The 55,738-nt window shown below is 70.8% G+C and carries 52 protein-coding genes, 5 tRNA genes and 1 pseudogene (1 of these 58 running past the window's edge); 18 read left to right on the top strand and 40 right to left on the bottom strand.

What is annotated here, in order from left to right; all coding sequences use genetic code 11:
* Nucleotides 1-85: 85 nt before the first annotated feature.
* A complete protein-coding gene (locus AB0D48_RS11995) occupies nt 86-493 on the top strand; it encodes a helix-turn-helix domain-containing protein (protein WP_362394055.1) in 408 nt (135 codons plus the stop codon).
* Here the strand turns inward: AB0D48_RS11995 and mutM are convergent.
* The 9 genes from mutM to AB0D48_RS11950 all read right to left on the bottom strand — a co-directional run bounded on the left by mutM (nt 466) and on the right by AB0D48_RS11950 (nt 9,512).
* A complete protein-coding gene (mutM, locus tag AB0D48_RS11990; protein ID WP_362394053.1) occupies nt 466-1,326 on the bottom strand; it encodes a bifunctional DNA-formamidopyrimidine glycosylase/DNA-(apurinic or apyrimidinic site) lyase in 861 nt (286 codons plus the stop codon). The two genes, AB0D48_RS11995 and mutM, sit on opposite strands and share 28 nt — an antisense overlap.
* A gap of 130 nt (nt 1,327-1,456) precedes the next feature.
* Nucleotides 1,457-2,317, bottom strand: coding sequence for a ribonuclease III (rnc, locus tag AB0D48_RS11985; protein WP_362394051.1), 861 nt, complete (start codon nt 2,315-2,317; stop codon nt 1,457-1,459).
* A gap of 19 nt (nt 2,318-2,336) precedes the next feature.
* On the bottom strand, nt 2,337-2,510 hold the full coding sequence (rpmF, locus tag AB0D48_RS11980) for a 50S ribosomal protein L32 (protein ID WP_003965982.1): 174 nt from the start codon (nt 2,508-2,510) through the stop codon (nt 2,337-2,339).
* A gap of 2 nt (nt 2,511-2,512) precedes the next feature.
* Nucleotides 2,513-3,181: a DUF177 domain-containing protein gene (locus tag AB0D48_RS11975; protein WP_362394048.1), complete on the bottom strand. Its 669-nt coding sequence runs from the start codon at nt 3,179-3,181 to the stop codon at nt 2,513-2,515.
* 122 nt (nt 3,182-3,303) lie between these two features.
* On the bottom strand, nt 3,304-4,317 hold the full coding sequence (locus AB0D48_RS11970; protein ID WP_362394046.1) for a cell division initiation protein: 1,014 nt from the start codon (nt 4,315-4,317) through the stop codon (nt 3,304-3,306).
* Between the two features lie 103 nt (nt 4,318-4,420).
* On the bottom strand, nt 4,421-4,900 hold the full coding sequence (gene coaD, locus AB0D48_RS11965) for a pantetheine-phosphate adenylyltransferase (RefSeq protein ID WP_362394351.1): 480 nt from the start codon (nt 4,898-4,900) through the stop codon (nt 4,421-4,423).
* A 14-nt stretch (nt 4,901-4,914) separates the two neighbouring features.
* Entirely contained in the window at nt 4,915-5,493 is a 579-nt protein-coding gene (gene rsmD, locus AB0D48_RS11960) for a 16S rRNA (guanine(966)-N(2))-methyltransferase RsmD (RefSeq protein WP_362394043.1), read from the bottom strand.
* A 43-nt stretch (nt 5,494-5,536) separates the two neighbouring features.
* Nucleotides 5,537-7,735: an ATP-dependent DNA helicase RecG gene (recG, locus tag AB0D48_RS11955; protein WP_362394041.1), complete on the bottom strand. Its 2,199-nt coding sequence runs from the start codon at nt 7,733-7,735 to the stop codon at nt 5,537-5,539.
* Nucleotides 7,736-7,772: 37 nt separating this feature from the next.
* Nucleotides 7,773-9,512, bottom strand: coding sequence for a DAK2 domain-containing protein (locus tag AB0D48_RS11950; RefSeq protein ID WP_362394038.1), 1,740 nt, complete (start codon nt 9,510-9,512; stop codon nt 7,773-7,775).
* A gap of 157 nt (nt 9,513-9,669) precedes the next feature.
* Here AB0D48_RS11950 and rpmB point away from each other — a divergent pair, with 157 nt between their 5' ends.
* A complete protein-coding gene (gene rpmB, locus AB0D48_RS11945; RefSeq protein ID WP_007266795.1) occupies nt 9,670-9,855 on the top strand; it encodes a 50S ribosomal protein L28 in 186 nt (61 codons plus the stop codon).
* 97 nt (nt 9,856-9,952) lie between these two features.
* On the opposite strand, the gene thiD is transcribed toward rpmB, so the two are convergent.
* Both thiD and AB0D48_RS11935 read right to left on the bottom strand, forming a co-directional pair.
* Entirely contained in the window at nt 9,953-10,753 is an 801-nt protein-coding gene (gene thiD / locus AB0D48_RS11940; RefSeq protein WP_362394035.1) for a bifunctional hydroxymethylpyrimidine kinase/phosphomethylpyrimidine kinase, read from the bottom strand.
* Nucleotides 10,750-11,733: a thiamine-phosphate kinase gene (locus tag AB0D48_RS11935; protein ID WP_362394032.1), complete on the bottom strand. Its 984-nt coding sequence runs from the start codon at nt 11,731-11,733 to the stop codon at nt 10,750-10,752. The genes thiD and AB0D48_RS11935 overlap by 4 nt, the downstream gene beginning before the upstream one ends.
* A gap of 230 nt (nt 11,734-11,963) precedes the next feature.
* Between AB0D48_RS11935 and AB0D48_RS11930 the strand changes: the two genes are divergently transcribed.
* Both AB0D48_RS11930 and AB0D48_RS11925 read left to right on the top strand, forming a co-directional pair.
* Nucleotides 11,964-12,197, top strand: coding sequence for an Lrp/AsnC ligand binding domain-containing protein (locus tag AB0D48_RS11930; protein ID WP_073911116.1), 234 nt, complete (start codon nt 11,964-11,966; stop codon nt 12,195-12,197).
* A 22-nt stretch (nt 12,198-12,219) separates the two neighbouring features.
* Nucleotides 12,220-12,702: a DUF3515 domain-containing protein gene (locus AB0D48_RS11925; protein ID WP_362394028.1), complete on the top strand. Its 483-nt coding sequence runs from the start codon at nt 12,220-12,222 to the stop codon at nt 12,700-12,702.
* A 100-nt stretch (nt 12,703-12,802) separates the two neighbouring features.
* On the opposite strand, the gene AB0D48_RS11920 is transcribed toward AB0D48_RS11925, so the two are convergent.
* The 3 genes from AB0D48_RS11920 to AB0D48_RS11910 are packed head-to-tail and all read right to left on the bottom strand — an operon-like array spanning nt 12,803 to nt 15,759.
* Nucleotides 12,803-13,960, bottom strand: a complete 1,158-nt coding sequence (locus AB0D48_RS11920) for a D-alanine--D-alanine ligase family protein (protein WP_362394025.1) — start codon at nt 13,958-13,960, stop codon at nt 12,803-12,805.
* Nucleotides 13,961-13,999: 39 nt separating this feature from the next.
* Nucleotides 14,000-15,010 (bottom strand): NAD(P)H-dependent glycerol-3-phosphate dehydrogenase, encoded by a 1,011-nt coding sequence (locus AB0D48_RS11915; protein ID WP_362394022.1) that lies wholly within the window; start codon nt 15,008-15,010, stop codon nt 14,000-14,002.
* On the bottom strand, nt 15,007-15,759 hold the full coding sequence (locus AB0D48_RS11910; RefSeq protein ID WP_362394019.1) for a lysophospholipid acyltransferase family protein: 753 nt from the start codon (nt 15,757-15,759) through the stop codon (nt 15,007-15,009). The genes AB0D48_RS11915 and AB0D48_RS11910 overlap by 4 nt, the downstream gene beginning before the upstream one ends.
* 214 nt (nt 15,760-15,973) lie before the next feature.
* On the opposite strand from AB0D48_RS11910, the pseudogene cofC reads away from it, so the two are divergent.
* A pseudogene (gene cofC, locus AB0D48_RS11905) lies at nt 15,974-16,627 on the top strand (2-phospho-L-lactate guanylyltransferase); the annotation flags it as partial.
* Between the two features lie 345 nt (nt 16,628-16,972).
* On the opposite strand, the gene AB0D48_RS11900 reads toward cofC, so the two are convergent.
* The 4 genes from AB0D48_RS11900 to leuC all read right to left on the bottom strand — a co-directional run bounded on the left by AB0D48_RS11900 (nt 16,973) and on the right by leuC (nt 20,184).
* Complete coding sequence (locus AB0D48_RS11900) at nt 16,973-17,650, bottom strand: HU family DNA-binding protein (protein ID WP_362394016.1); 678 nt, start codon at nt 17,648-17,650, stop codon at nt 16,973-16,975.
* 145 nt (nt 17,651-17,795) lie between these two features.
* Nucleotides 17,796-18,023, bottom strand: coding sequence for a hypothetical protein (locus AB0D48_RS11895; RefSeq protein ID WP_030009267.1), 228 nt, complete (start codon nt 18,021-18,023; stop codon nt 17,796-17,798).
* Between the two features lie 137 nt (nt 18,024-18,160).
* Complete coding sequence (gene leuD, locus AB0D48_RS11890) at nt 18,161-18,754, bottom strand: 3-isopropylmalate dehydratase small subunit (protein ID WP_362394014.1); 594 nt, start codon at nt 18,752-18,754, stop codon at nt 18,161-18,163.
* A 5-nt stretch (nt 18,755-18,759) separates the two neighbouring features.
* Complete coding sequence (gene leuC / locus AB0D48_RS11885) at nt 18,760-20,184, bottom strand: 3-isopropylmalate dehydratase large subunit (protein WP_362394011.1); 1,425 nt, start codon at nt 20,182-20,184, stop codon at nt 18,760-18,762.
* 119 nt (nt 20,185-20,303) lie between these two features.
* Here leuC and ndgR point away from each other — a divergent pair, with 119 nt between their 5' ends.
* On the top strand, nt 20,304-21,020 hold the full coding sequence (gene ndgR, locus AB0D48_RS11880) for an IclR family transcriptional regulator NdgR (protein ID WP_007266782.1): 717 nt from the start codon (nt 20,304-20,306) through the stop codon (nt 21,018-21,020).
* A 165-nt stretch (nt 21,021-21,185) separates the two neighbouring features.
* On the opposite strand, the gene AB0D48_RS11875 is transcribed toward ndgR, so the two are convergent.
* The 9 genes from AB0D48_RS11875 to AB0D48_RS11835 form a co-directional block, all read right to left on the bottom strand.
* Nucleotides 21,186-21,258: transfer RNA gene (locus tag AB0D48_RS11875), tRNA-Glu, on the bottom strand.
* A gap of 23 nt (nt 21,259-21,281) precedes the next feature.
* A tRNA-Gln gene (locus AB0D48_RS11870) sits at nt 21,282-21,353 on the bottom strand.
* Nucleotides 21,354-21,377: 24 nt separating this feature from the next.
* Nucleotides 21,378-21,450 (bottom strand) — tRNA-Glu (locus tag AB0D48_RS11865).
* A gap of 61 nt (nt 21,451-21,511) precedes the next feature.
* Nucleotides 21,512-21,584 (bottom strand) — tRNA-Glu (locus AB0D48_RS11860).
* A gap of 27 nt (nt 21,585-21,611) precedes the next feature.
* Nucleotides 21,612-21,683, bottom strand: a tRNA-Gln gene (locus AB0D48_RS11855).
* A gap of 87 nt (nt 21,684-21,770) precedes the next feature.
* Nucleotides 21,771-22,499, bottom strand: a complete 729-nt coding sequence (locus tag AB0D48_RS11850) for an HAD family hydrolase (RefSeq protein WP_362394008.1) — start codon at nt 22,497-22,499, stop codon at nt 21,771-21,773.
* Between the two features lie 154 nt (nt 22,500-22,653).
* Nucleotides 22,654-24,129 (bottom strand): glutamate--tRNA ligase, encoded by a 1,476-nt coding sequence (gltX, locus tag AB0D48_RS11845; protein WP_362394005.1) that lies wholly within the window; start codon nt 24,127-24,129, stop codon nt 22,654-22,656.
* A complete protein-coding gene (locus tag AB0D48_RS11840; RefSeq protein ID WP_362394002.1) occupies nt 24,122-24,928 on the bottom strand; it encodes a fumarylacetoacetate hydrolase family protein in 807 nt (268 codons plus the stop codon). Before AB0D48_RS11840 ends, gltX begins: the two co-directional genes overlap by 8 nt.
* A gap of 95 nt (nt 24,929-25,023) precedes the next feature.
* Complete coding sequence (locus AB0D48_RS11835; protein ID WP_362393999.1) at nt 25,024-25,212, bottom strand: hypothetical protein; 189 nt, start codon at nt 25,210-25,212, stop codon at nt 25,024-25,026.
* A 568-nt stretch (nt 25,213-25,780) separates the two neighbouring features.
* On the opposite strand from AB0D48_RS11835, the gene AB0D48_RS11830 reads away from it, so the two are divergent.
* The 8 genes from AB0D48_RS11830 (at nt 25,781) to AB0D48_RS11795 (ending at nt 36,134) form a co-directional block, all read left to right on the top strand.
* Nucleotides 25,781-29,425: a nitrate- and nitrite sensing domain-containing protein gene (locus AB0D48_RS11830; protein ID WP_362393996.1), complete on the top strand. Its 3,645-nt coding sequence runs from the start codon at nt 25,781-25,783 to the stop codon at nt 29,423-29,425.
* A gap of 9 nt (nt 29,426-29,434) precedes the next feature.
* A complete protein-coding gene (locus AB0D48_RS11825) occupies nt 29,435-29,848 on the top strand; it encodes a roadblock/LC7 domain-containing protein (protein ID WP_150212026.1) in 414 nt (137 codons plus the stop codon).
* A gap of 151 nt (nt 29,849-29,999) precedes the next feature.
* Nucleotides 30,000-30,392 carry a DUF742 domain-containing protein gene (locus AB0D48_RS11820; RefSeq protein WP_030037344.1) on the top strand — a complete coding sequence of 131 codons (393 nt, stop codon included), beginning with the start codon at nt 30,000-30,002 and terminating at the stop codon, nt 30,390-30,392.
* Complete coding sequence (locus AB0D48_RS11815) at nt 30,373-30,957, top strand: ATP/GTP-binding protein (RefSeq protein ID WP_328927838.1); 585 nt, start codon at nt 30,373-30,375, stop codon at nt 30,955-30,957. The genes AB0D48_RS11820 and AB0D48_RS11815 overlap by 20 nt, the downstream gene beginning before the upstream one ends.
* Before the next feature lie 333 nt (nt 30,958-31,290).
* Nucleotides 31,291-34,488 carry a nitrate- and nitrite sensing domain-containing protein gene (locus AB0D48_RS11810; RefSeq protein ID WP_362393993.1) on the top strand — a complete coding sequence of 1,066 codons (3,198 nt, stop codon included), beginning with the start codon at nt 31,291-31,293 and terminating at the stop codon, nt 34,486-34,488.
* Between the two features lie 10 nt (nt 34,489-34,498).
* Nucleotides 34,499-34,912 carry a roadblock/LC7 domain-containing protein gene (locus tag AB0D48_RS11805; protein ID WP_030037347.1) on the top strand — a complete coding sequence of 138 codons (414 nt, stop codon included), beginning with the start codon at nt 34,499-34,501 and terminating at the stop codon, nt 34,910-34,912.
* 93 nt (nt 34,913-35,005) lie between these two features.
* Complete coding sequence (locus AB0D48_RS11800) at nt 35,006-35,566, top strand: DUF742 domain-containing protein (protein WP_362393991.1); 561 nt, start codon at nt 35,006-35,008, stop codon at nt 35,564-35,566.
* Nucleotides 35,547-36,134 carry an ATP/GTP-binding protein gene (locus tag AB0D48_RS11795; RefSeq protein ID WP_073911148.1) on the top strand — a complete coding sequence of 196 codons (588 nt, stop codon included), beginning with the start codon at nt 35,547-35,549 and terminating at the stop codon, nt 36,132-36,134. The genes AB0D48_RS11800 and AB0D48_RS11795 overlap by 20 nt, the downstream gene beginning before the upstream one ends.
* Nucleotides 36,135-36,337: 203 nt before the next feature.
* Here AB0D48_RS11795 and AB0D48_RS11790 read toward each other — a convergent pair whose 3' ends face one another.
* Both AB0D48_RS11790 and AB0D48_RS11785 read right to left on the bottom strand, forming a co-directional pair.
* Nucleotides 36,338-36,535 (bottom strand): acyl-CoA carboxylase subunit epsilon, encoded by a 198-nt coding sequence (locus AB0D48_RS11790; RefSeq protein WP_362393988.1) that lies wholly within the window; start codon nt 36,533-36,535, stop codon nt 36,338-36,340.
* Between the two features lie 15 nt (nt 36,536-36,550).
* On the bottom strand, nt 36,551-38,134 hold the full coding sequence (locus AB0D48_RS11785; RefSeq protein WP_362393985.1) for an acyl-CoA carboxylase subunit beta: 1,584 nt from the start codon (nt 38,132-38,134) through the stop codon (nt 36,551-36,553).
* 339 nt (nt 38,135-38,473) lie between these two features.
* Here AB0D48_RS11785 and AB0D48_RS11780 point away from each other — a divergent pair, with 339 nt between their 5' ends.
* The gene (locus AB0D48_RS11780; RefSeq protein ID WP_362393982.1) at nt 38,474-39,025 is read left to right on the top strand and encodes a YceI family protein; all 552 of its coding nucleotides are present in this window, start codon (nt 38,474-38,476) and stop codon (nt 39,023-39,025) included.
* A 62-nt stretch (nt 39,026-39,087) separates the two neighbouring features.
* Here the strand turns inward: AB0D48_RS11780 and AB0D48_RS11775 are convergent, their stop codons facing one another.
* The 6 genes from AB0D48_RS11775 to ureA all read right to left on the bottom strand — a co-directional run bounded on the left by AB0D48_RS11775 (nt 39,088) and on the right by ureA (nt 46,822).
* Nucleotides 39,088-40,449: a hypothetical protein gene (locus AB0D48_RS11775; RefSeq protein ID WP_362393979.1), complete on the bottom strand. Its 1,362-nt coding sequence runs from the start codon at nt 40,447-40,449 to the stop codon at nt 39,088-39,090.
* A gap of 193 nt (nt 40,450-40,642) precedes the next feature.
* The gene (gene cimA / locus AB0D48_RS11770; protein WP_362393976.1) at nt 40,643-42,271 is read right to left on the bottom strand and encodes a citramalate synthase; all 1,629 of its coding nucleotides are present in this window, start codon (nt 42,269-42,271) and stop codon (nt 40,643-40,645) included.
* A 389-nt stretch (nt 42,272-42,660) separates the two neighbouring features.
* Nucleotides 42,661-43,284 (bottom strand): TetR/AcrR family transcriptional regulator, encoded by a 624-nt coding sequence (locus tag AB0D48_RS11765; RefSeq protein WP_362393973.1) that lies wholly within the window; start codon nt 43,282-43,284, stop codon nt 42,661-42,663.
* 29 nt (nt 43,285-43,313) lie between these two features.
* Nucleotides 43,314-44,351 (bottom strand): agmatine deiminase family protein, encoded by a 1,038-nt coding sequence (locus AB0D48_RS11760; protein ID WP_362393970.1) that lies wholly within the window; start codon nt 44,349-44,351, stop codon nt 43,314-43,316.
* A gap of 30 nt (nt 44,352-44,381) precedes the next feature.
* Nucleotides 44,382-46,115 (bottom strand): urease subunit alpha, encoded by a 1,734-nt coding sequence (locus AB0D48_RS11755; RefSeq protein ID WP_362393967.1) that lies wholly within the window; start codon nt 46,113-46,115, stop codon nt 44,382-44,384.
* Nucleotides 46,112-46,822 carry an urease subunit gamma gene (gene ureA / locus AB0D48_RS11750; protein WP_362393964.1) on the bottom strand — a complete coding sequence of 237 codons (711 nt, stop codon included), beginning with the start codon at nt 46,820-46,822 and terminating at the stop codon, nt 46,112-46,114. Before ureA ends, AB0D48_RS11755 begins: the two co-directional genes overlap by 4 nt.
* A 155-nt stretch (nt 46,823-46,977) precedes the next feature.
* Here ureA and AB0D48_RS11745 point away from each other — a divergent pair, with 155 nt between their 5' ends.
* A complete protein-coding gene (locus AB0D48_RS11745) occupies nt 46,978-48,405 on the top strand; it encodes a cytosine permease (RefSeq protein ID WP_362393961.1) in 1,428 nt (475 codons plus the stop codon).
* A gap of 77 nt (nt 48,406-48,482) precedes the next feature.
* Here the strand turns inward: AB0D48_RS11745 and AB0D48_RS11740 are convergent, their stop codons facing one another.
* The 4 genes from AB0D48_RS11740 to AB0D48_RS11725 all read right to left on the bottom strand — a co-directional run bounded on the left by AB0D48_RS11740 (nt 48,483) and on the right by AB0D48_RS11725 (nt 52,204).
* A complete protein-coding gene (locus AB0D48_RS11740; RefSeq protein ID WP_362393958.1) occupies nt 48,483-49,568 on the bottom strand; it encodes a branched-chain amino acid aminotransferase in 1,086 nt (361 codons plus the stop codon).
* 227 nt (nt 49,569-49,795) lie between these two features.
* Complete coding sequence (locus tag AB0D48_RS11735; RefSeq protein ID WP_362393955.1) at nt 49,796-50,836, bottom strand: 3-isopropylmalate dehydrogenase; 1,041 nt, start codon at nt 50,834-50,836, stop codon at nt 49,796-49,798.
* A gap of 92 nt (nt 50,837-50,928) precedes the next feature.
* Nucleotides 50,929-51,060: a hypothetical protein gene (locus AB0D48_RS11730; protein ID WP_362393953.1), complete on the bottom strand. Its 132-nt coding sequence runs from the start codon at nt 51,058-51,060 to the stop codon at nt 50,929-50,931.
* Between the two features lie 259 nt (nt 51,061-51,319).
* Nucleotides 51,320-52,204 carry a LysR family transcriptional regulator gene (locus AB0D48_RS11725; RefSeq protein WP_362393950.1) on the bottom strand — a complete coding sequence of 295 codons (885 nt, stop codon included), beginning with the start codon at nt 52,202-52,204 and terminating at the stop codon, nt 51,320-51,322.
* Between the two features lie 101 nt (nt 52,205-52,305).
* Here AB0D48_RS11725 and AB0D48_RS11720 point away from each other — a divergent pair, with 101 nt between their 5' ends.
* Both AB0D48_RS11720 and AB0D48_RS11715 read left to right on the top strand, forming a co-directional pair.
* On the top strand, nt 52,306-53,331 hold the full coding sequence (locus tag AB0D48_RS11720; protein WP_362393948.1) for an NADP-dependent oxidoreductase: 1,026 nt from the start codon (nt 52,306-52,308) through the stop codon (nt 53,329-53,331).
* Between the two features lie 119 nt (nt 53,332-53,450).
* The gene (locus tag AB0D48_RS11715; protein ID WP_362393944.1) at nt 53,451-55,478 is read left to right on the top strand and encodes a phosphocholine-specific phospholipase C; all 2,028 of its coding nucleotides are present in this window, start codon (nt 53,451-53,453) and stop codon (nt 55,476-55,478) included.
* Between the two features lie 6 nt (nt 55,479-55,484).
* Here the strand turns inward: AB0D48_RS11715 and AB0D48_RS11710 are convergent, their stop codons facing one another.
* Nucleotides 55,485-55,738: the end of a GNAT family N-acetyltransferase gene (locus AB0D48_RS11710; protein ID WP_362393941.1), read on the bottom strand. It continues 292 nt past the right edge of the window; only the last 254 of its 546 coding nucleotides appear in the window; its start codon lies off the right edge, out of view; the stop codon is at nt 55,485-55,487.

Genomic DNA, 55,738 nt, shown 5'->3' with positions numbered 1-55,738 from the left:
TCGTGGTGCGACGAAGGAAAGAAAACCACTAACTTTTCGAAAGCGCAACCCACTGGGTAGCGCTACCCGGAGGTACGCTCTTCTCATGGACACACCAGCCGTCTGCACCGAAACCGCCGGATGCGAACTACCGTTCGACGCATTCGCGCGTGCCTGCCCGTCCCGCGAGACCCTGGAACACGTCACCGGCCGCTGGGGCAGTCTCACCGTGGGCGCTCTGCGCGAGGGCCCGTGCCGCTTCAACGAGCTGCGCCGCCGGGTGGAGGGCGTGAGCGAGAAGATGCTCTCCCAGACCCTGCACGCGCTCGAGCGCGACGGCATCGTCAACCGCGAGGCCCAGCCGACGAACCCGCCCCGCGTGGACTACGAACTGACCCCGCTCGGCGTCGAGGTGGCGGACCGTCTGCTCTCGCTGATCCACTTCCTGGAGGGGAGCATGCCTGAGGTGCTGACCGCTCGGCAGAGCTACGACGAGACGCGCGGAGCCCGCTGACAGCGCGGACAGAAGTAGCTGGACCTGTTCATCCAGGCGCGGCGGCGCATAGGCGTGCCGCAGCGCCGGCAGGGCTCGTCCTCGCGCCCGTAGGCGTCGAGCGAACGGTCGAAGTAGCCCGATTCGCCGTTCACGTTGACGTAGAGGCTGTCGAAGCTGGTGCCGCCCACATCGAGGGCGGCGTTCATGACGTCCCGGACATGGCCGAGGAGTTCCGCGCTCCGGAGGCGCGTGAGGGCGGCGGTGGGGCGCTCGTAGTGCAGCTTGGCGCGCCACAGCGCCTCGTCCGCGTAGATGTTGCCGACCCCGCTGATCAGGGACTGGTCCAGCAGTGCACGCTTGACCGTGGTCCGCTTGGCGCGCAGCGCCAGGTGGTAGGCGCCCTCGTCGAACAGGGGGTCCAGCGGGTCGCGCGCGATGTGCGCGATGACGTCGGGCAGCCCGTCGGCCGTGTTCTCGTGCAGGGAGAGCCCGCCGAAGGTCCGCTGGTCCACGAAGCGCAGCTCGGTCCCGGCACCGTCGTCGAACCGCAGCCGGATCCGCAGGTGCTTCTCGTCCGGGGCGTCCTCGGGCTGCACGAGCAGCTGCCCGCTCATCCCCAGATGCCCCAGGACGGACAGGTCCCGCTCCAGCAGGGGTAGCCACAGGTACTTCCCGCGCCGCTGCGGCACCCCGATGGTCTGGCCGCCGAGGCGCGCCGCGAAGTCGGGCCCGCCTCCCGCATGGCGCCGTACGGCCCGCGGGTGCAGGACCTCCACGGCCGCGACGGTCCGCCCGGCCACCCAGCGCTCCAGCCCCCGCCGCACGACTTCGACCTCGGGCAGCTCGGGCACGGTGTTCCTCCGGTGGCGATGCGTTCTGTGCGCTGCCGCCGAGCCTACCGGCCCCGCCGCGGCGCCCGGGAAACGGGACCGCCCCGCCCTTGCGGGGCAAGGGCGGGGCGGGGGGATCCCGAAGGAAGGGTCAGGCGTCCCTGGCCGTGTCGGCGGGGGTCGGCGCCCCGCCGTCCTCGGCCTCGGCTCCGGTCCCGGCCGGGGCCGGCACCTCGACCGGAGGAGCGGCGGCGGCAGCGGCAACCGCCGCGATCCGCTCGTCCGCCGCGGTACGGATGCCGCGCCAGGCGGATTCCGCCGCCTGCTGTTCCGCTTCCTTCTTGCTGCGGCCGGTGCCGGTGCCGTACGAGACACCACCGACGCGGGCGGCAGCAGTGAAGGTCTTCTCGTGGTCCGGACCGGTCTCGGTGACCAGGTATTCCGGTACGCCAAGACCTTCGGCCGCCGTGAGCTCCTGGAGACTGGTCTTCCAGTCCAGGCCGGCTCCGAGGTTCGAGGACTTCTCGATGAGCGGGTCGAAGAGCCGGTGAACCAGCTCCGAGGCCGCGTCGAGGCCCTGGTCGAGGTAGACCGCGCCGATCACCGCTTCAAGGGTGTCGGCGAGGATGGAGGCCTTGTCCCGGCCGCCCGTGCCCTCTTCGCCCCGGCCGAGCCGGATGAAGGAGCCGAGTTCGAGGCCGCGCCCGACCTCCGCCAGTGCGCGCGAGTTGACCACCGCGGCCCGAAGCTTGGCCAGCTGGCCTTCGGGAAGATCGGGGTGGGTCGTGTACAGCGTGTCCGTGACCACCAGGCCCAGCACGGAGTCCCCGAGGAACTCCAGCCGCTCGTTGGTGGGCAGACCGCCGTTCTCGTACGCGTACGAGCGGTGGGTCAGCGCACGCACCAGAAGGGCGGACTCGAGTTGATACCCGAGCCGCCCTTCCAGAAGCGTGTGGGACGAGGCCGCGTTGTTACTGTCTGCCTGCTTCTCAGCGTTGGACAGCTCAGACATTGCGCCTCTCACCAGCCGCTCAGACCTCGAGGACCTGGCGCTTGTTGTAGGTGCCGCAGCTCGGGCACGCAATGTGCTGGAGCTTCGGCTCCTGGCAACGCTCGCACGAAACCAGGGTGGGGACCGCAGCCTTCCACTGCGACCGGCGGTGGCGCGTGTTGCTGCGCGACATCTTCCGCTTCGGAACAGCCACGGCTACTTCTCCTGCTTCTCGGCGGCGCTCTGAACGTCGTCAGATGCAGTGCCGCTCATGTTGTCCTTCTCGTCGTCCTGATCGGTCACGACGAGTTCCTGCAATGCCGCCCAACGGATGTCGACGGCGTCATGGTGGTGGTCCGGGTCGTCGTTCAGGCTGAGCCCGCAATCGGGGCACAGTCCGAGACAGTCCTCCCGGCACACCGGCTGCAGCGGCAGTGCGAGCACCACCACGTCGCGCAGCACGGGTTCGAGGTCGAACAAACCGTCCTCGAGGAAGAGCGTGTCCTCGTCGTCCTCGGCGTCGTCGGCCGGTTCCGCCTTGGAGCGGCTCCGGTCGTCGGCGTCAGGGTACGAGAACATCTCCTGGAAGTCCGCCTTGAGATCGCGCTCGACGGACTCCAGACACCTTACGCACTCCCCCACGGCCGATGCACGGGCGGTGCCTGTGACAAGCACCCCTTCCATGACCGACTCCAGGCGGAGCTTGAGCTTCAGCGGGGTGCCCTCCGGTACCCCGATGACGCCGGCGAGACCGAGGTCCGCCGGTGCCGCGATCTCACGGGACAGCCGCTGCATGGCACCAGGACGCCGACCCAGCTCGTGCGTGTCGAACACGAGGGGGTTGCGGTGGTCGAGGCGGGTGTTCAGGGCTGTTCCTGCTTTCACAGATCGCTGAAGATCAAAGAATGCTGCATGTGTGCCGCACGTAAGGGCAGCACAGATCGCGGTGCATACGCGCGACCGAACAGCCAGGATACCCGGCACCGCGCTCTGCGCCCAATCCGGGCCTAGCGCCCCTGTTCGTACTGGCGCAGCTGGTCCAGGTTGATCATGCTCGTGTCGAAGAAGCTGGTCTCGTCGAGCGAGGGCTGCGGCGCCTGCGGCTCCTGATAGGCGGCATAGGGGTCCGGCTGCTGCTGGTACCCGGCGTAGGGGTCGGGCTGCTGCTGGTACCCGGCGTAGGGGTCCTGGTGGCCCTGGTAGGCGTACCCGTCCTGCTGCTGGGGCTGCTGGTAGGAGTACGTGTCGTACACCGGCTCCGGCTGCGCCGGGACCGGCGCCTGCACCTGCTGGGGCTCGGCCAGGCCGGCCAGGAAGTCCGCGTCGCTCGACGAGCGGGTCTGCTGGGCGCCCGCCGCGTCCTGGGCGGCCATGTGCGCGCCGAGGTCGTCCGTGGGCACACGGCCCAGCAGCTTCTGCCGACCGCGCCCGACGGCCTCCAGGGTCTTGGAGAGCACCGCCTCGAAGGTCGCCAGCTTGGTGTCCACGTACGCGTCCGCCTGTTGCCGCTGCGTCTCGGGGTCGTGGCTGCGCTCGGGCGCGTCCGCGTCGGGGTAGCCGTGCTCGTCCAGCCCCGGACCGCGGCCCAGCAGCTTCTCGCGGCCCCGGTCCACCGAGCCGATGGTCTTGGTCAGCACGACCTCGAAGTTGGCGAGCTTGCTGTCGACGTAGTCGTCGGCCTCGGCCCGGATCTCCTCGGCCTCCCGGCGGGCCTCGTCCAGGATCCGGTCCGCCTCGGCCTGGGAGCGCCGGGCGATCTCGGTGTCGGAGATCAGCGAACCGCGCTGGTTGTGGGCCGACTCGATGATCCGCTCCGCCTCCCGGCGGGCCTCCTCGACCATCTGTTCCCGGCCGCCGATGAGCTCCTGCGCCTGCGCGAGCGAGCCGGGGAGCGCCTGGCGGGCCTCTTCGAGCTGGGCGAGCAGCTCGGCGCGGTTGATCACGCAGGAGGCCGACATGGGCATGGACCGGGCGCCGCCGACGGCCGCGACGATCTCGTCGAGCTTCTTCTGCACGTCCATGGGGGCTCGCACTCTCTCGGCCTCAGGCGGTTCCTGAGACGGACGGGTCGACTGTAAGGCCAGTGGGCGGGCCCCCGACACAGACTGACGGACCGTCAGCCGCTCAGCGGTTGCGCAGCCGTTCCAGGAGCGCCGCGTGGACGTGCTCCGGCAGCAGGTGGGCGACGTCGCCGCCCCAGGCGGCGACCTCCTTGACCAGCGAGGAGGACAGGAAGCTGTAGGTGGGGATGGTCGGGACGAACAGCGTCTCGACGCCCGACAGGCCCAGGTTCATCTGGGCCATCTGGAGCTCGTAGTCGAAGTCGCTGACCGCGCGCAGGCCCTTGACGATGGCCGGGATGTCCCGCTGCTTGCAGAAGTCGACGAGCAGGCCGTGGAAGGCCTCGACCTGGATGTTGCCGTAGTCGGCCGTCGCCTCGCGGATCAGCTCGACCCGCTCCTCGACGGTGAACAGGCCCTGCTTCGACTGGTTGATCATCACGGCGACGTGCACGACGTCGTAGAGCCTGGAGGCGCGTCCGATGATGTCGAGGTGTCCGTTGTGGATGGGATCGAAGGACCCCGGACAGACGGCGCGGCGCAACTGAACTCCCTCGTTCATGAGTCTTCGCTGGTGAAGGCGGCGCGACCGTACCAAAGGGTGCCCTCGCCGTACTTCCGCGACCGGAGCGGCTCGAAGCCCTCGGGCCACGGGAAGGCACCGCTCCTGGTGCTGCGCTCCACGGTGACGAGCGCATCGTCCGTGATCCAGCCATTGGACCGGAGTGTGAGGAGGATCTCCCGCAGGTCCGCGCTGTCCACGGCGTACGGCGGGTCCAGGAAGACGACGTCGTACGGGTCCCCGGCCGCGCGGGCGGCCACGATCTGCTCGGCCTTGCCGGCGCGGAACTCGGCGCCGGGCAGGCCCAGGGTCCGGATGTTGTCGCGGATCGCCTTGGCGGCCTTGGCGTCGGCCTCGACCAGCAGGGAGTGGGCCGCGCCCCGCGAGAGGGCTTCCAGGCCGACGGCACCGGAGCCGCCGTACAGGTCGAGGACCCGGGCCCCCTCCACCCCGTGCAGCGACTCCCAGGTGGAGAAGAGCCCTTCGCGCATCCGGTCCGAGGTCGGCCGGGTGCCGGTGCCCGGGGGCACGGCCAGCCGTCGCCCGCCGGCGCTGCCGGCGATCACGCGGGTCATCTGGGGGGTCCTTCAATCTTCGGAGGTATCGGCACCCCCATTGTCAGCCCTTCTCCAGGTACTGCTCCCGCTCGGTGTCCAGGAGAGCCTCCAGCGCGGTCCGCAGACCGGGCAGCCGCTCCAGCTCGGGATCGTCGGCGACCACGCGTGTGGCCTCCTCCCGGGCCTGGGCGATGACCTCCTCGTCCTCGATGACGGCGAGCATCCGCAGCGAGGAGCGCACCCCCGACTGGGCCTGGCCGAGCACATCGCCCTCGCGGCGCTGCTCCAGGTCGATCCGGGAGAGCTCGAAGCCGTCGAGGGTGGCGGCGACGGCGGCCAGCCGGGCCCGGGCGGGGCTCGCCTCGTGCATCTCGCTGACCAGCAGGCACAGGCCGGGCGCGGAGCCGCGGCCGACGCGGCCGCGCAGCTGGTGGAGCTGGGAGACGCCGAACCGGTCCGCATCCATGATCACCATGACGGTGGAGTTCGGCACGTTCACCCCGACCTCGATGACGGTCGTGGCGACCAGCACCTTGACCTCGCCGGCGGCGAACCGGCGCATGACGTCGTCCTTGTCGGCGGGGTCCATGCGGCCGTGCAGCACCTCCACGCTCAGCCCGGCCAGCGGTCCGCGCGTCAGCTGCTCGGCGATGTCCAGGACGGCGAGCGGGGGCCGCTTCTCGGCCTCGTCCTCCGCGGAGGCCTTCTTCTTCTTGGGCTCGTCCTCACCGTCGCCGATCCGCGGGCACACCACGTACGCCTGGTGCCCGTTCTCGACTTCTTCGCGGACCCGCTCCCAGGCGCGGGCGAGGAAGTGCGGCTTGTCCTTGGCGGGCACCACGTGGGTGGCGATCGGCGAGCGGCCCGCGGGCAGCTGGTCGAGGACGGAGGTCTCCAGGTCACCGAAGACGGTCATGGCGACGGTGCGCGGGATCGGGGTCGCGGTCATGACCAGCAGGTGCGGCGGCTGCTTCCCCTTGGACCGGAGTGCGTCGCGCTGCTCGACGCCGAAGCGGTGCTGTTCGTCCACGACGACCAGGCCGAGGTCGTGGAACTGCACCTTGTCCTCGATCAGCGCGTGCGTCCCGATCACGATCCCGGCCTCGCCGGTGACCAGGTCGAGCAGCGCCTGCCGCCGCGCGGGCATCCCCATCGACCCGGTGAGCAGCACCACCTTGGTGCCCTGGTCGGATCCGCCGAGCATGCCGCCCTCGGCGAGCTCGCCCATCATCTCGGTGATGGAGCGGTGGTGCTGCTGTGCGAGCACCTCGGTGGGCGCGAGCATCGCGGCCTGCCCGCCGGAGTCCACGACGGCGAGCATGGCCCGCAGGGCCACCATCGTCTTGCCGCTGCCGACCTCGCCCTGGAGGAGGCGGTGCATGGGGTGGCTGGTGGAGAGGTCGTCGAAGATCTCCTTCGAGACGCTCTGCTGGCCCTCGGTGAGCGTGAAGGGGAGCTTGGCGTCGAAGGAGTCGAGCAGGCCGCCGGGGGTGGGGCGGCGGGGGACGGCGGGGAGCTGGGAGTCGGCGTGCCGCCGGCGGGCCAGGGCCACTTGCAGGACGAAGGCCTCGTCCCACTTCAGGCGCTGGCGGGCGTCGTCGATGTCGGCCTTGGTGGCCGGCCGGTGGATCTTCAGCAGGGCCTCGGTGAGGGGGACCAGCCCGCGGCCCTCGCGCAGGGCGGCGGGAAGGGGGTCCACGGCCTCCTGGACGCCGGGCAGCACCGCGTCCACGCACTTGGCGATCTTCCAGGACTCCAGCTTCGCGCAGGCCGGGTAGATCGGGATGAGCTGGCTGGCGAAGGCGGTGGCCGCGTCCCGGTCGGAGGCGTCCGCGCCGAGCGGCTCGTAGGCGGGGTGCGCCAGCTGGAGCTTGTGGTTGAACTTCGAGACCTTGCCGGCGAACATCGCGCGGCTGCCGGGCAGCAGGTCCTTGTGCGGCTTGTGCACGCCGGCGCCGAAGAAGACCAGCTGGAGCCGGCCGCTGCCGTCGGTGATGGTCACCTCCAGGCGTTTGCCGCGGCCCCCGTTGAAGGTCAGGATCCGCGCGTCGGCGACCTGGGCGACGACGGTGACGTGCTCGTCGATCTGGTCGGCGAGCTCGGCCAGCGAGGTCAGCTCACCGCGCTCGGCGTACCGCCGCGGATAGTGGTGGAGCAGGTCCAGGGCCGTGTGCAGGCCGAGCTGCTCGGCCAGCACCTTGGCGGTGGCGGGGCCGAGCGTCTTCTTGAGGTCTTCGTCGAGCGCGGGCACGTCTTCCATTGCACACCATGGCGCTGACAAGACCGCTGTCCGACCCTTACTCCACGCCGATGAGCAGCGGCGCCGAGTACCGCCCGCCCCGGTAGGTGACGGTGTCGACGGCCAGGTGCCCGTGCTGTACGTACGCCTCCAGGCGCTCGGCGAGCGCGTCCGGCACCTCGGGTCCCAGGACCAGGGTGACGAGTTCGCCGCCGGAGCCCAGCATCCGCTCCAGGACGGCCTCGGCGGTCTCGGTCAGGCCCGCGCCGATGACGGCGACGTCGCCGTCGATGAGGCCGAGCACGTCGCCGGCCTGGCAGATGCCGGCCGAGGTGAAGGACTGCCGTTCGGCGACGGCCAGCTCCGCGTAGCGGGTGGCGCCGGCCGCGGCGGTCATCGCGACGACGTCCTCGTCGAAGCTGCCGTCCGGGTCGTGCACGGCGAGGGCGGCCAGGCCCTGCACCGCGGAGCGGGTGGGGATCACGGCCACCCGCACGCCGTCGGCGCGGGCCTGTTCGGCCGCGGCGGCCGCGGCCGCGCGCAGCTCGGCGCCGCCCGGCAGGAGGACCACCTCGCGGGCGTGCGCGCGCCGGATGGCGTCGACCAGCTCCGCGACGGCCGGGACCTCCCCGGGGGGCGCGAGCACGGAGGTCGCGCCCGCCTCCCCGCACAGCACGGCCAGCCCCTCGCCGGGGACGACGGCGACCACGGCCCGCTGGGCGCGCTCGCCGCGGCCCCGGCGCCGCTCGTCGCCGAAGTGCGTGATGCGTATCCGGTACGGCCGGCCGGCGACGACCCCGGCCTCCACGGCCGCACCGGGGTCGTCGACGTGGACGTGGACGTTCCACAGCCCGTCCCCGCCGACCACGACCAGGGAGTCGCCGAGCCCGTCGAGCCGGGCGCGCAGCTCCCCGACGGCCGCCTCGGAGGCCTCCAGCAGGTAGATCACCTCGTACGCCGGCCCGTCCAGTTCCTCCTGCGCGCAGGGCTCCGAGGACTGCGGTACGGGTACGGCCCGGCCGCGCACCGGTTCGGCGGCCGGCTCCTGGCCGGACAGCGCCTGCCACAGGGCCCCGAGTACGGCGACCAGGCCGCAGCCGCCGGCGTCGACCACCCCGGCCCGGCCCAGCGCCGCCAGTTGCCCGGGCGTCTCGGCCAGGGCGGCCCGGGCCGCGTCGTAGGCGGCGCGGGCCACGTCGGCGGCGGTCACGGCGGCGTGCTCAGCGGCCTCGCCGGCCCGCGCGGCCGCGGCGGCGACGGTGAGCATGGTGCCCTCCACCGGGTGCGCGACGGCCCCGTACGCCTCCTGCGCGGCCCGGGTCAGCGCCTCGGCCAGCAGCCGGCCGGGCTCCCGTCCGGCGGGTTCGTCGCCGAGGACGTCGGCGACTCCGCGCAGGAGCTGCGCGAGGATCGTCCCGGAGTTCCCCCGGGCCCCGACGAGCGCCCCGTACGCGTAGGCCCGTACGGCCCGGGCCAGGGAGTCGCCGGCCGTGGCGGGAGCCTCGTCCTCGAAGGCCGCGGTCAGGGCGCGGTCGGCCGATTCGGCGGTGAGGTAGAGGTTGGTGCCGGTGTCCGCGTCGGCCACGGGATAGACGTTGATCGCGTCGATGTCCTCGCGGGCCCGGCCCAGGGCGGCCAGGGCGAGCGAGCTCCAGGTGCGCACCGCTTCGGCGTCGAGCTCGTCAGGGGGCTGCGGCTGCGGCTCGTGCGGCACCGGGCGTTCCTCCTTGTGCGGGCCAGGGTTCACCGCAGGGTAACCAAGGACTGCCCGGGCGTCCGGACCGCGGGGCGGGGGCATCGGCGGTCATGGTAGTTTTCTTGGACGGACGCAGTCGTTGTATGCTGCTCCGGTTGCCCGATGAGAGTCGGGCCATTCCCCCGGCAAACCACTTCAGACTCTCTGATCCGGTGCGCCGGTTTCACTGTAATTGCATCTGAAGTCTTTGGAGTGACCTGTGGCTGCCAACTGCGACGTTTGCGCCAAGGGGCCGAGCTTCGGCAACAACATCTCCCACTCGCACCGCCGCACCTCGCGTCGCTGGAACCCGAACATCCAGCGCGTCCGTGCCGTGGTCAATGGGACGCCGAAGCGCCTCAACGCCTGCACCTCGTGCATCAAGGCCGGCAAGGTCTCGCGCTGACGCCTCACGTCGTAGCGCAGCCCTTTCCGGTTGCCAAAAGGAAGACCGGTTCACCTCTGGTGAACCGGTCTTTTGCCTTTCCCGGACCGGGTGGGGCTCAGCGCCACTGCCAGGCGTGATCCACCGGGCCGATGCCCCCGCCGAGCGCGAAGCCGGCGGCGATGGCGCCCGTGACGTACTCCTTGGCAGCCCTGACCGCCTCCGGGACGGACAGTCCCTTCGCCAGGCCCGCCGCGACCGCGCTCGCCAGGGTGCAGCCCGTGCCGTGGGTGTGCCGGTTGTCGTGCCGGGGGGCCCGCAGCCAGTGTGCGTCGGTGCCGTCGGTCAGCAGGTCCACGGCCTCGTCCCCGTGCGCCGCCAGGTGCCCGCCCTTGATCAGCGCCCACCGGGGCCCGTAGCCGAGGACCGCGTCGGCGGCCCGCCGCATGTCGTCCTCGGTTTCCACGACCACGCCCGTGAGCTGCGCCACCTCGTCCAGGTTGGGCGTGGCCACGGTGGCCCTCGGCAGCAGCTCCTCGCGCACGGCGTCCAACGCCGAGGCGGCCAGCAGCGCGTCCCCGTGCTTGGAGACCCCCACGGGGTCCACGACGGCCGGGGCGGGGGTGGCGGCCAGCAGCGCGGCCACCGTCTCCACCAGCACGGCCGAGGAGAGCATCCCGGTCTTCACGGCCTGGACTCCGATGTCGTCCACCACGGCCCGGTACTGGGCCGTCACGGCCTCGGCGGGCAGCTCCCAGGCTCCCCGTACCCCGAGTGAGTTCTGCGCGGTCACCGCGGTCACCACGCTCATGCCGTGCACGCCGAGCGCCAGCATGGTCTTGAGGTCGGCCTGGATGCCCGCGCCGCCGCCGGAATCGGATCCGGCGACGGTCAGGCACAGCGGCGGGGCGCCGGTCACGGCGCGCCGTCCTCGGCGGCCGGGTCGGCCCCGAAGTGGTCCCAGCCGCCGGTGCTGGTCCAGGGGGCGCCGTCCACGGTCACCTGGGGCAGCGCGGAGCGGTTCAGCACCTCCCCGATGACCTTCCAGCGGGCGGGGAGCTTCACGTCCGGCGGGAAGGTGGCCACGATCGCGTGGTCCTCACCACCGGTGAGCACCCACTGCAGCGGGTCCACACCGACGGCCTGCCCGATGTCGTGCATCTGGGTGGGGATGTCGACGGCTGCCGAGCGCAGGTCGATCCTCACCTTGCTGGCCTCGGCGATGTGCCCGAGGTCGGCGATCAGGCCGTCGCTGACGTCGGTCATGGCGGTGGCACCGAGCCCGGCGGCCGCGGGGCCCGCGTGGTACGGCGGCTCGGGGCGCCGGTGGGCCTCCACGAAGGCCCGCGGGGACCGGAAACCGCGTGAGAGCACGGCGAATCCCGCCGCGGACCAGCCCAGCCAGCCGGTGACGGCGACGACGTCGCCGGGCTGGGCGCCGGAGCGCAGGACGGGTTCGTGGTTGCGCAGGTCGCCGAGGGCGGTGATGGCGACGGTGATGGTGTCGCCGCGCACGACGTCTCCGCCGACCACGGCCGCGCCGGCGACCTGGCACTCGTCGCGGATGCCGTCCATGAGCTCGGTGGGCCAGGTGACCGGCAGCTCGGCCGGGACGACGAGGCCGAGCAGCAGGGCGGTCGGCACCGCCCCCATGGCGGCGATGTCGGCGAGGTTCTGCGCGGCGGCCTTGCGGCCGACGTCGTAGGCCGTGGACCAGTCGCGCCGGAAGTGCCTGCCTTCCAGCAGGATGTCGGTGCTCGCCACGACCCGCCGGTCGGGGGCCGACACGACCGCGGCGTCGTCGCCCGGTCCGAGCCGGACCGCCGGGGTGGTGGTGAGCCGTGAGGTGAGCTCCCGAATGAGCCCGAACTCCCCCAGCTCGCCCACAGTGCCCTTCATCGCTGTGCCCCTTCTTGCCCAGTCCGCTTGCGGTCGCGAGCCGTCACAGCTCTGGGTACCGTCAACAGATACGTCAACTTCTGCTCTCCGTACGCCCCGCTGTGCGTGGCGCCGGGCCCGCAGGTCTCCCCGTGGCGCACGGCGACGCGGTACCGTGGCGTCTCTTCTTCCCCCGGGAGTCCCACCCGAAGGTTAGGGGAAATGATCCTCGTGGCCGCCCTGGAGGTTCCGTGGTACAGGCGTACATCCTTATCCAGACCGAAGTGGGCAAGGCGTCGTTCGTCGCCGAGTCCATCGGCCAGATCGCGGGGGTGATCCAGGCCGAGGACGTGACGGGCCCGTACGACGTGATCGTGCGCGCCCAGGCCGACACCGTGGACGAACTCGGCCGCATGGTCGTGGCCAAGGTCCAGCAGGTGGAGGGGATCACCCGCACCTTGACCTGCCCGGTGGTCCATCTGTAGCCCCGTCTACTCTTGGCCGGTGATGTCCCTCCACCACCGGCCCGTCCGTCTGCCCGCTCTGCTGGCTCTGCTGGCCCTCGCGGGCTGTGCCCCGGGCGATTCCGAGGCCCGGGTGGACCCGCCGCCCACGCCGCCCGCCGCCGTCGCGGGGTTCTGTGCAGCACTGCACGAGGACCTCCCGGAGACGGTGGCCGGCCTGGCGCGGACCCCGACCGAGCCGGAGTCCGGTCTGACCGCCGCGTGGGGCGGCTCGGCGATCGTACTGCGGTGCGGTATCCCCAAGCCCCCCAAGATGGCTGATCCCGAGCAGGAGGGCGTCCACGTGAACGGGGTGGCCTGGCTGCTGGAGAAGCTCCCGGACGGCGGTTTCCGCTTCACCACCGGGATGCGGAAGGCGTACACGGAGGTCCGGGTCGACAAGGAGCATGCCACGGACGCGGGGATGCTGGTCGGGCTGTCCACCGCCGTCGCCAGGACCGTGCCCGAGGGCATCTCGTCCTACTGACCCCCGTCCTGCCGACCCCCTGCCGAGCACACCGCCGCCCGCCGAGCCGTCCTTTTGAGGGCGGGCCCGGCGGGCGGTCGGGTGTGCGGGTCCGGGGCGGCTAGCGCAGCCCGGTGGAGCGGCGCAGGGCGGCCTGGATCAGCAGGTCCACGAGCTCCTGGTACTCGATGCCCGACTCCTGCCACATCCGCGGGTACATGGAGATCGGGGTGAAGCCCGGCATCGTGTTGATCTCGTTGATGACGAACTCGCCGTCCTCGGTGAGGAAGAAGTCGGCGCGCACCAGGCCCTCGCAGGACGCGGCCTCGAAGGCCTCGATCGCGAGCCGCTGCACCTCGGCGGTCTGTTCCGGGGTGAGCGGGGCCGGCACGATCCCGGAGGCCGAGTCGATGTACTTCGCCTCGAAGTCGTAGAAGTCGTGGCTGGAGACCGGCGGGATCTCGGCGGGCGCGCTCGCGCGCGGACCGTCCTCGAACTCCAGGACGCCGCACTCGATCTCGCGGCCGCGCAGCAGCGCCTCCACGATGATCTTCGGGTCGTGGCGCCGGGCCTCGCGGACCGCCGCGTCCAGCCCGGAGGCGTCGTCGACCTTGGTGATGCCGATGGAGGAGCCGGCCCGGGCGGGCTTGATGAACAGCGGCCAGCCGTGCTCGGCGGCGAAGTCCAGGATCTTCGCCTCGGCGGCGTCCCGGTCGGCCTCCCACTCGCGGGGGCGGATGGTCACGTACGGGCCGACGCGCAGCCCGAAGGACGTGAACACCCGCTTCATGTAGTCCTTGTCCTGGCCCACGGCCGAGGCGAGGACGCCCGAGCCGACGTACGGCACCCCTGACAGCTCCAGGAGGCCCTGCAGGGTGCCGTCCTCGCCGTAAGGGCCGTGCAGCACGGGGAAGACGACGTCGACCTCGCCCAGGGCCTTGGGGACGGCGCCCGGCTCGGTGTAGACGACCTCGCGGCTTGCGGGGTCGACCGAGAGCACGACGGCGCCTTCGGCGGAGTCGGCGAGCTCCTCGACGCTCGGGAGCTTGCGGTCGGCGATGGCCATCCGCGCGGGCTCGTCGGCGGTCAGTGCCCACCGGCCGTCCGTGGTGATGCCGATGGGCAGCACCTCGTACTTGGAGCGGTCGATGGAGCGCAGCACCGCGCCCGCCGTGACGACCGAGATGGCGTGTTCCGAGCTGCGGCCGCCGAACACGACGGCCACGCGGGGCTTGCGGCCCTGCTGCTCAGGGGTCTGGGGGAGGTTCTCGCTGCTCATATCGCCACGAGGGTACCCGCTCAGACGTCCGGAATGGAGTCAGCGGCGTTCCGGTTTGGCGCTGCGTCCCATCAGTTCCTTCAGCGCGACCAGGGTCGGCTTGCCGTGGTGGACGATGTCCACCACGGTCTCGGTGATGGGCATGTCCACTCCGTACCGGTGGGCCAGATCGGCCACGGACTGGCAGGACTTGACCCCCTCGGCGGTCTGCTTGGTGACCGCGATGGTCTCTTCCAGGGTCATCCCGCGGCCGAGGTTGGTGCCGAAGGTGTGGTTCCGGGAGAGCGGCGAGGAGCAGGTGGCGACCAGGTCGCCGAGGCCCGCGAGGCCGGAGAAGGTGAGCGGGTCCGCGCCCATCGCCAGGCCCAGCCGGGTCGTTTCGGCGAGGCCGCGGGTGATGAGCGAGCCCTTGGTGTTGTCCCCCAGGCCCATGCCGTCCGCGATGCCGACGGCGAGGCCGATGACGTTCTTGACTGCGCCGCCGAGCTCGCAGCCGACGACGTCGGTGTTGGTGTACGGGCGGAAGTACGGGGTGTGGCAGGCGGCCTGGAGGCGCTGCGCCACGGCCTCGTCCACGCAGGCGACGACGCAGGCGGCGGGCTGCCGGGCGGCGATCTCGCGGGCCAGGTTGGGGCCGGTGACGACGGCGACGCGCGCCGACGGGACCTTGGCCACCTCTTCGATGACCTCGCTCATCCGCTTGGCGGTGCCGAGTTCGATGCCCTTCATCAGGGAGACGAGCACGGTGTCGGGGGCCAGCAGCGGTGCCCATTCGGCGAGGTTGCCGCGCAGGGTCTGGGAGGGGACGGCGAGGACGGTGAAGTCGGCGCCGCGCGCGGCCTCTGCCGGGTCGGTGGTGGCGCGGAGGTTCCCGGGGAGTTCGATCCCCGGGAGGTAGTCGGGGTTGGTCCGGCCGGTGTTGACGGCGTCGGCCAGCTCCTGGCGGCGCCCCCACAGGGTCACCTCGCAGCCGGCGTCGGCGAGCACCATGCCGAAGGCGGTGCCCCAGGAGCCGGTTCCGAATACGGCAGCCTTCACGGGACGTGTCACTTCTTGCCCTCCCCCGCGGCCTTGCGCCGCTGTTCCGCCCTGGCCTTGCGATGGTCGTACGGCCGCTCGGGCGCGGGCTCTCCCCGCACCTCCTCCAGCAGCCCGGTGATGGCCGCCATGATGACCTCGGTGACCTCCTTGAGCACTTCCGGGGTGGGTTCCCGGTCGTAGTACGCGGAGAGGTCGACGGGCGGTCCGGCCAGCACCTGGAGGGTCTTGCGGGGGAAGAGCTGGACCTTGTTCTCCCGCGCGTAGGGCGGCATCGCGAGGTTCGCGCCCCACTGGGCCACCGGAATGACGGGAGCCCTGGTGATCAGCGCGACCCGGGCGGCGCCGGTCTTGCCGGCCATCGGCCACATGTCGGGGTCGCGGGTGAGGGTGCCCTCCGGGTAAAAGGCCACGCATTCGCCGCGCTCGATCGCGTCCACCGCGGCCCGGAATGCGTCCAGGGCGTTGGTGCTCTCCCGGTAGACCGGGATCTGGCCGCTGCCCCGCAGGATCGCGCCGACAATGGGGACCTTGAAGAGCGCCGCCTTGGCGAGCAATCGGGGTACCCGGCCGGTGTTGTACTGGAAGTGCGCGTAGGAGAGCGGGTCCAGATACGAGTTGTGATTGACCGCGGTGATAAATCCACCTTCGGCCGGAATGTGCTCCATTCCCCGCCAGTCCCGCTTGAAGAGCACTACCAGCGGCGGTTTTGCGATGACCGCCGCCAGGCGGTACCAGAAGCCGATTCTGCGGCGGGACACTCGGACACCTTCCTCTAGGACCGGTCCGGGGGTACCTCCCAGCGGTGGCTGGGGGAGCTTGGGCACCTCGTCGACGGACAAGTGTCGCCCCAGGCCCGGTCTCTGTCGAGAACACCGTACGCCCCGCTCAGGCCACCGGATCCCGGGCCGCCGGGGCTGAGGGGACAATGGGCCGACACATGACCCGGCCATGACCTGCCCATGGGCAGGGGTTGTGCCGGAGCTCACCGGAGGGGAGGGGTCGGTCACGAACGCCGTCTGGAGCCTGGTGGTCCCGCTGAAGCCTCTGGCAGTGGCCAAGAGCCGTCTCGCGGCGGCCGTCGGCGCCTCCCGCCCGGGGCTCGCGCTCGCCTTCGCCCAGGACACCGTGGCGGGGGCGCTGGCCTGCGCCGCGGTCGCCGATGTGGTGGTCGTCACGGACGACGCCGAGGCCGGTGCGGAACTGGCCCGCCTCGGCGCGCGGATCGTCGCGGACGCCCCGGGGGCCGGGCTCAACGCGGCGCTGGCCCACGGGGCCCGGGAGATACGGGCGGGCCGGCCCGGGGCTGCCGTGGCCGCGATGAACGCGGATCTGCCGGCGCTGCGGGCGCCCGAATTGCTACGCGTGCTCGAAACCGCTTCGGCATTTCCCCGGGCATTTCTGGCGGATGCGGCCGGAATCGGCACGACGTTGCTTTCCGCTGCTCCGGACGTGGAATTGGCACCCTCGTTCGGCGGTCCCTCACGGGCCAGGCATTCGGCGTCGGGAGCGGTGGAAATCGCCCTGTCGGGAGTGGACAGCGTGCGCCGGGACGTGGACACGGCGCGGGATCTGCGGACGGCACTCGCCCTCGGGGTGGGGCCTCACACGGCCCGATACAGTGCCGGTATGCAGGCGACCGCGTACACGTACGACTCCCAGACCCGCAGCGGCAGTGTGCTGCTGGACGACGGCACCCCGGTGCCCTTCGAGGCCCCGGCCTTCGACGCGGGCGGCCTGCGGCTGCTGCGGCCCGGGCAGCGGGTGCGGATCGAGACGGACGGCGAGGGCGCGAGCCTGCGGATCACCCTGGTCACGCTGCAGACCTTCTGACCGTTCTGTCCGTCCGGCGCGCTGACCCTCCGGCGTTCTGCACGTTGCCCTTCGCCCTTCTACGCTTCTGACCTGCGAAGAACGCACCGCGGGCCGGCTTCCCCCGCGGGGAAACCGGCCCGGCGTGTGTGACTCGTGCCCCTACTTCTTGCGGGCGGTCGTCTTCTTCGCGGTGGCCTTGCGCGTCGCCGTCTTCTTGGCGGGCGCCTTCGTCGCTGCGGTGGCCTTCTTGGCGGCCGGAGCGGTCTTCTTCGCGGTGGCGGTGGTCTTCTTCGCCGCCGGGGCGGCCTTCTTGGCGGTCGCGGCCTTCTTCGCCGTGGCCGTCGCCTTCTTGGCGGTGGCCGTGCTCTTCACCGCCGCCTTCTTGGCGGTCGCGGTGGTCTTCTTGGCCGTGGTCTTCTTTGCGACCGTGGTCTTCGCGGCCGCCTTCTTGGCGGTGGTGGCCTTCTTCGCGGCGGCCTTCTTGACCGTCGCGGAAGCACCACCGGTGAGGCTGCCCTTGGGCGCCTTCTTCACCGACACCTCGCCGCCCTTGGGCAGCTTCTTGGTGCCGCTGACCAGGTCCTTGAACCCCTGGCCCGCACGGAAGCGGGGCACCGAGGTCTTCTTGACCCGGACGCGCTCTCCGGTCTGCGGGTTGCGGGCGTAACGGGCCGGACGGTCGACCTTCTCGAACGAGCCGAAGCCCGTGACCGAGACCCGGTCGCCCGCGACGGTAGCGCGGACAATAGCGTCCAGTACCGCGTCGACAGCGTCCGCGGCCTGCTGACGGCCGCCCAGCTTGTCGGCAATCGCTTCTACGAGCTGCGCCTTGTTCAACGTCTTCCCCTTCGGAGACTTCGCCAGAACGAATGTGTTCAAGCTTATTTCGCACGTTAGGCGGATATATACCGCAAATCAAACACGAAACGGGCTAATCACCCTAGTGCCGCAACGCTGTAGGCCGTTACGGAGTTCCTTCGCATCAGTCGCCTTCAGGGAATCGACCCTCGTCGAGGTCCTTCATCAACCTGTCCAGGCGCCTTGCCGCATCGGCGAGATCGTGCTTCGCCGCGGCCGTGACGACCAACAGCTTCCGGGACAGCGCCATCCTTACGCCCTCCGGGACTTGCAGTGAGCGAACCCTTGTGTGTGCTTCTTTCAACCGGTCCGCGACGAGTTCGTAGAGCTCAAGTTGACTGTCGCGTTCCATGCACAGATTGTGCCATCTGGGGCGAGTTGTCGCCTCACGGGGCCTCAACACACAGCTGTGCCCCCCACCATCCGGTGGGGGGCACAGCGTTGTCGATGTGATCACCCAAAGGTGAATAAGCGCTGATCAGGCTGGAATCAGCCCTGAATCGTACGCGGCTTGAAGGCCGGTCGGGCGCTTTCGTACGTGGCGATGTCCGCTTCGTTCTGAAGGGTGAGCGAGATGTCGTCCAACCCCTCCAGCAGCCTCCATCGGGCGTTGTCGTCGAGTTCGAACTCCGCCTCGATGCCTTCCGCCCGCACCTGGCGGTCGACCAGGTCGACGGTGATCTCGGCGGTGGGGTCGGCCTCGGTCAGCTTCCACAGCCGGTCGACGGTCTCCTGGGGCAGGACGACGGTCAGCAGGCCGTTCTTCAGCGAGTTCCCGCGGAAGATGTCGGCGAAGCGGGAGGAGATGACCGTCTTGAAGCCGAAGTTCTGCAGCGCCCAGACGGCGTGCTCGCGCGAGGAACCGGTGCCGAAGTCGGGGCCGGCGACCAGCACGGTCGCGCCGGCGCGCTCCGGCCGGTTGGTGATGAACTCCGGGTCCTTGCGCCAGGCCTCGAAGAGCCCGTCTTCGAACCCGTCGCGGGTGATCTTCTTCAGCCAGTGGGCCGGGATGATCTGGTCGGTGTCGACGTTGCTGCGGCGCAGCGGTACGGCCCGGCCGGTGTGGGTGGTGAAGGCTTCCATGGTTCTCAGACTCCGGCGGTCGCGTGGGCGTCGGACAGGTCGGCGGGCGAGGCCAGATGGCCCAGTACCGCGGTGGCGGCGGCCACCTGCGGGGAGACCAGGTGGGTGCGCCCGCCCTTGCCCTGGCGGCCCTCGAAGTTGCGGTTGGAGGTGGACGCGGAGCGCTCACCGGGGGCCAGTTGGTCGGGGTTCATGCCCAGACACATCGAGCAGCCCGCGTGCCGCCATTCGGCGCCGGCCTCCTTGAAGACCTTGTCCAGGCCCTCTTCCACGGCCTGCAGGGCGACCCGGACCGAGCCGGGGACCACCAGCATCCGTACGCCGTCGGCGACTTTGCGGCCCTCGATGATCCCGGCGACGGCGCGCAGGTCCTCGATGCGGCCGTTGGTGCAGGAACCTACGAAGACGGTGTCGACCTTGATGTCGCGCAGCGGCTGGCCGGCGGTCAACCCCATGTACTCCAGGGCCTTTTCGGCGGCGTGGCGCTCCGAAGCGTCCTCGTACGAAGCGGGGTCGGGGACGCTGGCCGACAGCGGCGCGCCCTGGCCCGGGTTGGTGCCCCAGGTGACGAACGGGGTCAGCGTGGTGCCGTCGATGACGACCTCGGCGTCGAAGACCGCGTCGTCGTCGGTGCGCAGCGTCTTCCAGTACGCGACGGCCGCGTCCCACTCCTCGCCCCTCGGGGCGTGGTCACGGCCCTCCAGGTAGTCGAAGGTGGTCTGGTCGGGGGCGATCATGCCCGCGCGGGCGCCGGCCTCGATAGACATGTTGCAGATGGTCATGCGGGCTTCCATCGACAGCTTCTCGATGGCTTCGCCGCGGTATTCCAGGATGTACCCCTGGCCGCCGCCGGTGCCGATCTTGGCGATGATCGCCAGGATCAGGTCCTTCGCGGTGACGCCCTCGGCCAGCGCGCCGGTGACGGTGATCGCCATCGTCTTCGGGCGGGCCAGCGGCAGCGTCTGGGTGGCCAGCACGTGCTCGACCTGGCTGGTGCCGATGCCGAAGGCCAGCGCGCCGAAGGCGCCGTGCGTGGAGGTGTGGGAGTCACCGCAGACCACGGTGGTGCCGGGCTGGGTCAGGCCCAGCTGCGGTCCGACGACGTGGACGACGCCCTGCTCGACGTCGCCGAGCGAGTGCAGACGTACGCCGAACTCGGAGCAGTTCTTGCGCAGCGTCTCCAGCTGGGCCCGGGAGACCGGGTCCGCGATCGGCTTGTCGATGTCCAAGGTGGGGGTGTTGTGGTCCTCGGTCGCGATGGTGAGGTCGAGGCGTCGGACCTTGCGGCCGGCCTCGCGCAGGCCCTCGAAGGCCTGGGGGCTGGTCACCTCGTGCAGCAGGTGCAGATCGATGAAGAGGAGGTCGGGCTCGCCTTCGGCGCGCCGGACGACATGGTCGTCCCAGACCTTCTCCGCGAGTGTCCTACCCATCGCTATCCCTCCGGCTCACCGTCCCGGACCCAGTGGTTCGTGGACCCGTACATACAGACTCGCTGGTTCTTGGAAAAATTGAACTTGCGTTTCACAGTGTGAGACGTGAATATCGTTTCATGGACAACTCTAGCGGCGTCGGCGTTCTCGACAAGGCAGCTCTGGTACTGAGCGCACTGGAGTCCGGTCCGGCCACCCTCGCCGGGCTGGTCGCGGCGACAGGGCTCGCACGACCCACGGCACATCGCCTTGCCGTGGCACTGGAACACCACCGGATGGTGGCGAGGGACATGCAGGGCCGGTTCATCCTCGGTCCGCGGCTGGCGGAGCTCGCCGCCGCGGCCGGCGAGGACCGCCTGCTGGCCACGGCCGGACCCGTGCTCACCCACCTCCGTGACGTGACGGGCGAGAGCGCACAGCTCTACCGCCGTCAGGGAGACATGCGCATCTGCGTGGCGGCCGCCGAGCGGCTGTCGGGCCTGAGGGACACCGTCCCGGTGGGCTCCACCCTGCCCATGAAGGCGGGCTCGGCCGCGCAGATCCTGATGGCCTGGGAGGAGCCCGAGCGGCTCCACCGCGGCCTGCAGGGCGCGCGCTTCACGGCGACGGCGCTCTCGGGCGTACGGCGCCGGGGCTGGGCGCAGTCGATCGGCGAGCGGGAGCCCGGTGTGGCCTCCGTATCGGCGCCGGTGCGCGGGCCGTCGAACCGCGTGGTGGCCTCGGTATCGGTCTCCGGGCCCATCGAGCGCCTGACCCGCCACCCGGGCCGGATGCACGCCCAGGCCGTCATCGACGCGGCCGCCCGTCTCACGGAGGCGCTGCGCCGCTCCGGCTGACCTGACCGACCTGCCCCTTTGTTCACCCCCGGGCCCGGGGGCGCGTACGACGCCGCACACGTCCGAACACGCGCCTCCGGGCCCGTACTTACGTCGACGCCGCCCGTGTCGGCACGAACGGCGAAGAGGCCCTCCGCGATGAACGCGGAGGGCCTCTTCGATGCGTACCCCCGACCGGATTCGAACCGGCGCTACCGCCTTGAGAGGGCGGCGTGCTAGGCCGCTACACAACGGGGGCTAGCTGGTGTTGCTGTTACTGCGCTGGGCTACCAGGACTCGAACCTAGAATAAGGGAACCAGAAACCCTCGTGTTGCCAATTACACTATAGCCCAAAGTGGTCTAGACCAGACCAACAGTACCCCCGACCGGATTCGAACCGGCGCTACCGCCTTGAGAGGGCGGCGTGCTAGGCCGCTACACAACGGGGGCCCTAGCGATCCTGCATCAAGACGTCCGGGTGCGACCCTGGAGATCTCGCGGGAAGGATCTGTACCCCCGACCGGATTCGAACCGGCGCTACCGCCTTGAGAGGGCGGCGTGCTAGGCCGCTACACAACGGGGGCAAAGCACTGCGTTACTACTGCACTGCGCTGGGGTACCAGGACTCGAACCTAGAATAAGGGAACCAGAAACCCTCGTGTTGCCAATTACACTATACCCCACCAAAAGTCAACCCCCTGCGGGGTTTTCCTTCTTTGGTGTCGCCTCCGTCCGGCCTTTCGGCCCGCTCCGGCGGCGCAGAAAGAACATTACCGGATGCCTGACCGTGCTCCAAAACGGGTATCCCGTGCCAGCAGCTCCGGGAGCCCCTCAAGTCCGGCGATGCGGTGCACGCCGTCGGGCCCGTCCCCACGGCCGCCGTCACGGTCGAGCCAGATCGCCAGCAGCCCGGCGTCCCGCGCCCCGCGCGCGTCGATCTCCGGCTGGTCACCCACGTACGCCACCTCGCCCGGCAGCAGCGCCATCGCCTCGCAGGCGGCCAGGAAGGCTCCCGCCTCGGGCTTGCTGACGCCGAGCTCAACGGCGCAGACCAGCACTTCGAAGCGGTCGCGCAGGCCGAGGTCACGCAGCTTGGGGTCCTGGTTGACGGTGGAGGAGTTGGTGAGCACCCCGTGCCGGTAGTCGGCGGCGAGGGCGTCCAGCGCGGGCACCACGTCGGGGAAGACGGACCAGGCGGTCTTGTAGTGCGCGATGTACCGGTCGAACCAGGCGTCCGCCTCGTCGGCCGTCATTCCGGGCTCCCCGAGGAACTCCCGCACCCGCTCCTGGCGCTGTCCCTGGAACGTGCCCTCGCCGGCCGCGAAACGCGCCCAGTGCCGGTCGGTGATCCGCCGCCACAGCGCCAGCGCCTGCGCGGGGGTCCCGTACCGCTCCGCGATCCCGGCGGACTCCAGCTGGCGCGCGAGCCCCGCGGCATCGGCCCCCGTGTAGTCGAAGAGGGTGTCGTCGATGTCCCACAGCACGGCGCGGATCGGCATGGGCCGAGCCTACGCCCGGCGCCCGTCCGCCGGGGGCGGGACGGGAAAGAAAGATCGTGAACAGTGCCGGGGGCGGCGCGGGGAACGCCGCAGGGGGGCGGCGGCCGGGGTCCGGCCGCCGCCCCCCTGCGGGACGTACGGGTACTGGTGCCGCCTACGCGGCGAGCTTGGCCAGGGCCGCGTCGATGCGGGCCAGGGACCTCTCCTTGCCCAGGATCTCCAGGGACTCGAAGAGCGGCAGGCCGATGGTGCGGCCCGTGACGGCCACGCGGACCGGGGCCTGGGCCTTGCCGAGCTTGAGGCCGTGGGCCTCGCCGGCGGTCAGGACGGCCTGCTTGAGGGACTCGGGGTCCGACCAGTCGGCGGCCCGGAGGTTCTCGCGCGCGGTGGTGAGCAGCGCCGCCGGCTCGCCCTTCATCGCCTTGTCCCACGAGGCCTGGTCGGAGACCGGCTCCTTCAGGAACAGGAAGTCGACGTTGGCCGTGATGTCCGACAGGACGGTCACGCGGGTCTGGGCGTACGGCGCGATGCGCGCCCAGGCCTCGGCGTCGAAGTCCTCGGGCGCCCAGTTGGCGTGCGGGGCCTGGAGCCACGGGGTGCAGGCGTCCGCGAAGGCCTTCGGGTCCAGCAGGCGGATGTGGTCGGCGTTGATCGCCTCCGCCTTCTTGATGTCGAAGCGCGCCGGGTTCGCGTTGACGTCCGGGATGTCGAACTTCGCCACCATCTCCTCGATCGAGAAGATGTCCTGGTCCTTGGAGAAGGACCAGCCGAGCAGCGAGAGGTAGTTCAGCAGGCCCTCGGGGAGGAAGCCGCGCTCGCGGTACAGGTTGAGCGAGGACTCGGGGTCGCGCTTGGAGAGCTTCTTGTTGCCCTCGCCCATCACGTACGGCAGGTGGCCGAACTCCGGGATGCCCGTGGCGACGCCCAGCTCCATCAGCGCCTTGTAGAGCGCGATCTGGCGCGGGGTGGAGGACAGCAGGTCCTCGCCGCGCAGCACGTGCGTGATCTGCATCAGCGCGTCGTCGACCGGGTTGACCAGCGTGTACAGGGGGGCGCCGTTGGCCCGCAGGATGCCGAAGTCCGGCACGTTCTCCGGGCTGAAGGTCAGCTCGCCGCGGACCAGGTCGGTGAAGGTGATCGGCTCGTCGGGCATCCGGAAGCGGACGATCGAGGAGCGGTGCTCGCCCTGGAAGGCCTCCAGCTGCACCTGGGTCAGCTCGCGGCAGTGGCCGTCGTAGCCGGAGGGCTTGCCGGCCGCGCGGGCGGCGGCGCGGCGCGCGTCCAGCTCCTCGGTGGTGCAGTAGCAGTCGTACGCGTAACCGCCGTCGCGCAGGCGCTGGGCGACGTCCGCGTAGATGTCCATGCGCTGGGACTGGCGGTACGGGGCGTGCGGGCCGCCGACCTCGGGGCCCTCGTCCCAGGTGAAGCCGAGCCAGCGCAGCGAGTCGAGCAGCTGCTCGTACGACTCCTCGGAGTCGCGGGCCGCGTCGGTGTCCTCGATGCGGAAGACGAACGTACCGCCGTGGTGGCGGGCGAACGCCCAGTTGAAGAGGGCGGTCCGGACCAGGCCCACGTGGGGGTTGCCGGTCGGGGAGGGACAGAAACGTACGCGGACGTTCGCGTTAGCCACGCTTGATCACCTTGTTGGTGAGAGTGCCGATGCCTTCGATGGTGACGGCGACCTCGTCGCCGACGTTGAGGGGGCCGACTCCGGCCGGGGTCCCCGTGAGGATGACGTCACCCGGGAGCAGCGTCATGGCCTCGGTGATGTGGACGATCAGGTCCTCGATGGAGCGGACCATGTCACTGGTGCGGCCGAGCTGGCGCTGTTCGCCGTTGACGGTGCACTGGATGGTCAGGTCGCTCGGGTCCAGGTCGGTCTCGATCCAGGGGCCGAGGGGGCAGGAGCTGTCGAAGCCCTTGGCGCGGGCCCACTGCTTCTCCCGCTGCTGGACGTCGCGCGCGGTGACGTCGTTGGCGCAGGTGTAGCCGAGGATCACGTCCTTGACGCGCTCCTTCGGGACCTCGCGGCACATGCGGCCGATGACCACGGCGAGCTCCGCCTCGTGGTGGAGGTCCTGGGAGAAGGAGGGGTACGTGATCGGGTCGCCCGGGCCGACCACCGAGGTGGAGGGCTTGAAGAAGGTGATCGGCGCATCCGGACGGCCTTGATCGTCGAAGATGGCGTTGCCGAGCTCTGCCGCGTGCTCCGCGTAGTTGCGGCCGATGGCCACGACCTTGTTCGGGAGCACGGGCGGCAGCAGCCTGACCTTGCTCAGCGGGACCTTCGTGCCTGAGAGCTCGAAGTCCGCGAACGGAATGCCCTTGATGATGTCGAGGACGAGCTCACCCTCGGCGCCGGGGGCAGTGCTGCCCTCGACCGCGCCGAACGCGACATTGCCGTCGATCGAGAACCTGGCGATGCGCACGTGCTGCGTCTGCCCCTCTGTATTTCCGCTGGCTGGAGTCTGCGGCTCCAGGCTAACGCGGCGGGCAGGGGCGCTTCGCTCTCTTTTGGCCGGGGCTACTGCGCGGCGGCCGCCACGGGCGCGTCCATCAGGATCGTGCGCCGCGGGTTGGCGGTCTGCGTCGGCAGCTCGACGGCGTGCTCCGGGGTGGCCGGGGCCGCCTGCAGGTCCTCCGCGTCCTTGAGGTGCGCGAGGGTCGTGCGGCGGGGGTTGGCTATGTTGCGGAACATCGTCGTCGTCTTCATCGGAGTTTCGGGCCCTCGGCTCGCTCGGTGGTGTGTCGGTCGGCGCGTGCGCCAACCCTTTAAGGGGCAAGGCTAAACATCTGAATCCCCCACCGAACCGGGAAGTAATGGCCACGGCTATGTGAGTTTGCTCACCAGCGACCAGACATTACCGACATTGCGGACAGTCAACTTCACCTCGCGAAACGGACATTGCGCCACTGAATGCGTCATTCCGCTGCTGATCATCTCGACTGGGACACCTTGACAGTCGCGGCGTTTGAATGAAGTAAGTCCGGTTTACCCCGAAAGCAGTCCCACATGCTGTAGCCCACCGCTCACAAGCCGTCACCGACTCTCCGGGCCGGTGCCCGCACCTTGTTGGAGATCCCCCACTGTGCTGGAATTCGCGGGACCGCCGCGGGAATCAGCCGGCGCGCAGGTGGCGCGACTCAGCGCCGAGCGCGGTGGCAAGGAGAGGGAGACGCGCCGGTCACCGACGACCACCATGGGGCCGTTAGTGCCCCACGACTCGACACCGTCCCACCGGTCGCCCGGCGGGACGCCTGGTCCAGAGGTTGCGACGCTAGTGCAGGGACGATTCAAGAGGGATGGCAGCGCTGCGGCGGAGCAGGAGCCGCGCGGCGGGACCGACCGTGGCTCCTCGCCCCAGCACGCCCAGAACCGCGGGCCGGCTGTCGAAGGCGCAGGCCCCGACTCCTCCGCCACGGTGAAGGCGAAGGGCCGAGGGAAGTCCGCCAAGGCCGCCAAGGCCAAGGCCGGGGCGGTCGAGCAGGACGTGGCGATACCGAAGGCCCCCAGTGGGTCCGGTTCCCGCCTCGCCATGCAGAACTGGCGCATCAGCACGCGACTGGTGTCGCTGCTGACCCTGCCGGTCGTCGCCGCCACCACGCTCGGTGGCGTCCGCATCAACGACTCGCTCAACGACATCGCGCAGCTGGAGCACATGCAGCTGCTGACGACGATGACCCGGCAGGCCACCAACCTGGCCGCCGCGCTCCAGGAGGAGCGCGACAAGTCCGCGGGTCCCCTGTCGGTCCCGGGGGCGGCGGGCAAGCCCAACAGCACCGTCACGAACGTCCGCGACACGACCGACGCCGCCGCCAAGGCCTTCGCCGCCGCGACCGACAAGGTCGACAGCACGGAGGACAAGGACGAGACGCTCAAGTCGATCCGCAACAACATCCTGCAGATCGGCCGCCAGCTCACCCTCATCGAGGACATCCGGGGCAAGGCGTACGCGAACGGCGCCCAGCAGACGGTCACCGAGTACAACAGCCTGATCGTCTCGCTGCTCTCGCTCTCCCAGGACATGGCGCAGGCCACCTCCAACCCGGAGATGATCAAGCGTACGCGCGCCCTGGCGGCCTTCTCCGCCGCCAAGGAGTACGCCTCCGTCCAGCGCGCGATCATCGCCGCCTCGCTCCCGGACAGCGCCGAGAGGCAGGGCGAGCTGAAGGAGAACGACCGCCTGTACGCCCTTTCCGCGCTCAAGGGCGAGCAGCAGTCCAAGAAGACCTTCGAACTCGTCTACCAGGGCAAGTCCGAGGAGCTCCTCGCGTCGCTCGGCGACGGCAACACGGAGATCGGCACCGCCGACCACTACGCGCGCCGCGTCCTGAGCACCAAGGACCAGTTCCTCAAGGAGAAGAACCGGTCCTGGATGGACTGGTACGACGCCGACGACACCAAGCTCCAGGCGATGAAGGTCATCGAGCTGACCCTGCTCGAGGACATGGAGCAGAAGGCCCGCGAGCTCAAGAACGAGTCGCAGCAGGACGCCATCATCAACGGTGCGCTGATCCTCCTCGTCCTCGGTGTCTCCCTCGTCGGCGCCTTCGTCATGGCCCGCTCGATGATCCGCTCGCTGCGCCGTCTGCAGGACACCGCGACGCGCGTCGCCCAGGACCGCCTCCCCGAGCTGGTCAAGCAGCTGTCCGAGTCCGACCCGCAGGACGTGGACACGTCCGTGGAGTCCGTCGGCCTGCACACCCGCGACGAGATCGGCCAGGTGGCCGCGGCCTTCGACGACGTGCACCGCGAGGCCGTCCGCCTCGCAGCCGAGCAGGCCCTCCTCCGGGGCAACGTCAACGCGATGTTCACCAACCTCTCGCGCCGCTCGCAGGGCCTCATCCAGCGTCAGCTCTCGCTCATCTCCGAGCTGGAGTCGCGCGAGGCCGACCCGGACCAGCTGTCCTCGCTCTTCCGGCTCGACCACCTCGCGACCCGCATGCGCCGTAACGGCGAGAACCTCCTCGTCCTCGCGGGCGAGGAGCCGGGCCGCCGGTGGACCCGCCCCGTCCCGCTCGTCGACGTGCTCCGTGCCGCCGCGTCCGAGGTGGAGCAGTACGAGCGCATCGAGCTCGCGTCGGTGCCCGGCACGGACGTCGCCGGCCGCGTCGTCAACGACCTCGTGCACCTCCTCGCCGAGCTGCTGGAGAACGCCACCTCGTTCTCCTCTCCGCAGACCAAGGTCAAGGTCACCGGTCACGCACTGCCCGACGGCCGCGTGCTCGTCGAGATCCACGACACCGGTATCGGCCTCTCCCCCGAGGACCTCGCCGCGATCAACGAGCGGCTCGCGGCGCCGCCGACCGTGGACGTGTCCGTCTCCCGCCGCATGGGCCTGTTCGTGGTCGGCCGCCTGTCCCTGCGACACGGCATCCGCATCCAGCTGCGTCCCTCCGACTCGGGCGGCACCACGGCCCTCGTCATGCTTCCGGTGGACGTCGCGCAAGGCGGCAAGAAGCCGGCTCCGATGCCGGGCCAGGGCGGTCAGGGCGGTGGCCAGGGTGGCCCCGGTGGGCAGGCTTCCGGGCCCGGTGCGGGCGCACGTCCGCCCGTGGGCGCGGCTCCGCAGCGCGGCCAGGTCGCCGGCGGCGGCCAGCGTGCCGCCCTGCCGGGCCGCGACGGCGGTCCCGGCCAGCAGCGCCCGCAGGGCGGCCCGGGTGCTCCCGGCGGCCGTCCGCAGGCGGGTCCGACGACCACGGGCCAGGGCCAGGGCGGCTTCGGCGGCGGTGCTCCGCTGCCGGGCCGCGGTCCGCAGGCCCGTCCGGCATCCGCGCCGTCCGCTTCCGGGCAGGGCGGGCTCCCGCAGGGCAACGGCTTCGAGCGTCCCCAGCAGGGCCAGCAGGGCCAGCAGGGCCAGCAGGGCCAGGCTCCGCAGCAAGGCCAGGCTCCGCAGCAGCGTCAGCAGCCGCCGGCCGCTCCCGCAGCGCCGGCTTCCCGCGGAGCGCGGCCGCAGCTGCCGCCGCGCGGTGGCTCCCCCCGCCCCGAGCTCCCCGGTCCGCAGACCACCAGCTGGGGCGCCGACCAGGCCCGCGGCCACGACGAGCTCTCGGGCCCCGGCTCGACCGCCGAGTTCGCCCGCCCGGACTTCAACGCCCCGATGCCCCAGGCGGACAGCCCGGGCAGCACCACCGGGCAGTTCGAGCGGCCGGACGTACGGGGTCCGCTGGACCCGTCGGCCACCGGGCAGTTCGAGCGCCCGGGCGGCTACCAGCCCCAGCGTCCCGGCGGCCCCGGTGTCGGCGGCTTCGCCCGCCAGCCCCAGGGCCCGCAGCAGCCGCAGCCTCAGCAGCAGTACCAGCAGCCGCAGGCTCCGCAGCAGGGCAGCGCGTACGCCCCCGTACCGCCCCGGCGCACGGAGGCTCCCGGCCTGCCGCAGGCCCACCGGCCCGAGGCGCTGCCCCCGGCGCCGAGCTCCGGCGACGCCCGCAGCCCGATCTTCGACACGCTGGAGTCGAACTGGTTCCGCGAGGAGGGGCAGCAGCCCCCCGCGCAGGCACCGGCGACACCTCAGCAGCCGCAGCAGGCCGCCCCGGCGGCCCCGGCTCCGCAGCAGCACCTGCCGCGGCGCGGCCAGGAGCACGCGGCCGAGCCCGCGGCGACCGGCAGCATGCCGACCGTCAGCTGGAAGTCGTCGCCGAACGACGAGCTGATGCGGCAGGCCGAGCGCGTGCGCCAGCCCGCCGCAGGCGGCATCACGACCTCGGGGCTGCCCCGCCGGGTCCCGCGGGCGAACCTCGTGGCCGGCACCGCGCAGCAGCAGGCCGACGCGCAGGCCGGTCCGCAGGTCTCGCGGGCGCCGGACGAAGTCCGCGGCCGTCTGACCAACCTCCGACGCGGTATCCAGCAGGGCCGTCAGGCCGGCAACAGTGGTCCGGCGACCGGCAGTTACCACATCGACCCCACTTACCAGCAGGAGCGATAGTTGAGTTCGATGAGCCAGGCGGCACAGAACCTGAACTGGTTGATCACCAACTTCGTGGACAACACCCCAGGGGTGTCCCACACCGTGGTGGTCTCCGCCGACGGACTCCTTCTGGCGATGTCCGAAGGATTCCCCCGCGACCGCGCCGATCAGCTGGCGGCCGTGGCCTCCGGACTGACCTCGCTGACCGCCGGAGCCTCCCGCATCTTCGAGGGCGGCGCCGTCAACCAGACCGTGGTCGAGATGGACCGGGGATTCCTCTTCCTCATGTCGGTCTCCGACGGGTCCTCCCTCGCCGTACTGGCGCACCCCGAGTGCGACATCGGCCTCGTCGGCTACGAGATGGCCCTCCTCGTGGACCGCGCCGGCAGCGTCCTCACTCCGGACCTGCGCGCGGAACTGCAGGGCAGCCTGCTCAGCTGACTTCCCCACTCCCGGCCGGCCGGTACTGCCGGCCGGGGGACCGGAGCCCAGGCCCCGGAACCCAGTACCACCGACAGGCCGTCATCCCGTCCCCCCACCGGCCGCCCCGTCAGACGGCACGCTGACCACTGCTGTCCAGCCCGGAGGATCAATGACCCCGCCCCCCGCCTACCCCGATGCGTACGGAGACTCGTACTCGGAAGGCGATCAGCCGCTGGTGCGTCCGTACGCGATGACCGGTGGCCGGACCCGGCCCCGCTACCAGCTCGCCATCGAGGCCCTGGTCAGCACCACGGCCGATCCGATGCACCTGTCCGGCCTGCTCCCGGAGCACCAGCGCATCTGCACCCTGTGCCGCGAGGTCAAGTCGGTCGCGGAGGTCTCCGCGCTGCTGTCGATGCCGCTCGGTGTCGCCCGGATCCTCGTGGCCGACCTGGCAGAGGCCGGAATGGTGGCCATCCACCAGCCGGGCAATGGAGAGGCCGGCGGCACGCCGGATGTAACGCTGCTCGAAAGGGTGCTCAGTGGCCTTCGGAACATCTAGCGGTGGAGCGGCTCCCCGCTCCACCACCTCCGCGAAGATCGTGGTGGCGGGCGGCTTCGGCGTGGGCAAGACCACGTTCGTCGGCGCCGTCTCCGAGATCAATCCGCTGCGTACCGAAGCGGTCATGACCTCCGCGAGCGCGGGGATCGACGACCTCACGCACACCGGTGACAAGACGACCACGACCGTCGCGATGGACTTCGGCCGCATCACGCTGGACCAGGACCTGATCCTGTACCTCTTCGGTACGCCGGGCCAGGACCGCTTCTGGTTCATGTGGGACGACCTTGTCCGTGGTGCCATCGGGGCGATCGTGCTCGTGGACACGCGCCGGCTGGCCGACTGCTTCCCCGCCGTCGACTACTTCGAGAACAGCGGCCTGCCCTTCGTCGTGGCCCTCAATGGCTTCGAGGGACACCAGCCCTACACGCCGGAGGAAGTCCGCGAGGCCCTGCAGATCGGCCCCGGAGCCCCCATCATCACCACCGACGCCCGCCACCGGGCGGACGCGAAGAGCGCGCTCATCACGCTCGTCGAGCACGCCCTCATGGCGCGTCTCAAGTAACACCACACCGGCGGCCCGGCTCAAGCGGCACCACTCAAGTCCCACGGGTTCTTCACAACGTGAGAGGGCGGGCTGTGTCATAGGACACGGCCCGCCCTCTTCGTTCATAACGTTTCGACAGACAATTGCCGCCAGTTGGCCACGGGGTGCGTTCGGTTGGTGCCCCTACGCGCACAACTCCCCCTATTTTTGCCGCAGGAAGCTCTTTATGTCCGATTTACGTGGGGCATAAGGCTCTGGGAACGGCCGGTTTCAACTGTTTGGAACACGGCCGTTAACCGTGCTGGAATTCAACGAACTAGCTAGTAGCACCGCCGGAAGGTTGTTGGTCGAGTGAGGCGAAGCATCGCAAGCCCCGCGGATGAACCCGCGCGCGGCAACTTCACCCCGCCGCCGCGAGCGGCCGCGTCGCCTGTTGACGTGCCCGTGGAACCACCCGTGAAAAGCGGGAGCACCAGCAGGTTCTCCCCCCGCAACTGGCGTGTGCCGACCCGTCTGAACGCCATCCTGCTCGTGCCCGCCCTCGTCGGGCTGGTCATGGGCGGCTTCCAGGTGAAGGGCTCCGTCGACACCTGGAACGAGGCCAAGGACGCCGAGCAGATAGCCAGGGTCGTCCAGGCCGCCTCGGAATACGGCCAGGCCCTGCTCAACGAGCGTGACCTCACGGCAGAGCCGCTGCTGAGCGGAAACGCGAACAGCGAGATCGTCACCAAGGCCCGCGGCGCGACCGACGCGGCCAAGGTGAAGTTCGACCAGGTCGTCCAGACCATGCCGAAGAACCAGGGCATGGAACGGCGTCTGGATCTCTTCCGCGCGGAGGAGCCCAACCTGAAGCTCGTCCGCGAGAAGGCCTACCTGGCCGCGGCGGAGAGCCCCAAGAAGAACCCCCCCACGACGTTCGGGCCCATCCCGACCGAAGAGGGCTACGTGCTGGTCCAGCACTACCTCATGCAGTTCGCCAACGAGCTCGGCCTCGGCACCGGCAACGTGACCTCGTACGGCCGGATGGTCTACGCGATCCAGCTGGCCAAGGCGGCGAACTCCCTGCAGCGCTCCGTCGGTACCCACCTGCTGGTCCGCCCGAGCGCCAACGAGGACATCCACAAGGCCCAGCTCGTCGCGTTCTCCTCGTACGCCTACCTCGAAGAGATCGCCCAGGGCGAGTACGTCTCGGCGGGCACCGAAGAGGACGTGAACCGCCTCCGCGAGGTCATGCAGAAGAAGTCCGACGAGGGGGCCGTCAAGCTCGCCGAGGCCAAGCGCCAGGCCGAGCAGGCGGGCGTCCGCTTCGTGCCGCCGCCCGTGGTCAACAAGTCGGCGCTGACCGGCATGACCGAGGCGATAGCCGGCGGCGAGAACAAGACCAAGCTGGCCGCCGGGGGCACCACGCCCCAGGCCTGGCAGGCCGCCGCCACCGCGAAGTTCGACGGCTACGACGAGATCGAGAAGGAACTCCTCGACAAGGCCGTCAACGACGCCGTCGCGGTCTCCGACGAGGCCCGCACGGACGCCATCACCAACGGCGCCATCGTGGTCGTGTCCCTGCTCGCCGCCTTCATCCTGGCCGGTCTCATGGCCCGCCAGATGGGCCGCGCGATGCGCCGCCTGCGTTCCGCCGCCTTCGACATCGCCGAGCAGCGCCTGCCGATGCTCGTCGACCAGCTCTCGCGCACCGACCCGGGCAAGGTGGACACCCGCGTCCACCCGATCCCGATCGACTCCCAGGACGAGATCGGCGAGGTCGCCCGCGCCTTCGACCAGGTCCACCGGGAAGCGGTCCGGCTCGCCGCCGAGCAGGCGCTCCTGCGAGGGAACGTCAACGCGATCTTCACCAACCTCTCGATGCGCAACCAGTCCCTGATCGAGGGCCAGCTGACCCTCATCACCGACCTGGAGAACAACGAGGCGGACCCGGACCAGCTGGAGAACCTCTTCCGCCTGGACCACCTGGCCACCCGCATGCGCCGCAACGGCGAGAACCTCCTCATCCTCGCGGGTGAGGAGCCGGGCCGCCGCTGGGACCAGCCGGTGCCCCTCGTCGACGTCCTGCGCGCCGCCTCCTCCGAGGTGGAGCAGTACGAGCGCATCGAGCTCTCCGGCGTCTCCGACGCCGAGATCCACGGCCAGGCCGTGACCGACCTCGTGCACCTGCTCGCCGAGCTCCTGGAGAACGCCACCACGTTCTCCTCCCCCCAGACCAAGGTCCGTGTCAACGCGACCCGTCTGCCGGACGGCCGCGTGATGGTCGAGATCCACGACAAGGGCATCGGCCTCACCGCCGAGGACTTCGCGGACATCAACCACAAGCTGGCCAACCCGCCGACCGTGGACGCCGCGATCTCGCAGCGCATGGGTCTGTTCGTGGTCGGCCGGCTGGCGGACCGCCACAGCATCCGCGTCCAGCTGCGCCCCTCGGGCGAGGCGGCCGGCACCACCTCGCTGGTCATGCTTCCCGAGGCCATCACCCACGGTGGTGGTGGAGAGGGCATCCCGGACGACGACTTCACGGTCTCCTCGATCATCCCGGAGCAGAAGGCCCAGCTGCAGGCTCCGCTGCGCACCGCCGCCGAGCTCGGCTTCGACGACTCCCGCTACGACCAGCAGGGCGGCGACGTCCCGCTCGACCCGGTCGGACGCTCGCTCCTCGCCGAGGAGCGGCGGGCCGCACTGAAGGCCCAGGTCTCCTACGGGCAGGACGAGCAGGAGTACGCCGACCACGCCGCGCAGGAGTATCCGGAACCTCAGCCTGAGCACGGGTACCAGCCGTACCAGGGCTACGAGCAGCAGCCCGAGCAGGGCTACGACACCTCGTACGAGGCTCAGCAGGCTCAGCAGGGCCAGCAGGGCTTCGACGCCTACCCGCAGCAGGGCTACGCCTATCCGGAAGCCGGCTACGAGGACGGTCAGCAGACCGGCCAGGGCTACGACAACGGGTACGAATCCCAGTCGGGACAGGCCGAGTGGCCCGGGCGGAACGCGTATCCGGCCGGCTACCAGCAGGATTACGGGACCGAATCGGAATCCCCCGCCGTCCCCGAACAGGCTGCGGACCGCGTAGGCTTCGATCGTCCGGGCGCCGCTGCCGACACCGGTCACCAGATGACCGGAGCGGGCCTGCCGCGCCGCGGCAGCCAGCAGCAGTGGCAGCCGGCACAGCAGGAAGCGGAGTCCACCGGATCCCTCTTCGAGCAGCGGCCGCAGCGTCAGCAGCAGCCGGCTGAACCGGAGCGGGCCCCGGAGGCGAAGGAAGGCAGCACGGGCTGGCGTTCGGGCAACGACGAACGCTGGCAGCAGGCCGCCAAACTCCGTGAGCCGAAGGCGGGCGGGGTCACCCCGTCCGGTCTCCCTCGGCGCGTGCCCAAGGCCAACCTGGTCGAGGGCGCGGCGGAGACGACCCCGCAGGGCGGCCCCCAGGTCTCCCGCGCACCCGAGGACGTCCGCGGCAGGTTGAGCAACCTGCGGCGCGGTGTCCAGCAGGGACGCAGCGCGGGTTCTGAGCAGTCAAGTAACAGCTATGACCAGGAGCGTTAGTGTGAGCCCGATGAGCCAGGCGGCACAGAACCTGAACTGGTTGATCACCAACTTCGTGGACAACACCCCAGGGGTGTCCCACACTGTGGTGGTCTCCGCCGACGGACTCCTTCTGGCGATGTCCGACGGGTTTCCGCGCGACCGCGCCGATCAGCTGGCGGCCGTGGCCTCCGGTCTGACCTCGCTGACCGCCGGAGCCTCCCGCATCTTCGAGGGTGGCGCCGTCAACCAGACCGTGGTCGAGATGGACCGGGGATTCCTTTTCCTCATGTCCGTCTCGGACGGATCTTCGCTCGCGGTGCTCGCGCACCCCGAGTGCGACATCGGCCTCGTCGGCTACGAGATGGCCCTTCTGGTGGATCGCGCGGGCAGTGTCCTCACCCCGGACCTGCGCGCCGAGCTGCAGGGAAGTCTTCTCAACTAGCAGACAGGCAGTGCGTTTCGCGCCATCGCACCATAGGGTGCGGTGGCGCGGTTCCACAGGGAGTACTGCGTACTTGGAGTCGGAGGAGGAAACGTGACAACACCCGGAGGACATCCTTATGGCGGCGCGCAGCAGCCGCAGGGTGGGCACGACCAGAACCGCTTCAACTTCCCCTCCTCCCCCAGCCGGCCCGTGCCGGAGCACAACCCCTACCAGCAGCAGCCGTACGGCCAGCCCCAGCAGCCGCAGCAGCCGCACGTGCCTCCGCAGCAGCAGCAGCCGCGTGCCATGCGGCAGCCGGCGCCCAAGGCGCACAACCCCCTGGTGCGTCCGTACGCGATGACCGGCGGCCGTACTCGGCCGCGCTACCAGCTCGCCATCGAGGCGCTGGTCAGTACCACGGCCGATCCCGCGCGGCTGCAAGGGCAGTTGCCCGAGCACCAGCGCATCTGCCGTCTGTGCCAGGAGATCAAATCCGTCGCGGAGATCTCGGCACTCCTCTCCATTCCTCTTGGTGTCGCCCGCATCCTCGTCGCCGACCTGGCGGAAGCGGGCCTTGTCGCCATTCACCAGCCCGGCGGCGACGAGTCTGCCGGCGGCCAGCCAGATGTGACACTGCTCGAAAGGGTGCTCAGTGGACTTCGCAAGCTCTAACGGCGGAGCGGCTCCCGCCCGCTCCACCACCTCCGCGAAGATCGTGGTGGCGGGCGGCTTCGGCGTGGGCAAGACCACGTTCGTGGGCGCGGTCTCCGAGATCAACCCCCTGCGCACCGAAGCCGTCATGACCAGCGCCTCCGCCGGCATCGACGACCTCACCCACACCGGTGACAAGACGACCACCACGGTCGCCATGGACTTCGGCCGCATCACCCTGGACCAGGACCTGATCCTGTACCTCTTCGGTACGCCGGGCCAGGACCGCTTCTGGTTCATGTGGGACGACCTGGTGCGCGGTGCGATCGGCGCCGTCGTGCTCGTGGACACGCGCCGCCTCGCCGACTGCTTCCCCGCCGTCGACTACTTCGAGAACAGCGGCCTGCCGTTCGTCATCGCCCTCAACGGCTTCGACGGACACCAGCCGTACACCCCGGAGGAAGTCCGCGAGGCTCTGCAGATCGGCCCGGACGCCCCGATCATCACCACCGACGCCCGCCACCGCGCGGACGCCAAGAGCGCGCTCATCACGCTCGTCGAGCACGCGCTGATGGCCCGCCTGCGGTAGCGGCGTCTGCGACAGCCGTAAGGCCCCCGTGTCCCTGACGCGGGGGCCTTCGCCGTGTGCGGTGTGAGTGTGCGGTGTGCCGTGCGAGGTGGCGGCGTGGAGTGTGGGGCCTGGGGTGTGGGGGCGCGGGGTGTGAGGTGGGTACGCGCAAAGGCCCCGCACCCTTTCGGGTACGGGGCCTTGCGTGGGGCTCGGGGCTCAGCTCAGCCCTGCCAGCTGTGCGGGGCGCGGAAGCCCGGGGTGCGCTCCAGGCGGCGCCAGCCGGCCTGGGAACGGCCGGCGGGGACCGAGGTGTCCTCGGGGGCGGCGGCGGCACGGGCGAGCAGGATCGCGGTGATCGCGGCCAGCTCCTCGGGCTCGGCGTTGCCCTTCTCGACGCGCAGCAGCATGTCGGTGCTCATCGGTGGCTTGTCTCCTTACTGCGGCGGGTTGCCGTGCTTGCGGGACGGCAGGTCGGCGTGCTTGTTGCGGAGCATCGCGAGGGCGCTGACGAGGACCTCGCGGGTCTCGGCGGGGTCGATGACGTCGTCGACGAGGCCGCGCTCGGCCGCGTAGTACGGGTGCATCAGCTCGGCCTTGTACTCCTTGACCATGCGCAGGCGCATCGCCTCGGGGTCCTCGGCGTCCGCGATCTGCTTGCGGAAGATGACGTTGGCCGCGCCCTCGGCGCCCATGACGGCGATCTCGTTGGTGGGCCAGGCGTAGGTGAGGTCGGCGCCGATGGACTGGGAGTCCATGACGATGTACGCGCCGCCGTAGGCCTTGCGCAGGATCAGCGAGATCCGCGGGACGGTGGCGTTGCAGTACGCGTACAGCAGCTTGGCGCCGTGGCGGATGATGCCGCCGTGCTCCTGGTCGACGCCCGGCAGGAAGCCGGGGACGTCCAGCAGCGTGATGATCGGGATGTTGAAGGCGTCGCACATCTGGACGAAGCGCGCGGCCTTCTCGGAGGCCTCGATGTCCAGGACACCGGCGAGGTGGCCGGGCTGGTTGGCGACGATGCCGACGACCTGGCCGTCCATCCGCGCCAGGGCGCAGATGATGTTGCGGGCCCAGCGCTCGTGGATCTCCAGGACGTCGCCCTCGTCGACGAGCTCCTCGATGACCTTGAGCATGTCGTACGGGCGGTTGCCGTCGGCGGGCACCAGGTCCAGCAGGACCTCGGAACGGCGGTCCGCCGGGTCGCTCGTCTCGTGGACGGGCGGGTTCTCGCGGTTGTTGGAGGGGAGCATGGAGATGAGGTAGCGGACCTCGGAGATGCAGGTCTCCTCGTCGTCGTACGCGAAGTGCGCGACGCCCGAGGTCTCGGCGTGCACGTCCGCGCCGCCGAGGCCGTTCTGGGTGATCTCCTCGCCGGTCACCGCGCGGACCACGTCCGGACCGGTGATGAACATCTGCGAGGTCTCCCGGACCATGAAGACGAAGTCCGTGAGGGCCGGGGAGTACGCGGCGCCGCCGGCGCACGGGCCCAGCATGACCGAGATCTGCGGGATGACGCCCGAGGCGCGGGTGTTGCGCTGGAAGATGCCGCCATAGCCGGCGAGGGCGGAGACGCCCTCCTGGATACGGGCGCCGGCGCCGTCGTTCAGGGAGACCAGCGGAGCACCGGCCGCGATGGCCATGTCCATGATCTTGTGGATCTTCGTGGCGTGGGCCTCGCCCAGGGCGCCGCCGAAGATGCGGAAGTCGTGCGCGTAGACGAAGACCGTGCGGCCCTCGACGGTGCCCCAGCCGGTGATGACACCGTCGGTGTAGGGCTTCTTGCTCTCCAGGCCGAAGCCCGTCGCGCGGTGGCGGCGGAGCTGCTCGACCTCCTTGAAGGAGCCTTCGTCGAGGAGCAGCGCGATGCGCTCGCGGGCGGTCAGCTTGCCCTTGGCGTGCTGGGTCTCGGTCGCGCGGTCACTGGGGCCGCGCCGCGCCTGCTCGCGCAGGGAGTGCAGCTCGGCCACGCGCCCGCGGGCGTCCGTCGGCTCGCTCGGGGTCTGGTCCACAACGGTCATGTACCGACCTTACGAAGCGCGAGGTCAAAAACCTCCGTTGATTCCACACAGTCTCCGGTGTCATCAGCTGTCCGGCCCGCACAGAACGGTTCGGGGATGCGCCGACTCCACCAGCGGGGGCCATCGTCCGTTGTCACTCCTCCACAAATCGGCGTGACACCTCGCCTAGAAGTTGAAATTTGAACGGAATGGGTCTAGCGTCAATCTCGTTGAAAGTTCAACGAACACGCTACCGAGGAGGAAGCCACGGGTCTCTTCACCCGCCGCAACCAGACCGCATCCGTCCAGGAGGGGTCCGCCGTCAAGGAGGGGTCCGCCGGCGCCGTCGCCACCCTCGAAGTGGACCCGGCGCTCGCCGCCCTCACCGGTGACTACGTCATCGACGCCGGCCACAGCAGCATCGGCTTCACCGTCCGCCACGCCATGGTGACCAACGTCCGCGGCAGCTTCGCCGAGCACGAGGGCACCCTGCACCTGGACGGCAGCGACCCGTCCCGCTCCACCGCCGCCATCGACGTCACGATCTCCTCGGTCAGCACCGGGATCGCCGACCGCGACGCCCACCTGCGGAGCGGCGACTTCTTCGACGCCGAGGCCTTCCCGCTGATGACGTTCCGCTCCACCCGGGCGGCCCGCCTCGGCGGCAACACGTACCGCATCACCGGCGAGCTGACGATCAAGGACGTCACGCGGCCGCTCTCCATCGACCTGGAGTTCGCCGGTTCCGCCACGGACGTCTACGGCAACGAGCGCGTCGGCTTCGAGGGCTCGGCCGAGATCCTGCGTTCCGACTGGGGTCTGACCTGGAACGCGGCGCTGGAGGCCGGCGGTGTGATGGTCAGCGACAAGGTGAAGCTGACCTTCGACATCTCGGCCATCAAGCAGGCCTGAAAACCGGCCGGGCGCGGAGGCTCGGTGCGGGCCGCTGTGGCCCCCCGGGCCCCAGGGGGAGGTCAGAAGCCGCCCCCGCCGTCGAATCCACCGCCTCCGTCGAAGCCGCCACCGCCGCCGAAGTCTCCGCCGCCGAAGTCGGACGGGTTGAAGTCGGCCCCCGAGACGTCCCCGCCGTCGTAACCGTCGCCCATGCCGCCGCCGAAGTCCGAGGCGTAGGCGGGGCTGGACATCATCGAACCGAGCATCGTGCCCATGAGCAGGCCGGGCAGGATGCCGCCGCCGAAGTAGCCGCCCGCCCAGGGGCCGTACGCCGGGCCCGCGTCGTAGTAGGGGCGCCGGCCGTACTCGGTGTCCACCGTGCGGACCGCCGGGTCCAGGCCGTCGCGCAGCCGGACGGCGTCCGCCGTGCAGACCGGCACGGTACGCGCGGCTCCGGCGGGCGGGGCCCACGTGGCGTCCTCGGTGCTCGGCCCGTGCCGGGGGTCGAAGAAGCAGGGCGAGCGGCGCTCGGGCACCGGCCGTCCCTGCCTGCGCGCGTCCAGGCAGGCCAGGGCGTAACGGCCGTCCTCCAGCGCCTGGGTCACCCCCTGGACCTCCTCGGGCCGCTGCACGGAGGCCATGATCTGCTTGGCCTTCTCGTACGAGTCGAGCCCCTGCTCGTAGTCCTTGCGCATGGCGTCGTCGGCGCCGGGCTCACCGGGGTGGAAGTCGAGGCGGTCGAGTTCCTCGCCGAAGGCCGTGATGTCCTCGTCGACGACCACGCTGAGCCGCTCGATGGCCTCGCGCCGGGCCTCTTCCTTCTTCTTCCGGTTGCGGCGGACCAGCGCGTACGCGCCGCCGCCGCCGACCGCGGCCACCACGCCGAGGGTGATCAGGCCTCCGACCGGGGCGCCGCCCGCGTCACCGGCGCTGCCCCAGGAGGCCGGGGCGCTGCCCCTGGCCTGGCTCAGGGCCTGGTCCACGAAGTTGTTGAGCTGTGTGGCCGCGTCCACCGGGGCGCCGGTCTTCACGGCCTCGGTGAGGTTGCGTACGGCGTTGGCCGGCATGACCGCCCTGTCGGCGCCGGCGTCGAAGCCGTCGCCGAGCCGGATCGCGTAGAGGCCGGTGATCCCGGTCTCGGCGCGGACGGCGCTGAGCACCTTGTCCTGCGGGAAGTCGGCGGTGGCGGGCAGCACGGCGACGAAGACCGGCTTCCCGGCGTCCTTGATCTTCTGCGCGAGCGCGTCCGCGTCCGCCTTGGACAGCTGCGACTGCGCTCGCGGGTCGACGTAGACCGGGCCCTCTTTGAGGGCCTCCCCCACGGCGGCGACTCCGGTGGCGGCCGACGCCTGCGGGGCGGCCACCAGGGCAGCCCCGGACAGGGCCAGCAGCAGACCGGCCAGCAGCGATCCGAAGCGAACGGAGATAAGCCTGGGCCTCATACCCACGACGCTACCCGAACCAGGATTTTCCTGTGTGAGCTGGACATAAGCCAGCCCTTTCCGGCCCTACACGGGACCTCCCGGACCGAGGACGGCGGAGCCCTCGGTCCGGATCAGGTGGGGGCGAACGGCGAGGCGGCGAGCCGCGAGCGCTGACGGGAGTACGTGAAGGACGAGTGCCGGCGCGGCGGGTCTACTCGGCAGGTTCGACGCCCGCGTGGAGGAGGCCGTACGTGAAGGCGTCCTCAAGGGCCTGCCAGGACGCCGCGATCACGTTCGGGGCCACGCCGACCGTGGACCATTCGCGGACGCCGTCCGTCGTGGCGATCAGCACGCGGGTCGTGGACTCCGTGCCGTGCTTGCCCTCCAGGATGCGGACCTTGTAATCGACCAGCTCGAACTTGGCGAGCTGCGGGTAGAACCGCTCCAGGGCCACCCGCAGGGCCCGGTCCAGCGCGTTGACCGGGCCGTTGCCCTCCGCCGTCGCGACGATCCGCTCGCCCTTGGCCCACAGCTTGACCGTGGCCTCGTTGGCGTGGGTGCCGTCCGGGCGGTCCTCGACGATCGCCCGCCAGGATTCGATGCGGAAGTACTTGCGGGCCCGGCCCTCGGCCTCGGCCCGCAGCAGCAGCTCGAAAGAGGCATCGGCGGCCTCGTACGTGTAGCCCTGGAGCTCGCGCTCCTTGACCCGCTCCACGACCCGGGAGATCAGCGCGCGGTCCCCGCCGAGGTCGACGCCGAGCTCCTTGCCCTTGAGCTCGATGGAGGCACGGCCGGCCATGTCGGAGACCAGCATCCGCATGGTGTTGCCGACCCGCTCGGGGTCGATGTGCTGGTAGAGGTCCGGATCGACCTTGATGGCCGAGGCGTGCAGGCCCGCCTTGTGCGCGAACGCGGAGACGCCGACGTACGGCTGGTGCGTGGAGGGCGTGAGGTTGACGACCTCCGCGATCGCGTGCGAGATCCGGGTCATCTCGGCGAGCGCGCCCTCGGGGAGCACCGTGCGGCCGTACTTGATCTCCAGGGCGGCGACGACGGGGAAGAGGTTGGCGTTGCCCACGCGTTCGCCGTAGCCGTTCGCCGTGCACTGCACGTGGGTGGCGCCCGCGTCCACGGCGGCCAGGGTGTTGGCGACGGCGCAGCCGGTGTCGTCCTGGGCGTGGATGCCCAGACGGGCGCCGGTGTCGGCGAGGACGGTGGCGACGGTGGCCGTCACCTGGGCGGGCAGCATGCCGCCGTTGGTGTCGCAGAGGATGACGACGTCGGCGCCGGCCTCGTGGGCGGCGCGTACGACGGACTTGGCGTACTCGGCGTTGGCGCGGTAGCCGTCGAAGAAGTGCTCGCAGTCGACGAAGACGCGGCGGCCCTGGGCGACCAGGTAGGAGACCGTGTCCCGGACCATCTCCAGGTTCTCGTCCAGGGTGGTGCGCAGGGCGAGTTCGACGTGCCGGTCGTGGGACTTGGCGACGAGCGTGATGACGGGGGCGCCGGACTCCAGCAGGGCCCGCACCTGCGGGTCCGCGGCGGCCGAGCCGCCTGCCCGGCGGGTCGCGCCGAAGGCGACCAGCTGGGCGTTCTTGAAGGCGATCTCGGCGCGGGCGCGGGCGAAGAACTCGGTGTCACGGGGGTTGGCGCCCGGCCAGCCGCCCTCGATGAAGCCCACTCCGAACTCGTCCAGGTGACGGGCGATCGTCAGCTTGTCAGCGACCGTGAGGTTGATGCCCTCGCGCTGGGCGCCGTCGCGCAGGGTGGTGTCGAAGACGTGGAAGCTGTCGTCCAGGCCCCCTGACAGCACAGTTGCCGCCTCTGGTGTCGTCGTCATGCTGATCTGACTCCTGTCGGATGAGTGGTTCCGGATACCCGGGATCCACTGCCCCCATCATCGCGCGCAGGCCGGACCCGGCAGGGATGGGCCGGGAAACGAAAAAACCTCTCGCGGGTAGCGAGAGGTCTGCGCGCGGGTCTGGGGCACGGTGCCCGCTTCCGCGAAGTTCTTCCACGGTTCAGCGGTCACTGGGGACCGGCGCGCTGCTGGCGATAATCATGAGCTGAGCAGGCACGCTCGCAGTGTGCCACAACGCTCGCCGCGCATGGACAGGGATCTCACGATGCGGGCACCGTGCCGACGCCGGCACCGCACCCGCCCGTGGCCGGGTGCCGCGGCGCTGCGGGGACGCCGGGCGGGTTCACGTGCCTCACGTGCCGGCAGGGCTAGTCACCCTGGGGGGTGAGGGTGTCGGTCAGGAACTCGTGGACGTGGGTCAGGATGCCCTTCCGGTCCAGCGTCGGCAGACCCACGGCCAGCTGGATGCTGAATCCGTCGAGCAGGGCCCTGATGCGGGTCGCCACCCGCTCGGCGTCCACCGGGCGGAACTCCCCGCGCGAGATGCCCTCCGCGAGCAGCGCCACCAGGTCGCGGTGCCAGGCACCCTCGATGGCCGCCTGGCGGTCGCGCTCCTGCGGGCCGGCGTTCTGGGAGCGGTTCCAGACCTCCAGCCACAGCGTCCAGTGCGGGTCCCGGGCCTGCGTGGGCACGTACAGGTCGACGTACGCGCGCAGGCGCTCTGCCACCGGGCCGCGCCTTGCCAGCAGGGCCCGGCGCGCGGCGCCCAGTTCCGCCTCGCTCCACTCCAGGGTCTGCAGCAGGAGCTCGTCCTTGCTGCGGAAGTAGTAGAGGAGGTGGCCGCTGCTCATGCCGACCTGACGGCCCAGACCGGCCATGGTCAGGCCTTCCAGGCCCCGCTCGGCGATCGTGGCCATGGCGGCGACGAGTACGTCCTCGCGCGGGGGCGCGTTCTTGCGCGCCGCCCGTACCGGTACTCCACCCGCCACCATGGGCCCACTCCTCGTCCGGATCGCGAAGGTCAGACCTTCGGCTGCTGCTGGGTGATGCAGTGGATTCCGCCACCCCCGGCGAAAATCGTACGTGCGTCAACGAGTGTCACGGTCCGCTCGGGGAACAGTCCGCGGAAGATCTCGGCGGCCTCCTCGTCGCGCGGGTCGTCGAAGGAGCACAGCACGACACCGCCGTTGCACAGGTAGTGGTTGATGTACGAGTAGTCCACCCACTCCCCGTCCTCCTCCAGCACGGTCGGCGCCGGGATCTCCACGACCTCCAGCTGCCGGCCCCGGGCGTCGGTGGAGGCGCGCAGGATGGCGGCGATGGTCTTGCAGCGCTCGTGGTCCGGGTGTGCGGGGTCGGGCTGGGTGTGCACCATGACCACGCCGGGGCGGGCGAAGGCGGCGACGATGTCCACGTGGCCCTGGGTGCCGTAGGTGCCGTAATCGCCGGCCAGGCCGTACGGGAGCCAGATCGCCTTCGTGGTGCCCAGGTGGGCGTGGATCTCGGCCTCCACCTGCTGGCGGGTCCAGCCGGGGTTGCGGCCCTCGCCGAGCTGCACGGTGTCGGTGAGGAGCACGGTGCCCTCGCCGTCGACGTGGATGGCGCCGCCCTCGTTGACGAGTGCGGTGCTGTACGTGCGGGTGCCGGCCAGGTCGGAGACGGACCGGGCGATCTTCGAGTCGTGGTCCCAGCGGGCCCACTCCTGGGCGCCCCAGCCGTTGAAGGTCCAGTCCACCGCGGCGAGCTGGCCGGCCTCGTTGGTGACGAAGGTCGGACCGATGTCGCGCATCCAGGCGTCGTCGAGCTCGCGCTCGACGAGCTGTACGTCCTCGCCGACGATGGCGCGGGCGCTGTCGGCGTCGCCGGGCGAGACGACCAGGGTCACGGGCTCGTACGAGCGGACCGCGCGGGCCACGGCGCCCCAGGCCTCGCGGGCCTCGGCGAGCTCCTGCTCGTTGGTGAAGGTGGGGTTGGGGCTGGGCCAGGCCATCCAGGTGCGCTCGTGGGGCGTCCACTCGGCGGGCATCCGGAAGCCGTCGTTCACGGGCTTTGCGGTCATGGCAGGGAGGTCCTTACAGGCTGTGCTGACTTACAAGAAGTACAGGCGGTTGAGGGAAACCGAATCGGCCGCTTCGGAGCGCAGCGGTTCCCCGTCGAGGGAGACGAGGCCGCTGCGCGCGTCCACATCGACCGCGCCCACCCGGGAGTTGAGGAGCATGTCCTTCGGACCGATGCCGCGGGTGCCGCGGACCGCCACCCGGCGCCGCCGGGTGGGCATCTCGTCGGAGCCGAGCGCGGCGGCCGCGGCGGAGACGAAGGCGACGGAGATGTCGGCCGCGGTGGCCCCGTACGAGCCGAACTGCGGTCCGAGGACCAGCGGTTCGCAGGTGTCGGTGGCGGCGTTGGGGTCGCCGGTGACCCCGTACGCCGGGAAGCCGGACTTGAGGACCAGCTGCGGCTTGGCGCCGAAGAACTGCGGGCGCCACAGGACGATGTCGGCGAGCTTGCCGACCTCGATGGAGCCGATCTCGTGGGCGAGGCCGTGGGCGATGGCGGGGTTGATGGTCAGCTTGGCCATGTAGCGCAGGACGCGGGCGTTGTCGTCGCCCTCGCCGTCGCCGGCCAGCGGACCCAGCTCGCCCTTCATCTTGGCGGCCATGGCGAAGGTGCGGCGGATGGTCTCGCCCGCGCGGCCCATGCCCTGGGCGTCGGAGGAGGTGATGCCGATCGCGCCCAGGTCGTGCAGGACGTCCTCGGCCCCCATGGTGCCGGCGCGGATCCGGTCGCGGGCCATGGCGGCGTCGCCCGGGAGGTCCGGCTTGAGGTCGTGGACGGAGACGATCATGCCGTAGTGCTCGGCGACCGCGTCCCGGCCGAAGGGCAGGGTGGGGTTGGTGGAGGAGCCGATGACGTTCGGTACGCCCGCCATCTTCAGGACGTTCGGTACGTGTCCGCCGCCGCAGCCCTCGATGTGGAAGGCGTGGATGGTGCGGCCGTCCAGGACGCGCAGGGTGTCCTCGACGGAGAGGCACTCGTTGAGGCCGTCGCTGTGCAGGGCGACCTGTACGTCGTGCTCCTCGGCCACCCGCAGGGCGGTGTCCAGGGCGCGGGTGTGCGCGCCCATGTCCTCGTGGACCTTGAAGCCGCTCGCGCCGCCCTCGGCCAGGGCCTCGACCAGCGGGGCGGCGTCGGAGGAGGAGCCTCGGGCGAGGAAGCCGATGTTGACGGGCCAGGCGTCGAAGGCGTTGAAGGCGTGCTTCAGCGCCCACGGGGAGTTGACGCCGACGCCCCAGACCGGGCCGAACTCCTGGCCGATGACGGTGGTGACGCCCGCAGCGAGCGAGGCTTCCATGATCCGGGGGGAGAGCAGGTGCACGTGGGTGTCGACGGCGCCGGCGGTGGCGATCAGGCCCTCGCCGGAGACGATGCTCGTGCCGGTGCCGACGACGACGTCCACCCCGTCGAGGGTGTCGGGGTTGCCGGCCCGGCCGATCGCGTGGATGCGGCCCTCGCGGATGCCGATGGACACCTTGCGGATGCCGAGGACGGCGTCGATGACCAGCACGTTGCTGATCACGACGTCGCAGGTCTCGCGGACGGCGGCCGCCTTCAGGTGCAGGCCGTCGCGGGCGGTCTTGCCGAAGCCGGCCAGGAACTCGTCGCCGGGCTTCTGCGCGTCGGACTCCACCCGGACGGTGAGGCCGGAGTCGCCGAGCCGGACCCGGTCGCCGGCGCGGGGGCCGAAGACGGAGGCGTACTCGTGCGGGTCGATGTGCCGGCTGCCGGGCGCGCAGTGATCGCTGTGGGGGGTCTGGCGGCTCACGCCTGCGCTCCTTCGCTGCCGGTGTCACGTACGCCGAGGTAGCCGCAGGCGGCGGCACGGCGCAGGGCCTCTTCCTTCGCGCCGGGCGCGTCCAGCGGCCCGTCCACCAGGCCCGCGAAGCCGACGGCGATCCGGTCGCCGCCGATCGGGACCAGGCCGACCTCGCCCTCGCCGTGCGGGTCGAACCGGACGGACGAGCCCGCCGGTACGCACAGCCGCATGCCGTAGGCCGCGGCGCGGTCGAAGTCGAGGCGCGGGTTGGCCTCGAAGAAGTGGAAGTGGGAGGTGACGCTCACCGGCACGGCGGCGGTGTTGCGCACGCTCAGGTGCAGCACCGGTTCCGGCTGGGGGACGCCGGGGCCGGGGACGACCGCCCCGGGGGCGTCGTCGCCGAGCGGTACCGCGCCGCGGATGGGGGACGAGACCACCGCGAGCCGGGAGCCGTCGTCGAAGACGGCCTCCACGTGCACCTCCGTGACCACGTCGGCCACGCCGGGCAGGACGTCGTCGGGGCCCAGCACTCCGCGGGCCTCCTCGATGGCCTCCGCGAGCCGCTTGCCGTCGCGCGCGGCCTCGCAGACCGTGTCCGCGATCAGCGCGGTGGCCTCCGGGACGTTGAGCTTCAGGCCCCGGGCCCGCCGGGCCCTGGCCAGTTCCGCAGCGCTGCGGAGCAGCAGCCGGTCGCGCTCCGTAGGGGTCAGCCGCACGCCGATCCACCACCTCTTGAGTCGATGGGTTAGAGCATCACTCTAACTCTTGATTTCGTTGCTGGGAATCATTGACCTGAGAGCTGGGCTTGAGTCACATTGAGTGTCGCTCAAACCAATGCGCAACCATCCCCGCCCTGCCAAGGGAGTCCCCCATGCCCATCGAACAGCGCGGAGTCGACACCATCCCCGAGGAGGAGCGGACGAGCGGTCCCCGTGACCTGATCTCGATCCTGCTCGGCTCCAACCTCTGCCTCGGCGTGATCGTGTTCGGCTGGCTCCCCCCGTCCTTCGGGCTGGGTCTGTGGCCGTCGGTCACCGCCATCGTGACCGGCACCCTCGTCGGCATCGCCTTCACCGCGCCGCTGGCACTGGTCTCCCTGCGGACCGCCACCAACCTCTCCACATCCAGCGGCGCGCAGTTCGGCGTCCGCGGCCGCCTGGTCGGCTCGGTGGTCGGCCTGCTGCTCTCGCTCGGCTATACCGCGCTGACCCTGTGGATCGGCGGCGACGTGATGGTCGGCGTCCTGTCCCGGCTCACCGGGCTCCCGGACACCGGCGTGTCGCGGGCCGTGATGTACGGCGTACTGGCCGCCTGTACCGTCGTCGGGGCCGTCTTCGGCTACCGGCTGCTGCTGCGCCTGAGCAAGATCCTGTCCATCGGCATGATGGTCCTGCTGGCCGTCGGGCTCTTCGCCTACGCCCCGGACTTCACCACCGTCGCGCCGCCGGACACCGGGTACCTGCTCGGCTCCTTCTGGCCGACCTGGCTGCTCGCCGCCGTCGCCGCCGGGCTCAGCGGGCCCGTCGCCTTCATCACCCTGCTCGGCGACTACACCCGCTACATCTCCCCCCGCGAGCACAGCTCCCGCAAGGTCTTCCGCGCCACCGGCCTCGGCCTGCTGGTCGGCCTGCTGATACCGCAGCTCTTCGGCACCTACACCGCGCTCGCCGCCGAGGCCGGCGCCGAGTACGCCGGGCCGCTGGTCGCCGCCGCCCCGTTCTGGTACCTGGTGCCGCTGCTCGCCGCCGCCGCGGCCGGTTCGGTGGGCAACGCCGGCCTGATGCTCTACTCCATGGGCCTCGACCTCGACGCGATCGTCCCCAGGGCCACCCGCACCACGGCCACCGTCATCGCCGCGGCCGTGGCCACCGCCTTCGTCTTCGTCGGCTCCTTCGAGTGGGACGTTCAGTCGGCGATGACGTCCTTCGTCCTGCTGCTGACCGCGATCGGCACCCCGTGGGCCGTGATCACCCTGATCGGCTACGCGCGCTGCCGCGGGCAGTACGACGCCGACGCCCTCCAGGTCTTCAACCGCCGCTCGGTGGGCGGGGTCTACTGGTACCGCGGCGGCTGGAACGTGGCCGCCACCGCCTCCTGGGCCGTCGGCGCGGGCGTCGGCCTGCTCGCCGTGACCACCCCGTTCTACGAGGGCCCGCTGCTCGCCCTGACCGGCGGCGTGGACTGCTCCTTCGTCCTCTCCGGCCTCACCGGCGGACTGATCTACACGGCCCTGACCGCCCGCACCGCGCCGGCGGCCGTTCCCGCCGAGGAGCAGGAGCCGGTGGCCGCGGCCGTCTGAGCCGACCCGTACGCACGAAGGCCCGCACCCCCGGCTGGCGGGGTTGCGGGCCTTCCTGCGTACCGGTGCGGGTGCGGCTAGCCCAGCGGGTGCATCCAGCCGTGGTGGTCGGCCGCGTGGCCGGTCTGGAGTTCCAGCAGGGCCTTGCGCAGGCGCATGGTGACCTGGCCCGGCTGTCCGTCGCCCTGGGTCCAGTCGGCGCGCTCGGACTTGACCGAGCCGACCGGGGTGATGACGGCGGCGGTGCCGCAGGCGAACACCTCGGTGAGGGTGCCGTTCTCGTTGTCGCGCTTCCAGTCCTCGGTGGTGATCCGGCCCTCCTCGGCGGTGTAGCCGAGGTCGCGGGCGATGGTGAGGAGGGAGTCGCGGGTGATGCCGGGAAGCAGGGAGCCCGTGAGCTCCGGGGTGACGATGCGGTCGCCGTACACGAAGTACAGGTTCATCCCGCCCATCTCCTCGATCCAGCGGTGCTCGACGGCGTCGAGCCAGACCACCTGGTCGCAGCCGTGCGAGGCGGCCTGGGCCTGCGCGACGAGGGAGGCGGCGTAGTTGCCGCCGGTCTTGGCGGCGCCGGTGCCGCCCTTGACGGCGCGGACGTACTCCTCGGAGAGCCAGACGGAGACCGGCTTGACGCCGCCGGGGAAGTACGCGCCGGCGGGCGAGGCGATGACGATGAAGAGGAACTCGTTGGCCGGGCGGACGCCGAGGCCGACCTCGGAGGCGAACATGAACGGCCGCAGGTACAGGGAGGCCTCGCCGGAGTCCGGGACCCAGGCGCGGTCCTGCGTGACGAGCGCGTCGCAGGCGGCGATGAACAGGTCCACCGGCAGCTCCGGCATCGCCATGCGACGGGCGGAGGCCTGGAAGCGCTCGGCGTTGGCCTCGGGCCGGAAGGTGGCGACGGTGCCGTCGGGCTGGCGGTAGGCCTTGAGGCCCTCGAAGATCGTCTGCGCGTAGTGCAGCGTCATGTTCGCCGGGTCGATCGCCAGGGGCGCGTACGGGACCAGCTCGGCGTCGTGCCAGCCGCGGCCCTCCGTCCACTTGATCGTCACCATGTGGTCGGTGAAGTGGCGGCCGAAGCCGGGGCTGGCCAGGATCGCCTCGCGCTCCGCGTCGGACAGCGGGTTCGAGGAGGGCTTGAGCTCGATCGTGGGCGTCGTCATGAGTGCTTGTCCTTCACCGGTTGTGTATGGCGGACCGCGCTCACGGCGTACTAGGACGTCCGAGCTTCCCCGCATTCCGCGGCCTCGCGTTCGATTATCGCGCGCACGGAGGCTTCGGAGAAGCGGGGGTAGCGGCCCAGGGGAGATGGTGGCACCCGGGGCCGCACAGGGAAAGCCGCCGGGTCCCCTATCCGACCCGACGGCTTCCTGGGAGTGGTGCTGCCGGGTCAGCCGGCTACGCGCGCGGCAAGGGCGTCGCCGATGGCGTCGGTGGAGCGGAAGGTGCCGTCGCGCTCCGCGAGGTCGGCGGAGACCGCGTCCTCGATGCGGACGGCCTGGGCCTCGTAGCCCAGGTGGCGCAGCAGGAGGGCGACCGAGAGGATCGTCGCGGTCGGGTCGGCCTTGCCGGTGCCCGCAATGTCCGGGGCCGAGCCGTGGACGGGCTCGAACATGGACGGGAAGGCGCCGGTCGGGTTGATGTTCCCGGAGGCGGCCAGGCCGATTCCGCCGGTCACGGCGGCGGCCAGGTCGGTGAGGATGTCACCGAAGAGGTTGTCCGTGACGATGACGTCGAAGCGCTCGGGCTGGGTGACGAAGAAGATCGTCGCGGCGTCGACGTGCAGGTAGTCGGTGCTGACCTCGGGGTACTCCTGGCCGACCTTGTCGAAGATGTTCTTCCACAGGTGGCCGGCGTACACGAGGACGTTGTTCTTGTGGACCAGCGTCAGCTTCTTGCGGGGGCGGGCGTTGGCCCGCTCGTACGCGTCACGGACCACGCGCTCCACGCCGTACGCGGTGTTGAGGCTGACCTCGGTGGCCACCTCGGCGGGGGTACCGGTGCGCAGCGAGCCGCCGTTGCCTGTGTAGGGGCCTTCGGTGCCCTCACGGACCACGATGAAGTCGATCTCCGGACGGCCGGCCAGCGGGGTGGCGGTGTTCGGGAAGAGCTTCGACGGGCGCAGGTTGATGAAGTGGTCGAAGGCGAAGCGGAGCTTGAGCAGCAGCCCGCGCTCCAGCACGCCCGACGGGACCGACGGGTCGCCGATGGCGCCCAGCAGGATCGCGTCGTGGTGCTTGAGGGCCTCGAGCTCCGCCTCGGGGAGGGTCTCACCGGTGCGGTGCCAGCGCTGGGCGCCGAGGTCGTACTCCTTGGTCTCCAGCTTCACATCCTGGGGCAGGACCGCGGTAAGGACCTTGAGTCCCTGAGCCACGACTTCCTGGCCGATGCCATCACCGGGGATCACTGCGAGATTGATGCTGGTCGACATGGCGAAACCGTACTCCGTGTCCCAGCCCTCAGACATATTGCGTCCAGCATTTGGACTAATGAGGACGCAAGATGTCCGGGCCGGGCGCTGGTTCAGTGGCCGGTCGAGCCGCCGTTGTCACGGCGGTCGAGGGCCCGCTGGAGGGCTGCGGCGGCGTTCTTGCGGTCGGCGTCGGCGGAGGAGGAGTGGCGGACGCGGCGGACGGCAGCGGTGGTGGGGGTCATGTGGATCGACTCCTTGAGATCACGGCGTGGCGAAGCCACGGATGAGGGGTTCCTTCAAGGCGCCGGAAGAGGCGGGGAGCGGTGCGCCGCAGGGGTTGCCTGCCAGGGGCGCGCGCTCTCGACACCATTCGCCTGATCGGCGAGACGTTCGGCTCCTACAAAGCTAGGGCAGGTCCCGCTGTATGTCTCCGCAATTACTCGGACTTCCTACTATCTGAGACGCCGAACCCCTCGGACTGCGGCTCCCGTGGCTCCGTTTTCAGCTGCCCTCGGAACGGAGTTCCCTGATCAGGGCCCTTACGGCGAGAGTCGAAGCGGATTCCGGCGTCGTGACGTATCCCACGCGCCTCACCGGCCCCCGGGGGCCCAGACCGGTGATGTCGACGGCATCGCCCGCCTCCCGGAGCGACAGCTCGGGCATGATCGCCATGCCGAGCCCGCGGCCGACCATGGTCAGCACCATCGCGTCGTCCTCCGCCTTCACGGTCGCCCGCGGGATCCAGTCCTGCGCCTGCCACCAGCTGCGCGTGTAGGAGCCGCAGTTCTCGTCCCAGTCCATCAGGGGCAGCGCCTTCGGGTCGGGGTGCCCGGCCGGGTGCACCAGCGAGTACGCCTCCTCCACGAGCACCCCGCTCAGCAGGCCGGGCGGCATCCCCTGCGCCGCACCCAGGGTGGCGATGCCCAGGTCGGCGCGGCCGGCCGCCACCTCCCCTGCCGTACCGGGGCCGATCTCGCGGACCACCCGGACCTCGGGGCGGATGCCGGGGTGCCGGGCCGCGAGCCGGTCCAGGGCGGGCGGCAACAGGTGCAGCGCCGCGCTGCGGAAGGCGGCGATCCGGAGCACGCCCTCGACCGTGTCCCGATCCGGCGCGCCCCGGCCGGCTGCGCGCACCTCCGCGCCCATGACCTCGTACAGCCGCAGGATCCTGCGCGCGTGGCCGACGGCCCGCTCCCCCGCCTGGGTGGGCGAGGCACCTGTCCGGCCGCGCCCGAAGAGGACCGCGCCGATCTTGGTCTCGCTGCCGCGCACGGAGTGCGAGACGGCCGACTGGGTGAGGCCGAGCGCGGCAGCCGCCGCGGAGAAGCCGCCGTACTCGGCGACGGCGACCAGGATCCGCAGTTCCTGCGGAAGCAGTTCGGACACCGGGGCCCCCACCTCGTTCTATGAGCGTCATTCATGGATGTGCGGCTTGCATGAGCGCAACCCCCTGCCCGGCCCCGGGATTCCTTCCTAGCGTCTGGGACATGACCACGAACACCGCTCGCGCCGTCCACCAGATCGCCCGCCCCGCCGGCTTCCCCGCCGCCACCGACTTCGCCTACGCCTCGTACCCGGTGCCGGAGCCGGGACCCGGAACCGCCCTGGTGGAGAACCTGCTGCTCTCGGTGGACCCGTACCACCGCGGGCTGATGGACGGCGGCGAGAACGGCTTCGAGCTGGGCACCCCGCTCGAAGGCCGCTCGGTGGGCCGCGTGATCGCCTCGCGCGACCCGGGCCTGGCGGAGGGCGACCTCGTCTTCCACCGCGAGGGCTGGCGCACGCACTCCCTCGTCACCCTCGGCGTGGCCGGAACGCGCAGGCTGCGCGGCCACGAGGGCGTCCCGCTGGAGGCCCACCTCTCCATCCTCGGCGGCACCGGCCTCACCTCGTACGCCGCCCTGACCCGGACCGCGGCCCTGCGCGCGGGCGAGGACCTGTTCGTCTCGGCAGCCGCGGGCGGCGTCGGCACGGCGACCGGCCACATCGCCCGGCTGCTCGGCGCCCGCCGGATCATCGGCAGCGCGGGGTCGGCGGCCAAGGTCCGCCACCTGACCGAGAACCTCGGCTTCGACGCGGCCTTCGACTACCACGACGGGCCGGTCGGCGAGCAGCTCGCGAAGGCCGCCGCGGCGGTTTCCGGGGGAGGCATCGACGTCTACGTCGACAACGTGGGCGGCGACCACCTGGAGGGTGCGATCGACGTGCTGCGCGAGTACGGACGGATCGCCTGGGTGGGGGCCATCTCGATGTACAACGGCGACCGGTCCCCCGCCGCGCCCCGCAACCTCTTCGAGGTCGTGCACAAGTCGTTGCGCCTGGAAGGGGTATTGGTTCGCAACCACACCAATCTGCAGGACGAGCTGGAGGACTTCCTCGTCCCTCATCTGCGCAGCGGCCGGATCGGCACGGACACCACCGTTGTGCAGGGATTCGACCACACCGTGGAGGCCTTCCTGGGCATGCTCAGGGGAGACAATCTGGGCAAGATGCTCGTCCGGATCGACGGCTGATTCCAGCCACCCGGATGTTCACCGATTTCTTACCGCACGGATGTAGACCTTTGACGCCCCTCCCTCCACTCTTGCCGTCAATGTGCCAATCGGGCACGCGAGTTGGAGGCGAGGAGCCAGTGACACCGATCAGCCGAAGAGGGTTCGTGGGAATCGGCGCCGGGCTCGTGGCGGGGGCGGCCCTGCCCGTGGTCGCACCGACGACGGCGGCCGCGGCCGCCGCGACCGGCACGATCACCGACGTGAAGCACGTGGTGATCCTGATGCAGGAGAACCGCAGCTTCGACCACTACTTCGGCAAGCTGAAGGGTGTCCGCGGCTTCGGCGACCGCGCCGCCGGCAACATCCCCGGCGGCTGGGGCACGTTCAACCAGCCCAACTGGGGCGGCCGCCAGTACCCGTGGAAACTCTCCGCCACCCCGCCGGCGGGCGGGGTCGACGGCGAGACCCTGGCCCAGTGCAACGGCGACCTCCCGCACAGCTGGACATCGCAGCACGCCGCCTGGAACAAGGGCCGGATGGACAACTGGGTCACCGGCGTCGGCAACACCCGCACCCTCGGCTACCTGGACCGCGGGGACATACCCTTCCACTACGGGCTCGCCGACAACTACACGATCTGCGACGCGTACTTCTGCTCCGCGCTCAGCGCCACCGGCCCGAACCGCACCTTCCTGTGGAGCGGCAAGACCGACGCAACCAGCATGGACGGCGGTGACGAGTCCGGGCTGACCTGGGAGACGTACGCGGAGGCCCTCCAGCGCGCCGGCATGAGCTGGAAGGTCTACCAGAACGCCCAGGACAACTACGGCGACAACCGTCTGGCCTACTTCAAGAAGTTCACGGACGCGGCCCCCGGCAACCCGCTGTGGGACCGGGGCATGGGCTCGGTCCCACAGGTCACCGGCTCCACCCCGGACGACATCGCGGCCGCCATCCGCGCGGACGTCGTCGCCGGCACCCTTCCCCAGGTCTCCTGGGTCGTGGCGAACGAGGCCTTCTCGGAGCACCCGTACGCGCCGCCGGGTGACGGCGCGCACTTCGTGGACCTGGTCTACCGCGCGCTCGCCGCCAACCCCGAGGTCTTCGACTCCACCGTCCTCTTCCTCAACTACGACGAGAACGACGGCTTCTTCGACCACGTGCCGCCGCCGATCGCCCCGCCCGGCACCCCCGGCGAGTACATCGACGGCATCCCGGTCGGGCTCGGCTTCCGCGTCCCGATGATCGTGATGTCCCCGTGGACGCGCGGCGGCTGGGTGAGCTCCGAGGTCTTCGACCACACCTCGGTCCTGCGGTTCATGGAGAAGTGGACGGCCGCCCTCGGCACCCCCGCCACCTGTCCGAACATCAGCGTGTGGCGCCGCAAGGTGACCGGCGACCTGACCCGCGTCTTCGACTTCGCGCACCCGGTCTACGGGGTCCCCGCGGGCCTCCCCTCCACGGCCAAGGTGATCGGCCAGTCGACCTGCGGCCCGCTGCCCAACCCGGCGCCGCAGGACAACGCCCTCCCGGCGCAGGAGCCCGGCACCCGCCGGGCGCGGGCCCTCCCGTACCAGGTCAACGGCAACCTGGACCGCCTGGAGTTCGGCGCGGCCGGCCAGATCCTGGCCTGGTTCTCGATGACCAACCAGGGCGCCGAGGCGAAGCAGGCGGCGCACTTCTCGATCCACCCGCACCAGTACCGGGACACGGCGGCCTGGCAGTACACGGTGGACGCCGGTGCCACGGCGACGGACTACTTCCACATCGGTCCCGGCTACGGCTCGGGCAAGTACGACATCTCGATGCACGGTCCCAACCGCTTCCTGCGCCGCTTCCTCGGCGACGCGACGAAGCCCGGCAAGGACCTGGAGGTGGCGGCCCGCTTCGCGGTCGAGCCGGGCACGGGCAAGACGGCGGTCTACTTCAAGATGACCAACGCGTCCGCGGCTGCGGTCACCTTCACGATCCGCTCCAACGCCTACCGCACCGACGGCCCGTGGACGTACACGGTCCCGGCGAACTCCTCGCGCGAGGACTACTTCAACGCGGTGGCGTACAACAAGGGCTGGTACGACTTCACGGTCCTGGCCGGCTCGGACGGCACCTGGTCCCGCCGCTACACGGGCCACATCGAGTCGGGCGCCGCCAGCATCTCCGGCTGACGGGAGCTACAGCACGTCCCCGTCGCGCCAGTCGAAGTCCAGCCGCCCGGCGGGGTCCGGAAGGGCCCCGCCGGGCGGCACCCACAGGTACGTGCCGCCCTCCTCCTCGGGAAGCCGCTCGGGCCCCCGCGGCCCGAGGACCCCGATCGGACCGCCCCAGACGGTCCACCCCCGGCGCTCGTACAGCGCGGCTCCGTCCTCGGACGCCGACAGGGCTCCGAGCACGTACGCCCGCGCGATGACCTGCTCCAGCTCGGCCA

It is taken from the genome of Streptomyces sp. NPDC048269, from assembly GCF_040652395.1.
Taxonomy (GTDB): domain Bacteria; phylum Actinomycetota; class Actinomycetes; order Streptomycetales; family Streptomycetaceae; genus Streptomyces.
Note: the sequence above shows the minus strand (reverse complement) of the source record. Positions and strands in the feature narration are given on the sequence as shown.

What these genes read in the sequence shown, in the direction of transcription:
- AB0D48_RS11995 (WP_362394055.1), top strand. Translation starts at nt 86, where the DNA reads ATGGACACACCAGCCGTCTGCACCGAAACCGCCGGATGCGAACTACCG.
- rnc (WP_362394051.1), bottom strand. Translation starts at nt 2,317, where the DNA reads ATGTCTGAGCTGTCCAACGCTGAGAAGCAGGCAGACAGTAACAACGCG.
- AB0D48_RS11970 (WP_362394046.1), bottom strand. Translation starts at nt 4,317, where the DNA reads ATGGACGTGCAGAAGAAGCTCGACGAGATCGTCGCGGCCGTCGGCGGC.
- rsmD (WP_362394043.1), bottom strand. Translation starts at nt 5,493, where the DNA reads ATGACCCGCGTGATCGCCGGCAGCGCCGGCGGGCGACGGCTGGCCGTG.
- recG (WP_362394041.1), bottom strand. Translation starts at nt 7,735, where the DNA reads ATGGAAGACGTGCCCGCGCTCGACGAAGACCTCAAGAAGACGCTCGGC.
- AB0D48_RS11950 (WP_362394038.1), bottom strand. Translation starts at nt 9,512, where the DNA reads ATGCCCCCGCCCCGCGGTCCGGACGCCCGGGCAGTCCTTGGTTACCCT.
- AB0D48_RS11935 (WP_362394032.1), bottom strand. Translation starts at nt 11,733, where the DNA reads ATGAAGGGCACTGTGGGCGAGCTGGGGGAGTTCGGGCTCATTCGGGAG.
- AB0D48_RS11925 (WP_362394028.1), top strand. Translation starts at nt 12,220, where the DNA reads ATGTCCCTCCACCACCGGCCCGTCCGTCTGCCCGCTCTGCTGGCTCTG.
- AB0D48_RS11920 (WP_362394025.1), bottom strand. Translation starts at nt 13,960, where the DNA reads ATGAGCAGCGAGAACCTCCCCCAGACCCCTGAGCAGCAGGGCCGCAAG.
- AB0D48_RS11895 (WP_030009267.1), bottom strand. Translation starts at nt 18,023, where the DNA reads ATGGAACGCGACAGTCAACTTGAGCTCTACGAACTCGTCGCGGACCGG.
- leuD (WP_362394014.1), bottom strand. Translation starts at nt 18,754, where the DNA reads ATGGAAGCCTTCACCACCCACACCGGCCGGGCCGTACCGCTGCGCCGC.
- leuC (WP_362394011.1), bottom strand. Translation starts at nt 20,184, where the DNA reads ATGGGTAGGACACTCGCGGAGAAGGTCTGGGACGACCATGTCGTCCGG.
- ndgR (WP_007266782.1), top strand. Translation starts at nt 20,304, where the DNA reads ATGGACAACTCTAGCGGCGTCGGCGTTCTCGACAAGGCAGCTCTGGTA.
- AB0D48_RS11850 (WP_362394008.1), bottom strand. Translation starts at nt 22,499, where the DNA reads ATGCCGATCCGCGCCGTGCTGTGGGACATCGACGACACCCTCTTCGAC.
- AB0D48_RS11835 (WP_362393999.1), bottom strand. Translation starts at nt 25,212, where the DNA reads ATGAAGACGACGACGATGTTCCGCAACATAGCCAACCCCCGCCGCACG.
- AB0D48_RS11825 (WP_150212026.1), top strand. Translation starts at nt 29,435, where the DNA reads ATGAGCCAGGCGGCACAGAACCTGAACTGGTTGATCACCAACTTCGTG.
- AB0D48_RS11820 (WP_030037344.1), top strand. Translation starts at nt 30,000, where the DNA reads ATGACCCCGCCCCCCGCCTACCCCGATGCGTACGGAGACTCGTACTCG.
- AB0D48_RS11805 (WP_030037347.1), top strand. Translation starts at nt 34,499, where the DNA reads ATGAGCCAGGCGGCACAGAACCTGAACTGGTTGATCACCAACTTCGTG.
- AB0D48_RS11790 (WP_362393988.1), bottom strand. Translation starts at nt 36,535, where the DNA reads ATGAGCACCGACATGCTGCTGCGCGTCGAGAAGGGCAACGCCGAGCCC.
- AB0D48_RS11785 (WP_362393985.1), bottom strand. Translation starts at nt 38,134, where the DNA reads ATGACCGTTGTGGACCAGACCCCGAGCGAGCCGACGGACGCCCGCGGG.
- AB0D48_RS11775 (WP_362393979.1), bottom strand. Translation starts at nt 40,449, where the DNA reads ATGAGGCCCAGGCTTATCTCCGTTCGCTTCGGATCGCTGCTGGCCGGT.
- cimA (WP_362393976.1), bottom strand. Translation starts at nt 42,271, where the DNA reads ATGACGACGACACCAGAGGCGGCAACTGTGCTGTCAGGGGGCCTGGAC.
- AB0D48_RS11765 (WP_362393973.1), bottom strand. Translation starts at nt 43,284, where the DNA reads ATGGTGGCGGGTGGAGTACCGGTACGGGCGGCGCGCAAGAACGCGCCC.
- AB0D48_RS11760 (WP_362393970.1), bottom strand. Translation starts at nt 44,351, where the DNA reads ATGACCGCAAAGCCCGTGAACGACGGCTTCCGGATGCCCGCCGAGTGG.
- AB0D48_RS11745 (WP_362393961.1), top strand. Translation starts at nt 46,978, where the DNA reads ATGCCCATCGAACAGCGCGGAGTCGACACCATCCCCGAGGAGGAGCGG.
- AB0D48_RS11740 (WP_362393958.1), bottom strand. Translation starts at nt 49,568, where the DNA reads ATGACGACGCCCACGATCGAGCTCAAGCCCTCCTCGAACCCGCTGTCC.
- AB0D48_RS11735 (WP_362393955.1), bottom strand. Translation starts at nt 50,836, where the DNA reads ATGTCGACCAGCATCAATCTCGCAGTGATCCCCGGTGATGGCATCGGC.
- AB0D48_RS11730 (WP_362393953.1), bottom strand. Translation starts at nt 51,060, where the DNA reads ATGACCCCCACCACCGCTGCCGTCCGCCGCGTCCGCCACTCCTCCTCC.
- AB0D48_RS11720 (WP_362393948.1), top strand. Translation starts at nt 52,306, where the DNA reads ATGACCACGAACACCGCTCGCGCCGTCCACCAGATCGCCCGCCCCGCC.